General features: G+C 48.5%; 41 protein-coding genes, 1 tRNA gene and 1 pseudogene. 28 read left to right on the top strand and 15 right to left on the bottom strand.

Features of this window, described 5'->3' with window-relative positions; all coding sequences use genetic code 11:
* Positions 1 to 334 precede the first annotated feature (334 nt).
* Together H8S52_RS14570 and H8S52_RS14565 are read right to left on the bottom strand one after the other, a co-directional pair.
* Positions 335 to 1,339 (bottom strand): 2-oxoacid:ferredoxin oxidoreductase subunit beta, encoded by a 1,005-nt coding sequence (locus H8S52_RS14570; protein WP_005655503.1) that lies wholly within the window; start codon positions 1,337 to 1,339, stop codon positions 335 to 337.
* Positions 1,340 to 1,353: 14 nt separating this feature from the next.
* Positions 1,354 to 3,201: a 2-oxoacid:acceptor oxidoreductase subunit alpha gene (locus H8S52_RS14565; protein ID WP_016660870.1), complete on the bottom strand. Its 1,848-nt coding sequence runs from the start codon at positions 3,199 to 3,201 to the stop codon at positions 1,354 to 1,356.
* Positions 3,202 to 3,367: 166 nt separating this feature from the next.
* Between H8S52_RS14565 and H8S52_RS14560 the strand changes: the two genes are divergently transcribed.
* Positions 3,368 to 3,439: transfer RNA gene (locus H8S52_RS14560), tRNA-Arg, on the top strand.
* A gap of 162 nt (positions 3,440 to 3,601) precedes the next feature.
* On the opposite strand, the gene secDF is transcribed toward H8S52_RS14560, so the two are convergent.
* The 5 genes from secDF to H8S52_RS14535 form a co-directional block, all read right to left on the bottom strand.
* Positions 3,602 to 6,601 (bottom strand): protein translocase subunit SecDF, encoded by a 3,000-nt coding sequence (secDF, locus tag H8S52_RS14555; RefSeq protein WP_186910099.1) that lies wholly within the window; start codon positions 6,599 to 6,601, stop codon positions 3,602 to 3,604.
* 83 nt (positions 6,602 to 6,684) lie between these two features.
* On the bottom strand, positions 6,685 to 8,769 hold the full coding sequence (locus tag H8S52_RS14550; RefSeq protein ID WP_186910098.1) for a M3 family metallopeptidase: 2,085 nt from the start codon (positions 8,767 to 8,769) through the stop codon (positions 6,685 to 6,687).
* 58 nt (positions 8,770 to 8,827) lie between these two features.
* Positions 8,828 to 9,928 (bottom strand): endonuclease/exonuclease/phosphatase family protein, encoded by a 1,101-nt coding sequence (locus H8S52_RS14545; RefSeq protein WP_022104142.1) that lies wholly within the window; start codon positions 9,926 to 9,928, stop codon positions 8,828 to 8,830.
* A gap of 7 nt (positions 9,929 to 9,935) precedes the next feature.
* Positions 9,936 to 10,826: a rhomboid family intramembrane serine protease gene (locus tag H8S52_RS14540; protein WP_117665888.1), complete on the bottom strand. Its 891-nt coding sequence runs from the start codon at positions 10,824 to 10,826 to the stop codon at positions 9,936 to 9,938.
* Complete coding sequence (locus H8S52_RS14535; RefSeq protein WP_005655379.1) at positions 10,807 to 11,490, bottom strand: rhomboid family intramembrane serine protease; 684 nt, start codon at positions 11,488 to 11,490, stop codon at positions 10,807 to 10,809. The genes H8S52_RS14540 and H8S52_RS14535 overlap by 20 nt, the downstream gene beginning before the upstream one ends.
* A gap of 203 nt (positions 11,491 to 11,693) precedes the next feature.
* Between H8S52_RS14535 and H8S52_RS14530 the strand changes: the two genes are divergently transcribed.
* Positions 11,694 to 11,960 (top strand): HU family DNA-binding protein, encoded by a 267-nt coding sequence (locus H8S52_RS14530; RefSeq protein WP_005655377.1) that lies wholly within the window; start codon positions 11,694 to 11,696, stop codon positions 11,958 to 11,960.
* A gap of 106 nt (positions 11,961 to 12,066) precedes the next feature.
* Entirely contained in the window at positions 12,067 to 13,884 is a 1,818-nt protein-coding gene (argS, locus tag H8S52_RS14525) for an arginine--tRNA ligase (RefSeq protein ID WP_117985591.1), read from the top strand.
* Between the two features lie 72 nt (positions 13,885 to 13,956).
* Here argS and topA read toward each other — a convergent pair whose 3' ends face one another.
* The 5 genes from topA to H8S52_RS14500 form a co-directional block, all read right to left on the bottom strand.
* Positions 13,957 to 16,305 carry a type I DNA topoisomerase gene (gene topA / locus H8S52_RS14520; RefSeq protein WP_117741929.1) on the bottom strand — a complete coding sequence of 783 codons (2,349 nt, stop codon included), beginning with the start codon at positions 16,303 to 16,305 and terminating at the stop codon, positions 13,957 to 13,959.
* A 135-nt stretch (positions 16,306 to 16,440) separates the two neighbouring features.
* Complete coding sequence (locus H8S52_RS14515) at positions 16,441 to 18,105, bottom strand: TonB-dependent receptor (RefSeq protein WP_186910097.1); 1,665 nt, start codon at positions 18,103 to 18,105, stop codon at positions 16,441 to 16,443.
* A gap of 9 nt (positions 18,106 to 18,114) precedes the next feature.
* The gene (locus H8S52_RS14510) at positions 18,115 to 21,147 is read right to left on the bottom strand and encodes a tetratricopeptide repeat protein (RefSeq protein WP_186910096.1); all 3,033 of its coding nucleotides are present in this window, start codon (positions 21,145 to 21,147) and stop codon (positions 18,115 to 18,117) included.
* A 77-nt stretch (positions 21,148 to 21,224) separates the two neighbouring features.
* Positions 21,225 to 21,749, bottom strand: coding sequence for an NUDIX domain-containing protein (locus tag H8S52_RS14505; RefSeq protein ID WP_117907652.1), 525 nt, complete (start codon positions 21,747 to 21,749; stop codon positions 21,225 to 21,227).
* A gap of 139 nt (positions 21,750 to 21,888) precedes the next feature.
* Positions 21,889 to 22,359, bottom strand: a complete 471-nt coding sequence (locus H8S52_RS14500) for a DNA-binding protein (protein ID WP_186910095.1) — start codon at positions 22,357 to 22,359, stop codon at positions 21,889 to 21,891.
* 217 nt (positions 22,360 to 22,576) lie between these two features.
* Between H8S52_RS14500 and H8S52_RS14495 the strand changes: the two genes are divergently transcribed.
* Positions 22,577 to 23,068 carry a 3'-5' exonuclease gene (locus H8S52_RS14495; RefSeq protein ID WP_117984461.1) on the top strand — a complete coding sequence of 164 codons (492 nt, stop codon included), beginning with the start codon at positions 22,577 to 22,579 and terminating at the stop codon, positions 23,066 to 23,068.
* 9 nt (positions 23,069 to 23,077) lie between these two features.
* Here H8S52_RS14495 and hepB read toward each other — a convergent pair whose 3' ends face one another.
* Positions 23,078 to 25,399 carry a heparin/heparin-sulfate lyase HepB gene (hepB, locus tag H8S52_RS14490; RefSeq protein WP_186910094.1) on the bottom strand — a complete coding sequence of 774 codons (2,322 nt, stop codon included), beginning with the start codon at positions 25,397 to 25,399 and terminating at the stop codon, positions 23,078 to 23,080.
* 452 nt (positions 25,400 to 25,851) lie between these two features.
* On the opposite strand from hepB, the gene H8S52_RS14485 reads away from it, so the two are divergent.
* The 6 genes from H8S52_RS14485 to H8S52_RS14460 all read left to right on the top strand — a co-directional run bounded on the left by H8S52_RS14485 (position 25,852) and on the right by H8S52_RS14460 (position 30,328).
* Complete coding sequence (locus H8S52_RS14485) at positions 25,852 to 26,448, top strand: DsbA family protein (RefSeq protein WP_117984457.1); 597 nt, start codon at positions 25,852 to 25,854, stop codon at positions 26,446 to 26,448.
* 63 nt (positions 26,449 to 26,511) lie between these two features.
* Positions 26,512 to 27,216 (top strand): ComF family protein, encoded by a 705-nt coding sequence (locus tag H8S52_RS14480; protein WP_117984455.1) that lies wholly within the window; start codon positions 26,512 to 26,514, stop codon positions 27,214 to 27,216.
* Positions 27,217 to 27,358: 142 nt separating this feature from the next.
* Positions 27,359 to 27,982 (top strand): site-specific integrase, encoded by a 624-nt coding sequence (locus tag H8S52_RS14475; RefSeq protein WP_186910093.1) that lies wholly within the window; start codon positions 27,359 to 27,361, stop codon positions 27,980 to 27,982.
* Positions 27,983 to 28,162: 180 nt separating this feature from the next.
* On the top strand, positions 28,163 to 29,440 hold the full coding sequence (locus H8S52_RS14470; protein WP_004293508.1) for a phage integrase SAM-like domain-containing protein: 1,278 nt from the start codon (positions 28,163 to 28,165) through the stop codon (positions 29,438 to 29,440).
* 178 nt (positions 29,441 to 29,618) lie between these two features.
* On the top strand, positions 29,619 to 29,795 hold the full coding sequence (locus H8S52_RS14465) for a histone H1 (RefSeq protein ID WP_009316604.1): 177 nt from the start codon (positions 29,619 to 29,621) through the stop codon (positions 29,793 to 29,795).
* Between the two features lie 296 nt (positions 29,796 to 30,091).
* Positions 30,092 to 30,328: a hypothetical protein gene (locus H8S52_RS14460; protein ID WP_009316603.1), complete on the top strand. Its 237-nt coding sequence runs from the start codon at positions 30,092 to 30,094 to the stop codon at positions 30,326 to 30,328.
* A gap of 23 nt (positions 30,329 to 30,351) precedes the next feature.
* Here the strand turns inward: H8S52_RS14460 and H8S52_RS14455 are convergent, their stop codons facing one another.
* Positions 30,352 to 30,633: an HU family DNA-binding protein gene (locus tag H8S52_RS14455; protein ID WP_008142902.1), complete on the bottom strand. Its 282-nt coding sequence runs from the start codon at positions 30,631 to 30,633 to the stop codon at positions 30,352 to 30,354.
* Positions 30,634 to 30,769: 136 nt separating this feature from the next.
* Here H8S52_RS14455 and H8S52_RS14450 point away from each other — a divergent pair, with 136 nt between their 5' ends.
* From H8S52_RS14450 to H8S52_RS14370, 18 genes are all read left to right on the top strand, one after another.
* Positions 30,770 to 31,204, top strand: a complete 435-nt coding sequence (locus H8S52_RS14450) for a DUF5675 family protein (RefSeq protein WP_009316602.1) — start codon at positions 30,770 to 30,772, stop codon at positions 31,202 to 31,204.
* Positions 31,205 to 31,209: 5 nt separating this feature from the next.
* On the top strand, positions 31,210 to 32,799 hold the full coding sequence (locus H8S52_RS14445) for a phage terminase large subunit (protein ID WP_004303996.1): 1,590 nt from the start codon (positions 31,210 to 31,212) through the stop codon (positions 32,797 to 32,799).
* Between the two features lie 15 nt (positions 32,800 to 32,814).
* Entirely contained in the window at positions 32,815 to 33,834 is a 1,020-nt protein-coding gene (locus tag H8S52_RS14440) for a hypothetical protein (RefSeq protein WP_009316601.1), read from the top strand.
* Between the two features lie 1,036 nt (positions 33,835 to 34,870).
* Entirely contained in the window at positions 34,871 to 35,320 is a 450-nt protein-coding gene (locus H8S52_RS14435) for a hypothetical protein (protein ID WP_040293443.1), read from the top strand.
* Positions 35,317 to 36,876 carry an ankyrin repeat domain-containing protein gene (locus H8S52_RS14430; protein WP_087381352.1) on the top strand — a complete coding sequence of 520 codons (1,560 nt, stop codon included), beginning with the start codon at positions 35,317 to 35,319 and terminating at the stop codon, positions 36,874 to 36,876. Before H8S52_RS14435 ends, H8S52_RS14430 begins: the two co-directional genes overlap by 4 nt.
* A gap of 10 nt (positions 36,877 to 36,886) precedes the next feature.
* Positions 36,887 to 37,858: an ankyrin repeat domain-containing protein gene (locus tag H8S52_RS14425; RefSeq protein ID WP_087381353.1), complete on the top strand. Its 972-nt coding sequence runs from the start codon at positions 36,887 to 36,889 to the stop codon at positions 37,856 to 37,858.
* Positions 37,859 to 37,899: 41 nt separating this feature from the next.
* Complete coding sequence (locus H8S52_RS14420; protein ID WP_087381354.1) at positions 37,900 to 38,928, top strand: DUF1266 domain-containing protein; 1,029 nt, start codon at positions 37,900 to 37,902, stop codon at positions 38,926 to 38,928.
* A 46-nt stretch (positions 38,929 to 38,974) separates the two neighbouring features.
* Positions 38,975 to 39,682, top strand: a complete 708-nt coding sequence (locus H8S52_RS14415; protein ID WP_004328547.1) for a hypothetical protein — start codon at positions 38,975 to 38,977, stop codon at positions 39,680 to 39,682.
* Positions 39,683 to 39,696: 14 nt separating this feature from the next.
* Positions 39,697 to 40,257, top strand: coding sequence for a LemA family protein (locus H8S52_RS14410; RefSeq protein ID WP_004328546.1), 561 nt, complete (start codon positions 39,697 to 39,699; stop codon positions 40,255 to 40,257).
* 3 nt (positions 40,258 to 40,260) lie between these two features.
* On the top strand, positions 40,261 to 40,839 hold the full coding sequence (locus H8S52_RS20005; protein ID WP_243635779.1) for a hypothetical protein: 579 nt from the start codon (positions 40,261 to 40,263) through the stop codon (positions 40,837 to 40,839).
* Between the two features lie 8 nt (positions 40,840 to 40,847).
* Positions 40,848 to 41,288, top strand: coding sequence for a DUF3137 domain-containing protein (locus H8S52_RS20000; protein WP_243635778.1), 441 nt, complete (start codon positions 40,848 to 40,850; stop codon positions 41,286 to 41,288).
* A gap of 37 nt (positions 41,289 to 41,325) precedes the next feature.
* Entirely contained in the window at positions 41,326 to 41,979 is a 654-nt protein-coding gene (locus H8S52_RS14400) for a hypothetical protein (RefSeq protein WP_004328544.1), read from the top strand.
* Between the two features lie 35 nt (positions 41,980 to 42,014).
* Positions 42,015 to 42,473, top strand: a complete 459-nt coding sequence (locus H8S52_RS14395; protein WP_009316593.1) for a hypothetical protein — start codon at positions 42,015 to 42,017, stop codon at positions 42,471 to 42,473.
* An 11-nt stretch (positions 42,474 to 42,484) separates the two neighbouring features.
* Positions 42,485 to 42,751 (top strand): immunity 17 family protein, encoded by a 267-nt coding sequence (locus tag H8S52_RS14390; RefSeq protein WP_004328542.1) that lies wholly within the window; start codon positions 42,485 to 42,487, stop codon positions 42,749 to 42,751.
* A gap of 50 nt (positions 42,752 to 42,801) precedes the next feature.
* The gene (locus tag H8S52_RS14385) at positions 42,802 to 43,722 is read left to right on the top strand and encodes a hypothetical protein (protein ID WP_117722015.1); all 921 of its coding nucleotides are present in this window, start codon (positions 42,802 to 42,804) and stop codon (positions 43,720 to 43,722) included.
* 145 nt (positions 43,723 to 43,867) lie between these two features.
* A complete protein-coding gene (locus tag H8S52_RS14380) occupies positions 43,868 to 44,623 on the top strand; it encodes a DUF4261 domain-containing protein (RefSeq protein ID WP_004328540.1) in 756 nt (251 codons plus the stop codon).
* On the top strand, positions 44,620 to 45,444 hold the full coding sequence (locus H8S52_RS14375) for a toxin-antitoxin system YwqK family antitoxin (RefSeq protein WP_009316591.1): 825 nt from the start codon (positions 44,620 to 44,622) through the stop codon (positions 45,442 to 45,444). Before H8S52_RS14380 ends, H8S52_RS14375 begins: the two co-directional genes overlap by 4 nt.
* Positions 45,445 to 45,456: 12 nt before the next feature.
* Positions 45,457 to 46,575, top strand: coding sequence for a site-specific integrase (locus H8S52_RS14370; protein ID WP_117722014.1), 1,119 nt, complete (start codon positions 45,457 to 45,459; stop codon positions 46,573 to 46,575).
* A 109-nt stretch (positions 46,576 to 46,684) separates the two neighbouring features.
* Here the strand turns inward: H8S52_RS14370 and H8S52_RS14365 are convergent.
* Positions 46,685 to 46,780, bottom strand: a pseudogene (locus H8S52_RS14365) (rRNA adenine methyltransferase); the annotation flags it as partial.

The raw sequence follows: 46,780 nt of genomic DNA, 5'->3' as shown, positions 1-46,780 counted from the left end.
TTTTGGCCGTCAAACCTTGTTTTCGGGGGAATACCTAAAGATACAAAAAAGCCAACTAATTCGCAATAATTTGTGTATGAATTAGTTGGCTAATTTTGTAATATTTAATGAATGTCCCTTAGTAGATGCATAACGGGGTTTTATACAGTGTATTGTCACCTTTATGCTGAGGCATATCGGTATTTTGCCTCTGCCTTTGGAGAGCTGATGCCGCTTGTTTCTTTGCTGCCAACCGGGATATAAAAAGCCCCCTTCACCCGCTGTCCCTTATGGATAAAGGGATGTGGAGGGTGAAGGGGGAATGTGTGTAAACTGAATTCCTGTTCCGTGGAGGTTATTTCACTTCCCAGGTATCATTGGTCATCAGCAGTTCCTCAAAGTTGTGGTACTTTTTCTTGGCGGATACCTCTTCGATTTGTGCATGTACGGCATCATCGTAGGTGGGAGCTTCCACATCGCGGATTACGCCGAGGGCAATCGGGAAGTCAGGGCCTTCCATCAGGGCAAGTTTCAGTTGCAGGGTGTTGTCCTCGCAATGGGCGTCGTGGATAAGAATATCCTTTTCCGTAATGCCGTTCTCGCCGAGCTTCACCACTTTCAGCCCGAAGCCTTCCTGCATCAGTCCGTATTCGTTGTTCTCGCCGAAGAGCATGGGCTTGCCATGTTCCAGATAGATGGCGTGTTTGGCGCGGTCTTCTTTCTTGGCAACGGCATCGTGCGTGCCGTTATTGAAGATGACGCAGTTCTGGAGAATCTCACAGACGCTGGCTCCTTTGTGGTTGTAGGCGGCTTTCAGGATTTCCACCGTTCCGGCTGCATCCGTGGCAACGGCGCGTGCAAAGAAGTGGCCGCGTGCACCGAAGCAGAGTTCTGCCGGATGGAACGGGTCTTCTACCGTACCGTAAGGAGATGATTTGCTGACGAAACCGCGGGGAGACGTCGGGGAGTATTGTCCTTTCGTCAGGCCGTAGATACGGTTGTTCAACAGAATCATGTTCAGGTTGATGTTGCGGCGGTTGGCATGGATAAAGTGGTTGCCGCCGATGGCGAGTCCGTCGCCGTCGCCGCTCACCTGCCATACGGTGAGTTCCGGATTGGCAACCTTGCAACCGGTGGCAATGGCAGCGGCACGTCCGTGAATGGTGTTCATGCCGTAGGTATTCATATAGTGGGGCAGACGGCTGGAACAGCCGATACCTGAGATTACTGCTGTTTTGTAAGGCGGAACGCCGATTTCGGCCATAGCCTTATGCAGGGACGCGAGGAAAAAATGGTCACCGCAACCCGGACACCAGCGGGGTTGCCCTTTCTTGAAGTCTTTTGCTGTATATTCGCACATAGTTCTTTTCTTTTTTAGTTCTTGATAATCTCCTCAAATGCTTGTACTAACTCGTTCACCAGGAAGGGCTGGCCTTTCACCTGATTGAACTGGTAGGGAACGAAACCGTCTACTTTCATGCGCAGGTATCCGGCAAACTGTCCCATGTTCTGCTCGGCCACCACTACTTTCTTGTAGCGCTTCATCACCTCTGCCGTATTCTTGGGCAGCGGATTGATGAACTTGAAGTGGGCGAGGGCCACTTTCTTGCCTGTGGCGCGGAGCTCGTCCATAGCGGCGTGCAGATGGCCGTAAGTGCCGCCGAAGCCGACAATCAGCAGTTCGGCATCGTCCTTGTCGCCTTCCACTTCTACATCGGGCACTTCTATTTTGGCAATTTTCTCGGCACGCAGGCGGGTCATCAGGTCGTGGTTCTCAGGGTCGGTAGAGATGGCGCCTGTCTTGTTGTCTTTCTCCAATCCGCCGAGGATGTGGGTGAAGCCTTCTGTTCCGGGGATGGCCCAGTAGCGGCTGCCGGTCTTTTCATCGCGCTGGTAGGGTGTCCATGAACCCTGCATTTCGGGGCGTACATAAGGCGGAACGATAGCGGGATAATCGGCAAGCTTGGGCAGTTTCCACGCTGCCGAGCCGTTGGCAACGAAAGCATCGGTAAGCAGTACGACGGGGGTCATGTGCTCCAGTGCTATCTTGGATGCCATGTAGGCGCATTCAAAGCAGTCTGTCGGTGAGGTGGCGGCAAGTACGGGCATGGGGCTTTCGCCGTTACGGCCGAAGAGTACTTGCAGCAAGTCGGTCTGCTCGGACTTGGTGGGCAGACCTGTTGCAGGGCCGCCGCGCTGTACATCGAGCACCACCAGCGGCAGTTCCATAATAACAGCCAGGTTCATGGCTTCCGATTTCAGGCAGATACCCGGTCCGGAGGTGGAGGTAACCGCCAATGCTCCGGCAAAGGATGCTCCGACGGCGGAGGCGCAACCGGAAATCTCGTCTTCGCACTGTACGGTCATTACGCCCAGTGACTTGTGCTTGGAAAGTTCGTGCAGCACATCGGTTGCGGGGGTGATGGGGTAAGAACCCAGGTAAAGCTTCAGGCCTGCTTTCTCGGCAGCGGCTATGAAGCCGTAGGCCGTGGCCTTGTTGCCCGTAATGTCCATATAGCGTCCGGGAGTCTTTACTTTGCTTTCAATCTTGTAAGTGTGAGAGGCGGATGCGTGGGTGTTGTGTCCGTAGTCGTATCCGGCGCGGATAACCTTGATATTGGCTTCTGCAATTTCAGGTTTCTTGGCGAATTTCTCGCGGATAAACTCTTCGGCTATCGTCAGGTCGCGGCTGAACAGCCAGCATACCAGTCCCACTGCAAACATGTTGCGGCACTTCAGCATGGATTTGTTATCCATACCCGTGTCGGCAAGGCAGTCTTTCACCATTTGAGAGATAGGAGCGGCAATGACATCCTGTTTGATGCCCATTTCTTCAATGGGGTTGTCCGTCTTGAAAGCGGCCTTTTCCAAATCCGATTTCTGGAATGCGTCCGTATCGATGATAATACATGCGGTAGATTTGGCAAACTTATACTGTGTTTTTAACGCAGCGGCATTCATCGCTACCAGTACATCGCATTTATCACCGGGGGTATAGACTTTGTTTGCACCGATATGTACCTGAAAACCGGATACGCCCGTCAGTGAGCCTTGCGGGGCACGGATGTCTGCCGGATAATCGGGGAATGTACTGATGTCATTACCTACCGTAGCCGAAACTGTTGAAAAGATGTTGCCGGCGAGCTGCATACCGTCGCCGGAGTCTCCGGAGAAGCGGACTACCACTTGCTCCAGTTCTTTGACCATCATGTCGTTTGCCATAACTTACGAATTATTATATGTATTATATAAGGAAACTTATACTTATTTTGTTCAAAGACAAATTTCGTAAAGTTAATCGGATTAACAAAACTTTTTTCGGAAAATCAGCAGAATACATTATCTTTGTACCCGCATTCCATTGCTATATGCAGAATGTATGCAAAAAGGCTCTGTAGTTCAACGGATAGAATAGAAGTTTCCTAAACTTTAGATAGGGGTTCGATTCCCCTCGGAGCTACGAAAGGATGTCTGTTATGATACGGACGTCCTTTTTTTTGTGCGGAACTTCCTGCTGCTGTAGAGGAGTATCCGTAAAATTCTGTAGAAAAGAGAAAGAGGAAACCCCGTCACACCGGGATTTCCTCTTTCTCTTATTTTTATCCTATTTATATAATAGGAATTATTTTGCTTCTTCAACAGCTACTGCCTGTTCTGTATCTTTTTTGTTCTTCATCAGCATGTAAGCGATAGGAGATGCAACGAACAGAGAAGACAGTGTACCGAATACAACACCCAGAATCATGGCGAACGCGAAGCTGCGGATGGAATCACCACCGAGGATGAAGATACACAGCAATACAATCAACGTACTCAGTGAGGTATTGATGGTACGTGCCAGAGTCGTGTTCAGTGAATCGTTGAACAATACTTTCTTGTTGCGTTTCGGATAGAGACCGAAGAACTCGCGTACACGGTCGAAGATTACCACCTTATCGTTGATTGAGTAACCGATAGCCGTCAGGATAGCACCGATAAACGTCTGGTCGATTTCCAAAGAGAACGGCAGGATGCCCCAGAACATGGAGTAGGCGCCCAAAATGATAATCGTGTCGCAGGCCAGTGCACATACGGAACCGATAGAGTAGGCAATGTTGCGGAAACGGAGCAGGATGTACAGACCGATAGCAATCAGTGCCAGTACAACAGACCAGATAGCGGATACCTTGATGTCGTCTGCGATACTCGGACCTACTTTCTGTGAGCTGATGATACTGCCGCCCGTATGGTTCTCACGGTCGATGAAGGTTTCCAGCGTGATATTCTGGGTCAGCAACGGTTTCAGGGTCTCGTACAGGTATGCTTCGATTTCGGAGTCGATGTTGTTACCTTCTTCTTCGATACGGTAGTTGGTACTGATACGTACGGTCTTGCCGTCAGCACCGATAGCGATGACACTGACATTGGCATCGCCGAACTTGCTGGAAATCAATTCGCGTACCTGTTCGGGTTCTACCTTGTTCTCAAACTGTACCTTGAAGTTACGTCCACCGGTGAAGTCGATGCTCTGGCTCAAACCGCGGATGCTGAGGAAGCCGATGCAGACTACAACCGCTACACCTGCCAGCGTCATCCAGAGTTTGTTTCTGCCCATGAAGTCGAAGTGTACATTCGCCATCAGGTTCTTGGAGATTCCCGTAGAGAATGTCAGGTTCAGCAACTTGTCTTTGTTCATGAAGTGTTCGTAGAACAAACGTGTCATGAACACAGCGGTAAAGAATGAAATCAGGATACCGATAATCAGTGTCGTGGCGAAACCGCGGATAGGACCGGTACCGAAGTTGAACAGGATGATACCTGTGATGATAGATGTCAGGTTAGAGTCGAAGATTGCGGAGAAAGCATTGGAGTAACCGTCGGCAAGTGCTTTCTTGACACCTTTACCTGCACGCAACTCTTCTTTGGTACGTTCGTAAATCAATACGTTGGCATCCACAGCCATACCGAGCGACAGTACCATACCGGCAATACCGGACATCGTCAGAGCGGCCTGGAAGGATGAGAGGATACCCAGCGTGAAGAACAAGTTCAATATCAGAGCGCCGTTGGCAACCATACCCGGGATGAAACCGTACATGGAGCACATGTAAATCATCAACAGAATCAATGCCACAACGAATGACATGATACCGGCGTTGATGGATGCTTGTCCCAAAGACGGACCTACGATGTCTTCCTGTACGATGTGGGCAGGAGCCGGCATCTTACCTGATTTCAATACGTTTGCCAAGTCTTTTGCCTGTTCGGGAGTGAAGTGACCGGTGATTTGTGAGTTACCGCCGGTGATTTCCTGATTTACGTTCGGTGCGGAGTATACATAGCCGTCCAGTACAATGGCGATGGCTTTACCTACATTCTGTTTGGTGAGTTGTGCCCAACGGCGTGCACCGTCCGTATTCATAGACATGCTTACGGCAGGTTTGCCATAGTGGTCGAATTCGTCTTTGGCGTTTACAACGACGTCACCTTCCAGCGGAGCGCGTCCGTTACGTTCGGTAGACTTGATGGCGTACAATTCGAAAGTCTGTGCTTTCGGGTCGTATTCAAAAGGAGAAACACCCCACTTCAGGCGCAGGTCTTTCGGCATTTCAGCCTGAATTTCCGGCATGGAGAGGTATTTGTTGATATCAGCGGTATCCTTGTAGTTTGCATAACCTACAACAGGGCCTTGACCGCTGGGATTTACCTGAAGAACTGCCAGCAGCGGATGTTCTTTCTTGATTTGCTCAAGGTCGGCAGCCTGTGCTTTGCTTTCACCTTTCAGTGCTGCGGCAAGGCTGTCGGTAGTGCTGGTAGCTTGCGCTACGGCGGGAGCTTCGGCAGCTACGCTGTCTGTTGCTTCTTCTGTGGTAGCCAGGATTGCACGCAATTTGGCATCAGCCGATTGCAGGTACGAAGCAACGTCTTTTGCGTTGTATGTTTCCCAGAATTCCAGGTTGGCAGAACCTTGTAACAATTTTCTTACACGTTCAGGCTCTTTGATACCCGGAAGCTCCACCATGATACGTCCCATTTTGTCTTCCAGGCTCTGGATGTTGGGCTGAACCACACCAAAGCGGTCGATACGGGTACGGAGTACGTTGAATGAGTTGTCAACGGCTGCCTTTACTTCTTCGCGCAATACTTTTTCAACTTCTGCATCGGAAGATTTCTGGTTTACCTTGTCCTTTAGCTGTTGGGTAGCGAACAGTTGTGAGAGTGAAGCATCCGGAGCGATTCTGTGATACTCTCTGATGAACAACGTGATAACGTCGTCCTGGCTGGTAGTAGCCTGTTTTGCCGCAGTGGCCAGTGCCTGGTTGAATGCTTCGTCAGACTTGTTGTCCGCCAATGCCTTGATGACATCGGGTACCGACACTTCCAGGATGACGTTCATACCACCCTTCAAGTCCAAACCTAAACTGATCTCCATTTCACGACATTGTTTCAGCGTCCAATTGCCGAACCACACTTTCTCGTTTGACAGAGAATCGAGGTAGTCCTGTTCTACTTTCACATCGCCTTTTGCGAACTCTTTAGCCTTATGGGCGTAATGGCGGGTCACAAAAGAGAAGGAGAGATAGAACACACACACCAGTGTGAGCAATATCGCAAAAACCCTTACAAATCCTTTGTTTTGCATGTTACTTTTAGTTTATTATGATTACTTTTTAATTGATTTCTATTGTATATAAGGCTGCAAATATAGCTTTTTTTTCACAATTCTTACTTCATACCGCGATTTTTTAACATCGGCTCTAATTGCGGTTCTGACCCTCTGAAATTCTTGTAGAGTGTCATCGGGTCTTCGCTGTCTCCTTTTTCCAGCACATTGCGGCGGAAAAGGTCGGCGGTTGCCTTGTCGAAAATGCCGTGTTCCTTGAATGCTTCAAAAGCATCGTTGTCCAGCACGTTTGCCCACAGATAGCTGTAATAGCCTGCGGCATAACCGCCTATGATGTGGTTGAAGTAGGTGGTGCGGTAGCGGGGAGCTATTTCGGGGATTAAACCGAGTTGGTCCATAGCTTCTTTTTCATAGGCTACGACATCGATACCTTTCGTATCCGTCAGGTTGTGCAGGTTCATGTCGAGAATAGCGGCTGCCAGCAGCTCGGTGGTCATGAAACCCTGGTTGAAAGTCTTTTGTTTCAGTATCTTTTCGATGAGGCTGTCGGGGATGACTTCGCCGGTCTGGTAATGTCTGGCGTACATCTTCAATACCTTGGGTTCAGTGGCCCAATGTTCGTTGATTTGTGACGGAAGTTCTACGAAATCGCGTACTACATTCGTGCCGGAGACGCCCAGGTAGTTGCATTTGGTCAGCAGTCCGTGCAGTCCGTGACCGAATTCATGGAAAAGGGTTTCCACTTCATCCATTGTGAGCAGGGAGGGGGTATCGCCAACGGGTTTGGTGAAGCTGGCTACGTTGCACACCAACGGACGGATGTCGCCTTTCTGTTCGCGGTAGTTGCTCATCCATGCTCCGCCGCTCTTGCCGGGACGCGGGAAGTAGTCTACGTAGAAGATGCCCAGTTGCGAGCCGTCTGCATCTTTTACCTCGAAGACTTCTACATCGGGATGATAGACAGGGATATTGTTGAGTTTTGTCAGCGTAATGCCATAGAGTTTGTTGGCAACGGCAAAAGCGCCTTCGCGTACGTTCTCCAGTTTGAAGTAGGGTTTGATCTGGTCCTCTTCGAGGTCATATTTTTCTTTGCGGAGCTTCTCGGTATAATACCACCAGTCCCAGGCTTCCAGCTTCTCGCCTTTGCCTTCTTTGTCCATCAGCTTCTGGAGTTCGGCAGCTTCGGCCTTGGCTTTAGGCAGGGCATAATTCCACAGGTTGTTCAGGAACTCCATTACAGTGGCCGAATTCTTTGCCATCGTATTGTCCAGTACGAAGTTGGAATAGCAGTCGAAGCCTAATAGGCGGGCTTTTTCGAGACGCAGACTGACGATGTCGGTAATGATTTTCTTGTTATCGTTCTTGTCGTTGTTGTTGCCGCGGTTGATGTAAGCTTTGTATATTTTCTCGCGCAACGGACGGTTGGCTGAATATTGCAGGAACGGGAGACGGCTGGCGTTGTGCAGCGTAAACAGCCATTTGCCTTCCTGTCCGGCTGCTTTTGCTTCTTCGGCAGCGCTTTGGCGGAACCATTCGGGAAGTCCGGCAAGGTCTTCCTGCTTGTCTACAAAGAGCATGAACTCATTGTTTTCGTTCAGGATATTGTTGCTGAAAGTGATGCCCAGCGTGGAGAGCTGCTTGTTTATCTCGCGCAGGCGGGCTTGCTTTTCGGCAGAAAGATTGGCGCCGGAACGTACGAAATCTTTGTATGTTTTGTCCAGAAGTCTTTGTTGTTCGGTGGTCAGGTTTAACGAATCCTTTTTCTGGTAAACGGCCTGTACTTTATTGAATAGCGCCTGGTTAAGCGATATATTGTCTCCATGTTCGGACAGTACCGGAGCGAGCTTTATGGAAAGTTCGTTCAGGGCGTCACTGGTCTCGGCATCCGTCATGTTGAAGAAGATGGCGCTTACCCGGTTGAGTATGGGTGAACTGTTGTCAAAAGCAACGATTACATTTTCAAAATCCGGCGCTTCGGTATTGTCGACAATAGCCCGGATATTGGCATTTTGCTCTTCTATTCCCTGAAGGAATGCCGGTTCGTAGTGTTCCAGCCTGATTTTGTCGAAAGGCGGAACACCGTTCGGGGTTTGAAACTCGGTGAGGAACGGATTGCTTTCCGTTTGGTTGGCACAGGAGTACATCATACAACTTGCAGCTAAAATTAGAATACTTCTTTTAAACATAAAGTCAGAGTATTAGATAATGAGTAGTTTATTGATAATTTCATCTTGGCAGGGAACGTCATTGCCGTTTGGCTATGTAGCACCATATCGGATAGTGATCGGACTCTCTTATGGAACGGTCTACTGTACAGTTGTACGACCGCAGGTTCTTGCTGATTAATATGTTGTCTATCCTAAAATAGAATTTGTTCTGGTTGTAGGAGATTCCCAGTCCGCGTCCCGACTGGGTGAAAGCGTCATCCAGATTTTGCGCTATGACGCGGTGGGCGTATGAAATGGGAGTGTCGTTGAAATCTCCGCAGACGATGACGGACGGATGCCGGGAAGATGCTATCTCCCGTGCAATGGTGTCTGCCTGCGGGGCGCGGATGGCGGATGCTTCCGCCAGTTTATGCAGCAACAGCCGTGCGCCGCTTTTCACTTTTTCCGTTTCGGGAGCTTTCAATATTTCTTCGTAAATGTCTTTATCGGCCTTTGTCAGTTTGTTGGACTCCAAATGGTTGTTGATAAGGGTAATCGTATCTTCATTCAGTTTGAGTTCATACAGTACGGAACCGTTGTAGCTGCTTGCATAGTCCAGGACACGTGCGGATAGAATGGGAAATCTGGAATAACATGCTATCCTGTTGGTATAGCCGCTGCCGCTGCCTACGACGTTGATACGGCGGTAGGGATAATCTTTCAACTCCCGTTCGATGTCTTTCTGCGTGAGGTGGCGGGGAGATTCGTCGGATGCATATTCCTGCAGGCATAGGATGTCGGCATTGCTCTCTTTCAGATAGGTGAGTATCGGATTCTTCCCGTCTTTTTTGTAAGCACCGTCAAAACCCATAATGTTGTAAGACAGGAGCTTTATGCTGCCTTCGGGAAGCTCGGTGGTGTGAAAATTAAGGGGCAGATAGGTCCGTAGCTGCGAGTAGCATAACAGAAGGCCGGTTAACGGCAGCAAAGCTGTCTTGTATCGTTGTATAACCAGCCAGAAAATCAGAAAGCCGCCGTTGATAAGTGCAAAGACCGGAAAGGTCAGTCCGAGACAGGATTGTACCGGATGCGTTGCCGGTTGGATGTAAGGACTGTATGCCACCAACAGCAAAAGACCCGTGAATAAAGCATTGACCGCTACAATCAGCAGGGCGACAAAATTACCGAAATGCTTCATACATACATTATCGTTTACTTGCATCGAACAAGCTCTTCTTTTCTTCCGTTGTGAGACTTTCATATCCGGACTTCTTCAATTTGTCGAGGATACGGTCTATTTCATCGGATTGAGCTTTTTTTCGGGCGTTATAGTTATAATCTTTCTGTCTTTCGGTTCCATAATGGACCTTCATCTTGGGCTTGCGGGGCTTGAAACTGAACAAGGCAGTGACAGCGTCCAGAGACTTGTTAATCCATGCAGTGATATCCGCGCCTTTGCTAAGGCTGGCTGCAAACCACAGACCTGCCAACGCTCCGCCTAAATGGGCGATATGTCCGCCGGCATTGCTGGAGGTGATGAATAACAGGTCTGTTACGATAACAACCAATGCCAGATATTTCAGGCGTACGGTTCCAAAAAGGAAAAGACGTATCGGGTAGTCAGGTTCCCGATAGGCGGTAGCCGCCACGATAGCGAGTACGGATGCCGATGCTCCCAGCATGAAAGAGTATTCCGTCATCGGACGGAAATAAGGGAAGATGTTGTAGGCGGTCATATAAAGCAGTCCGCCGCAGATTCCGCCTAAGATGTATACTCCCCGTAAGTGTCTGGCAGAGAAAAAGTTCAGGAATAAGGCACCGAACCAATACAGCCAAAGCATATTGAAAAGAATATGCAGGACTCCTGCGTGCATAAACATATACGTCAGGACAGACCAGGGCTGGATGATGAAGCGGGGCAGTGAAGCGGGCAGTTCCAGCCATTCGAACACTCCGCCGAGGCTCCGGTTGAAGAGCTGCAATATGACTCCTGTCAGTGTAGTGAAGATAAATACTCCTACATTGATATAAATCAGTTGGATGTAGATGTTTCCTCTACGGAACGATTCCTTTAAATCAGTTATAATAGTAGCCATTTCCTCTGTCCTTTTTTCTCCAGTACATTATTAGAATGAATCCGAATATCATACCGCCCAAATGTGCAAAGTGCGCCACATTGTCGCCCGGATTGTTGGCAAGTCCCGAGAATAATTCTATCAAGGCATATCCGATAACGAAATATTTGGCTTTGATGGGAAACGGTAGCGGAAAGACGAACATCGGTTGGTTGGGAAACAGCATGCCGAATCCCAGCAAGATGGCATATACGGCCCCGGACGCTCCGACGGTAGTCATCATGTTGAGATATTCTTCCATGGGGATGATGGAATACCCGGTATTGACACTGTCGTATGCGGAAAGTACCGTTTCGTAATGGATGTATTGTACAAGCTCCTGGATAAGCCCTGCACCGATGCCGCATGCGAGGTAGTAGAACAGGAAGCGTTTCGGCCCCCAGACCTGCTCGAGTATACGGCCGAACATCCAAACGGCAAACATGTTGAAGAACAGATGGGTAAATCCGCCGTGCATGAACATATAAGTAATCAACTGTGCTGCATTGAAATCTCCGGCAAGGAAAAAGTGCAGTCCCAGGTAGTTGTTTAAATCAATGCCGTAACTCTGTGCCACAATCGTGCCGAGAAACATCAGTACATTGATGATTAAAAGGTTTTTAGTTACTGTCGGTATAGTATTCATACTCTGTTTTTTTCGCTTTATTTGGCAAAAATACGAATAAATTCTGTTCTATAACAGAAAAAGGAACTCCTATTCTTTCTTTTTCTCTGTTTTCCGCCCTTTTTTTAATGTTTTTATTTGATATTCAGAATTTTTGCTCTATTTTTGTAGGAAGTAGCATTGGAATTTTTCTTTTGTGTAACAATTAATTAATCATTCGTATTATGAATAAGTCAGAACTTATTAGCGCAATGGCAGCTGAAGGCGGTTTGTCAAAGGCCGATTCAAAAAGAGCATTGGATGCATTTATTGCATCGGTAACAAAAGCATTAAAGGCAGGTGATAAAGTCGCATTGGTTGGCTTTGGCACTTTTTCTGTAATGGAGAGAGCCGGACGCATTGGCATCAATCCGGCAACAAAGAAACCTATTCAGATTGAGGCGAAGAAAGTAGCTAAGTTCAAACCGGGTTCGGAATTGACTATCGAATAAAATCAATCATAAATAAAACTTGAGAAAAGGAGGCGCATACAACGTCTCCTTTTTTATGGAATTAAAAATAGTTCGTATCTTTGTACGCAGAAAATACATTTGAATCATGAATATAGAACAGAAGTTGGTAGCGTCCGTAATGAGCGGACTGAAAGCGCTGTACGGTCAGGATGTTCCGGCTGCACAGATACAGTTGCAGAAAACCAAGAAAGAATTTGAGGGACACCTTACCCTGGTCGTTTTCCCTTTTCTCCGTATGTCTAAAAAAGGACCGGAGCAGACCGCACAGGAGATTGGCGAATATCTGCAGGCAAACGAGCCGTCGGTATCGGCATTCAATGTTATCAAGGGCTTTTTGAACCTGACAATCGCTTCTTCGGCATGGATTGAGTTGCTGAATGGAATTCATGCGGATGCAAAGTACGGCATTGTTGCTGCAACCGATAACGCTCCGCTGGTGATGATTGAGTATTCTTCGCCCAATACGAATAAGCCGCTCCATTTGGGACATGTCCGTAATAATCTGTTGGGCAATGCGTTGGCAAATATCATCTCGGCCAATGGCAACAGGGTGGTTAAGACAAATATAGTGAACGACCGCGGTATTCATATCTGTAAGTCTATGTTGGCTTGGCAGAAGTACGGTAACGGTGAAACTCCCGAATCGTCCGGTAAGAAAGGCGACCATTTGATAGGTGACTATTATGTGGCTTTCGACAAGCATTATAAGGCTGAGGTAAAAGAGCTGATGGCGAAGTTCCAGAGTGAAGGCATGAGCGAAGAAGAGTCCAAGGCAAAAGCCGAAGCGGAATCTCCCTTGATGAAAGAAGCGCGTGAGATGCTGGTGAAGTGGGAAGCCGGCGACCCTGAGGTCCGTACTCTGTGGAAGAAGATGAATGATTGGGTATATGCAGGCTTCGATGAAACCTACCGTATGATGGGCGTTACGTTCGACAAGATTTACTACGAGTCGGAAACTTATCTGGAGGGCAAGGAGAAGGTTATGGAAGGTTTGGAGAAAGGCTTCTTCTACCGCAAAGAAGACGGTTCCGTATGGGCCGACCTGACCGGAGAAGGGCTCGACCACAAATTGCTGCTCCGTGCCGACGGCACTTCTGTTTATATGACCCAGGATATAGGTACGGCCAAATTGCGCTTTGCCGATTTCCCCATTGACAAGATGGTTTATGTGGTAGGCAACGAGCAGAACTACCATTTCCAGGTGCTTTCCATTCTGCTTGATAAGCTGGGCTTCGAATGGGGCAAAGGGTTGGTTCACTTCTCCTACGGTATGGTGGAACTGCCCGAAGGTAAGATGAAGAGCCGTGAGGGTACGGTTGTGGATGCCGATGACTTAATGGCTGAAATGATTAATACCGCTAAGGAAACTTCCGGAGAATTGGGCAAGCTGGATGGTCTGACCCAAGAGGAGGCTGATAATATTGCACGCATTGTCGGTTTAGGCGCATTGAAATATTTCATATTGAAGGTGGATGCCCGCAAGAATATGACGTTCAATCCGAAGGAATCCATCGATTTCAATGGTAATACAGGACCTTTCATCCAATATACGTATGCCCGTATCCAGTCGGTTCTCCGTAAAGCGAAAGAAGCAGGTATTTCCGTTCCTGCACAACTTCCGGCCGGTATTGAATTGAGTGAGAAAGAGGAAGGCCTGATACAGATGGTTGCAGACTTTGCCGCTATTGTGAAGCAGGCGGGTGAGGATTATAGCCCTTCTTTGATTGCTAACTATACTTACGACCTCGTGAAGGAATACAACCAGTTCTATCATGACTTCAGCATACTGCGTGAGGAGAATGAGGCTGTGAAGATATTCCGTCTTGCCTTGTCCGAGAATGTAGCCAAGGTGGTACGTTTGGGAATGGGATTGCTTGGCATTGAGGTTCCTGACAGAATGTAATCGAGATATTTTATCATATGAAAAAGCCCTCTTTGCAATTTGCGGAGAGGGCTTTCTTTTTTTATGGCTTCTTTACTTTTTCTTCTTGGCGTATTTGCCGCGTTTGGCTTTCGGTGCATCGGGGTCGCTCTGCAGTTTGATGATTTCCCTGCATGCATCCAGGTTTAAATCCTGCGGGATAATGTCCTTCGGGATTTTGTAGTTGCTGCCTTTATAAGAAATATACGGTCCGTAACGGCCGTTCAATATTTCCAGCTCCGGTTCTTCTTCAAATTTCTTGATATGTTTCTGGGCTTCGGCATCTTTCTTTTCCCGGATGAGCTGAATAGCTTCTGCCAGTGTTATTTCCAGCGGATCTATTGTCTTCGGAAGCGAGGTATACATTCCGTTGTTGTGTACATAAGGCCCGTAGCGGCCGGTTCCTATGGTTACTGTCTTGCCTTCATATTCGCCCAAGGTGCGGGGAAGCTTGAACAGTTCCAAAGCTTCTTCCAGTGTTATTGTCTCAATGGACATATCTTTCTTGAGCTGGGCGAAGCGTGGCTTTTCGTTGTCTCCGGCAGTACCGATTTGTACAACGGGACCGAAACGGCCGATTTTTACGGATACCTGTTTGCCGCTGCCCGGTTCTTCGCCTAAGATACGTTCGCCGGCCTTGTGGGCATTCTTGGTGGCAAGCGTGTTTTCCACGGACGGGTGGAAATCTTTATAGAAATCCTTCAGGATGGCGGTCCACTTCTTTTCTCCTTCGGCTATCTCATCGAACTGCTTTTCAACGCTGGCAGTAAAGTTATAGTCGAGGATGTTGGGGAAATATTCCATCAGGAAATCATTGACTACCGTACCTGTATCGGTAGGCATCAATTTGGCTTTTTCGGCTCCTGTAATTTCTGTTTGCGTAACGTCCGTAATCTTGCTGTCCTGCAACGAAAGTATGTTGTAAGAGCGCTCTTCCCCGCTCTTTTCGCCTTTCTCCACATAGCCGCGTTGCTGTATGGTTGAAATGGTAGGGGCGTATGTGGAAGGACGGCCGATACCCAGCTCTTCCAATTTGCGTACAAGGCTGGCTTCGGTGTAACGGGGCGGATGTTGCGTGAAGCGTTCCGTAGCAATAATGCTCTGGTGATGCAAGACTTGTCCTTTCTTCAAAGGGGGCAGCAGACGGGTTTCATCCTCCTGCTCCGTGTCTTCGTCGATGGACTCGCGATACACGTGGAGGAAACCGTCGAATTTTACAACCTCTCCGGTTGCATTGAACGTATCCGCTTCGTTGCTGATACCGATGCTTACGGTCGTTTTCTCAACTTCCGCATCTGCCATTTGAGAGGCTATCGTGCGCTTCCATATCAGGTCGTACAGTTTTCTTTCCTGCGGCGTACCTTCTATCTTGGCATTTTCCATATACGTAGGGCGAATGGCTTCGTGAGCCTCTTGAGCGCCTTTGGTTTTGGTGGCGAAATGACGCGGATATACATAGCGCTCTCCCATCATGTCGGCAATGACCGCTTTGCTGTTGTCGACCGCCAGTTCGGACAGGTTGACGGAGTCGGTACGCATATAGGTTATCTTTCCCGATTCGTACAACCGCTGGGCTACCATCATGGTCTGTGCTACTGTAAATCCTAATTTGCGGGCAGCTTCCTGCTGCAAGGTAGATGTAGTGAAAGGAGCGGCAGGGCTTTTTTTCAGCGGGCGGGTGGAAATGTCATGGATGGTGAAAGAGGCTGACCGGCAGCTTTCCAGAAATTTTTGAGCTTCGGCTTTGGTCTTGATACGGCGCGACAGCTCGGCTTTCATTTCCACCGGTTTGCCGTCGGCATCGGGCACGAGGAATACGGCGGTCACCCGATACGATGCTTCCGATTGGAAAGCCTGTATCTCGCGCTCGCGTTCTACGATAAGGCGGACAGCTACCGATTGTACACGCCCGGCAGAGAGTGCGGGTTTCACTTTTTTCCACAATACGGGTGAAAGTTCAAAACCTACGATACGGTCTAGGATACGGCGTGCCTGTTGGGCATCTACCAGATTGATGTCGATATTGCGCGGTTGCTCGATGGCTTTCAGAATGGCGCTTTGGGTAATTTCGTGGAAAACGATACGCTTGGTATGCTCCGGTTGCAGTTTCAGCACTTCGTATAAATGCCATGCAATCGCTTCTCCCTCGCGGTCCTCATCGGATGCCAGCCATACGGTTTCCGCTTCCTTGGCTTCAGCTTTCAACTCTTCTACAACCTTTTTCTTATCTCCAGGAATTTCATAATGCGGTTTGAAATCTTTATCAATATCAATACTGAACTCTTTTTTCTTCAAATCGCGTATATGACCGTAGCTGGAAAGGACTTTATAGTCTTTCCCGAGGAATTTCTCGATAGTCTTAGCTTTTGCCGGAGACTCGACAATGACAAGGTTTTTCTGCATAAATTTCTGTTTTATAGTGACTCCAGCCACTAATTTGCCCGCAAAAGTAGAAAAAAACAAACTTTCCACCTTATAATATAAGGAGAATTTAGCAAAAATGACCTATTTTGTTGGTTATATCTTTGATTTTGGCTATTAGAATTTAAAACTTACACCTCCGGTAAAGTTGATGCCTTCGGTGGGGTATCCCCAATAATATTGATAATCCTGGTTTAATAAATTGTTTATGCGGGCGTAAACGGATATGCCTTTAAAGAATTCGTAGCTGCCGCCGGCATAGAGGTTGTTGACCGCATCGACTTTGTTTCCCTCCACCTTCTCGCGCGAAATATGCCTGTAGCCGAGGTTAAGCAGTAAAGCGGATACGGGATGCACATCTATGTGCAAATCAGCTTCAAAGGCCGGTTTATAAACGAGGGAATAGGCGCCGGTATTGGACTGGCTGTCGTCCTTTGCATCCCAATTGCGGTAAACTCCGGTAGCGGAGAATGAAAATATGTTCTTATAGCCGTAGCGTATCTCGGCGCCGGCATAGATGTTGCTTGTGTTCCATTGGCCGATGGAAAGCATCGGACTGTACTCATTGGCAGCGGATTCGAAATCTGCCGGTTGGAAAAACAAATCATCCTTTAAGTTCTGATATCCGCCGTACAGATTCAGCCATAAGCCGATTGCCGGACTGGCTTTGAAGCCGATGGCGGCATTTATTTGTTCGTAAGTGGCATCCGGTTGTGAAGAAACCTGTCCGTATGGGCAGAATGCCTCTAAACGGCGGAAGTCATTTTGCAGTCTCCCGCCTTTGGTCTGTGCATAGAGGATATAACTGTCCGAGAAGTTGTATTCCACTGCTACATCGGGGGCTGCCCGGAATTTCTTTCCGAAACCGAAGCCCATGTCCACCAGGGCGCCGATACGTATTTTCCAATCATCGTTTTCCAGGCGGTAATGCGGGTTCAGACTAAGGGATGTGTAGTTCTCAAAATGATTGTTCTTGTACAGCACATTGTCCATTGCAAAGCCGATGCCTACGGTCTGTTCGTCTGATATGCCGCCTGTGACCAGTGCTTTGGTGCGGACGATGTATTCCCGGCTGTTCAAGAAACCGGAATCGTATTGACGTTCGTAAAGCATCAGGTTTGTTTCGGCACTGAACCGGAGGGGCAGTTCCGTATCCGTGGATTTCACTCCGAAATGAATGTCACCGGAAATGAACTTCTGTTTTCTGACGGCTGCATCGGGCAGGAAATTGAAGTTGCTCAATCCGAAGTTGCCCGCAACGTTCAGGTCTGCTTTCCTGAAGCGGTGCACATAATCCATATTGGCATGAGTGCGATAGTAGTAGGAATTCCATTTGCCGTCATTATCGGGTAAATCGAGTTTGCCGTCCATGCCGTTCATCCGGAAATTCAGGTTGAGGCGGTCGCGGCCGGACAATGTGAACAGATAGCCGGCGCGTGCGTCCAGATTGCCGTAGTTGCCATAACCCAAACGGATATATCCGGGATGTGTTTTGGCTTGCGTCTCCTTGCCGGTATATGCCTGCATGACAGTTGCGGGTATGGTGTTGGCAGGCACGAGAGTTACATCGTATTCCACAGCCTTTTTATTGGCAGTCGGCGCTTCCACTTGGGGGAGCACGTTTATTTTGGACGCATCCGGAATATCGGGGGTATATTCCTGTTCCACAACAACCGTACGGTTTACGGTGGAGTCTTTGGCCTGTTGCTGGGCATGGATGCCCAGAGGTAGGGTTATCAGCGTTATTCCGCTGAGGATATATTGTATTTTTCTCATATTCATTGCATTCTTTTATTTCAGCTTTTCCAGTCTTTCTTGAATCATACGCTCGATATCATCATCGGCATGATAGTTTTGTTGCAAGCTCAGCAGGTATTGGCGTGCATCCAGTTTCTTATCCATAGCGACATATACATCGGACAGAAGGATAAAGCTGCGTGCCAGCCAGTAGGCGTGCGGGGTGCTCTGGTCGATGAAGTTCAATATTTCCTTTTCGGCTGCGGCATACTCACCGGCATTGTACATCAACTGTGCCGACAGATACTTGGCTTCCGCACCGTATAATGTACGGGTGTCTTTTGCCAGAAGCTTCAGGTCGTCTGCCGCCTTTTTCACCGCTTTCTGGTTCAGATAGGCTTTGGCGCGGTAGTATAAGGCTTCATTTTGCAGTTCGGGAGCCAGTTTGGCTTCGGCCAGTAAAGCGGTTGCGGCCTGAATCACTTCTATGTCATCCTTCAAGAGCACGCCGCATCGCAATACGCCGGTGACACCCAGCTGCCGGCGTTCGGCGGTTGTGGCGCGGGCTTGCAGTTGCTTGTAGTCTGCCAGAGCCTGTTTGTACTCCTTGCGGTTGAACAGGATTTCTCCGTGCATCAGCAAGGCCTCTTCCGAATACGGGCTGTCCGGATACTCCAACAGTTTGCCGGTATGCTCCAATACGCCGGTTTCGTCTTTCTGCTCTTTTCCGATGAGGCTCAGATAGTAATGCGCGTTCAGGCTGAAAGCTCCGTTCGGATAGCTTTGCAGGTAACGGGTGAAGCTTTCCCTTGCAGGGATGATTTCCCCTTTCATATACACCTTTTCCGCGGCAATATAGGTCAGCGAATCCTGCTCGCTGGGTTCGAAGCGGATAGCACCCGGCATTTGGGCGGCAAGCGCAGCAAACTCATCCACGCGGTTGGCTTCCACATAAATGGATTTCAAATCGCGCATGGCAAGACGTGCTTCTTCGCTGCCCGGATATTGGGTGATAACGTATTTATAGGCTTCGATGGCGCGGTTGTAATCATCATTCTGATAGTACAGCAGTCCGATTTCGGCGGCAGCCTTACGACTGACGGGGCTTTCGGGATATTTGTTCAGCAGTTCCCGGAAGGTTGCGATGGCCTGACTGTTATTGCGGCCCTGCACATACGAACGGCCTTTTTCGTAAAGTGCACTGACGGCATAGGGCGAATTCGGATATTTGTCGGCCAGCCGGTTCAGCAGCGTAATCTTTCCATCGTAGTCCTTTTGCAGACCCGAAACCAGAGCCAGTTGATAGTAGGAGTAGTCACCGGCGGGCGTGCCCAGATTTTCTGCCCGGGTATAGTACTGTTTGGCTTCGTCGAAGCGGCGGACCTGCATGTAGCAGTCGCCAACACGGTTGTACGCATCGGCAAGAACGGTTGCGTCTCCGGCCTTTCTCAGTTGGATGAATTTCAGGAAACGGTCTTGCGCCGTTGCATAATCTTTCTTATGGAAAGCTATGTATGCCAGATTGTAGTAGGCAAGGGCATACATTTCCGTATTCTTCTGTGGGGTAAGGGACAGATAATCGTTAAAATTACGGGCGGCTTCCTGCATGCGGTTCAGCCGGTAATAGGATTCACCCCGCCAATAAAGGGCATCGGCCTTTGTTTGCAGGTTATACCCGCCTAAGGCAATACTTTGGTTGAAACAGCCGATTGCCTGCTCAAACTGCGTATTGGCAAAGGATTGGGTACCCAACTGGAACAGAATCTTCTGCTTGGCTTCCAAAATGGCCCTGCCGGGATGCGTAATGCGTTCAATGGACTTGAGTGCGGCGTCGTAGCTGCGCGTGTTCATATACACCTCTACCAGGTAGCTGCTTACTTTATCGGCGTATGCGGAGTTGGGAAATTCATTCAGGAAGTTCTCGAATACCGTAACCGACTCGCCGAAAGCAGAGTAGGATGTTTCGTGAATGCAGAGAGCGTTATTGTAGGATGCCTGTTCCTTGATTTTCAAATCGGCATCGGATGCAGCGGCCTGTTCAAATGCCATACGCGCCTTGTTCTTGTCGGCAAGCTGCAAGTAAGCCAATCCCATGTGCAGATATGCGTTTTGTGTAAGCGCATCTTTGTTTGCGGTCACCTCGCCCAGGGTAACCGGAACTTGCGAGTAGACACCCGTCCGGTAGTAGGACATTCCCAGCATATAAAGCGCATCTCTTCTTGGGGCAGGCTCCGCGTTGTCTTTCAGATAGCTGCCGAAAGCTTTTATTGCTTCATGGTACTTGCCGAAATGATAATCGGCTGTACCTTGTATGCGGTACATCTCTCCCGTATATTTCTGGTTGGGGTAAGCGGAGAGATAGTTTTGCGCAACAATTTCCGCTTTGTCATAATTCTTTTTAATCAGATATATTTCCGCGATGTAATAAGGTACGAGCGCCTCGTATTTTGCATTGTCCTGCAGGCTGAGGAAGCCGCTGAGGGCATCGTCGTACCGTTGCTGTGAGTAGCGGATATATGCAAGGTAATACGTACAGTCTGCTGTATATCTGGAACCGGTGCTTCGCAATGTCTCGAACCAGATGGCGGCTTCTTTCACATTTCCGGTTTTCAGGTAACAGGTTGCCAGGCGGTAGGTCATGTCATCCCGTTCTTCATTGCTCAGGAGGTCGAGCCGGGAGGAGTTGAACATGGCGAGTGCATCGTCATATTTTCCCTCGAAGAAATAGGCGGACGCTATGAGGGCGCAGATACGGTTGGCGTGGGGAGTGTCGGGATACGCATCGAGATACTCCCGCAACAACTCTATGCTATTGGGGTTTCTCAGTTCATATTCGGCGCATACCAGCATGTATTCGGCTTCTTCTTTGTTGCCGGCAGCGGATACCGGGGCGCCTTCCGCATCGGTTTGTTTTATAAAAGCCTGTAGGGGAGGCATGGCTGCGGCAAATGCCTTTTGCCGGAACAGACTTTCTCCTTCCTCATACAGCCGTTGCGGCGAAGTGATTTTCCCGCCCGTCTGTGCCGTGGCGAGCAAAGGTGCGCAGCAAAGCGCGGTGCATACTATGCGATAAATTTTATGTTTCATCTTCGGTGGTTATAGAATAGGGCTTTTTTACAAAAATACGGGTTTTGGTTTGAATATGTTCCACTTGTTTGGCTTTTTTAGGATATACCCGCCAGGAACATTTGCAGACCTTTGCGGATGGAGCCCAGCCCGAAATCTTCCGGGTGGATGTCCTTCAGCGGAAGGAAGAAGACTTCCGCCGCATCGTCCATTGCTTCGAAATGCAGGGTATCGGCTACCGTACAGCGGAAAAACAGGTCCAGCGTATGTACGGGAAATCCCGAATAGATATAGATGTTCGGTAATGAAAACAGGTATTCGGCTTGTGTCACTGTCATTCCCGTCTCTTCTTTCACTTCGCGCGCAACGCCTTCTTCACCGGTTTCCGCCATGTCTATGAAGCCGCCCGGTAAATCGAGTGTCCCTTTGGCCGGTTCTTTGGCGCGGCGGCACACCAGTAACTCGTTCCGTCCGTTCAATATCAGGGCGACGGTAGCGGCGGCAGAGTTGAAATAGTAGACAAAACCGCAATCCTTGCATTGTTTTGATTTTTCATTATGAATTTCGAAATGCTCCGAGCCGCATTTCGGACAATATCTGAATTGAGAAAGAGGATGTTCCATATTTTAAAGCTTTACGGGTTGCAGTAGGCAAAGATAGTAAAATCTATTCATATAAAAAGGCCGCACCGTATGATACTCTATTTCATACGATGCAGCCTCAGTTATAGACAGGTTGTTTTTTTAAGTCAGCCTGCAGGTTTTATCCCAGCGGATTTTCTTCCTCTCCGCCATTGCCACTGCCACTGCCGCCGTTACTGCCGCCACCTGTAGCAATCTCCTCGCCGTTGGTCGAGATACGCGTTATTCCGGCGCTCTTTACCATATCTTTCAGCTTTTTTCCCGGAGTGAGGATCAGTTTCTGCCGGTAGATGCTGTCGGCGGTTACATCTTTTGCCTCGCTCTGGCTTTTGCAGTTCAGTCCCGGGCGGATAGTGCCGAAATCTCCTAATTTCACGGTCGCTCCGAGACTGACGTAAGTGCTGAGCGCATCAATCAGTCCGTCCATAACCATTTTTACAACGCCGCGCGGAGCCATACCCTCCTTCGTAACCTGGTCGCACAGTCTGTCGTAGCTGATTTCTCCAATGGAGAACGAAGCGGCTACATACTTTTCCGACTTACTTTCATCGAAACCGAAAACTCTCTTTTTAACTACATAACGGAATGCCATAATCTTTTTTGTTTTAGATGGTTGTTACTTCGAAATCATATATCTTTGTGATCACAGTGCGAAGTTACAACATGCCGGAACGGACGGGTGCTTTAAAAGCGCTTTCGGTACTTTCCCTGTGCTCGGAAAACCCTATAAATGGTTGCTTAATATTTTGGTTTACAGCTGATTGAAACTTTTTTAAAATATTTTGGAAATATCGTAAAAGAATCGCTTCATGGAGAATTTTGCCGCTATAGATTTTGAAACGGCCAATGAACAGCGCACCAGTGTATGCAGTGTCGGTGTAGTCATTGTGCGGAATGGAGAAATTGCAGACAGCTATTACAGTCTGATTCGTCCCGAACCGGAGTATTATACTTATTGGAATACCCGTGTGCACGGTCTGACCCTGGCGGATACGTCCCGGTCGCCTGTCTTTCCGGCCGTATGGCAGGAAATTGCACCACGCATCGAGGGACTGACGTTAGTGGCGCATAATAAAGCGTTCGATGAGAGTTGCCTGAAAGCGGTATTCCGCATGTACGGCATGGATTATCCCGATTATGATTTCCGTTGTACTTTGCAGGCATCACGCCGTGCCATTAAGGGACTGCCCGATTATCGGCTGCATACGGTAGCGGCATGGTGCGGTTACCGGTTAGAGCAACATCACCATGCGCTGGCCGATGCAGAAGCCTGTGCCTGGATAGCCAGGCAGATTATTTAGAATATACGTTTAGCGCAGAAATTCGTAATGACCGGCAGTGCCTTCAAAAGAAAGGATGCCGTCGTCCGAACGTACTTCCATGGCAGGGATATATACCTTCCCGTCTTTCTTTATTTGCCATGTTCCCGGAATGAGGTCGGTGATGACAAATTTCATGGCAGCGTTTCCGTCTACTTTCATATCGACTTTGCCGGACAGAGGCCGGCTGTTTCTGCTGAAGGTAACGACCCGGTCGGCTATCTGTACGCCTACCACTTTCTCCGCATCAATACGTTTCACGTCGTGCATCCGTTTGCAGGTGTTGTCCGCAACCTGCATTACGTTCAGGAAGCAGTCTTCGGTGGCAGGTGCGGCAGGAGACACTTCCACGCGCCATGCTCCCCGTTCGTTGGCATCATCGGGGCGGTTGGGAAGTGCGTCGTTCGGGTAGTTGGTTCCGAATACCCAGAATTCTTTTCCTTTGCCACCCACCTTTTCTATCTGTGCATTTCCGGCTTCGGGCAATAATACATGGTTCTGCAACATTCCGGTATCGCCGTTTTTGGTGCGCCGGACAATGAAACGGTTGCCTTCTATCGTAGGTTCTTCAATGCTGTGCAGCAGCCAGAATTTCTTGAATGTGGGGTCGGAAGACACAACTTTGTCAAATACGATAAGTGCGGCGGGCACTTCGGCAGCGTGCAGGTTCAGGAAGACGAAGGAGCGTTTCGCTTCTTTTACTTTATCCGTGTAGGCTTGCGTGATGTCGCCTTTCAGATAGGAGTAGTCGGGTTTGCAGGCATCAGGCCCGAATCCGTGCGCCAGGGCTTTGCCGGTTGTGTAGTCTTTGCTTAGCAATTGCTCGAACGAGCGGCAGGTTTCCCAGCGGTCGCCGGGCATGCGTTGTCCGCCGTCATTGGTTGCAAATTCGGTCTTGCCGCCTCCGCCATAGTTCCAGCAGGCGAATTTTTCATCGGGATTATATACCAGCAGCGAATTATGTGCGATGGTACGTTTGAAGAAATTCTTGTTGTGCGGGCTGTTGTATCCGCCGGAACTTCCCTGATAGGCTCCCGCGTCGATGGCAAGGGGACCTTTGTAATAGAGCTGGAAAGAGCCGCCGTCCAAGTGCTGGTGGTTGCCGACAAACTGTTCGTTTATCTTCATTTCGGCAATCACGCTGTTTTCGTCCCATGCCGTGCGGGCTATCATCCAGCCGAAAGGACTTCCCGAATAGCGTGTCAGCGGCAGGTCATCGGGAGCTTTGGCCTTCAAATCCAAGTCTCTCCACAGAATGTCGAAGATGAGGCAGTGGCGTTCGATGTTGGGTTTGCGTTCGTACTCGTATGCCAGATAGCTGTCTTTGTAGAAGCTGGAAGCCAGCATGGCAGGCAGTGAGTAGGACGGCATGTTTTTTCTGATGGGATTCGTATCGCCGGCCGGCATCACCTGCCCGTCGGGACGGCGGCGGTAGAGGAAGTCGTACAGGACAAACTGCTGCGCCGGGTCGTATATGGCTCCTGCGCCCATGCGTTGCAGAATCCAGAGCGAGAAGAGGTCGTTGCTGAAACGTACATTTACGTAGCTCGTTCCCTGGTGGTAGTTATGCCCGGAGTAGATGTAGTTTCGCACAGGCAGATAATCCTTGAACATCATCTTTATTACATGGTTGTACATGTCCGGATACTCATCGTAGATGGATATGCCGGCAGAAAGCATGTCCCGCAGTATCATCCATTCGCTGGAGTGCCCGGCAATCGGTTCGTTGTTGCGTGGGGGATAGCCGCATTCCATTGTTTTGGCTATGCGGATGAAAGATTCTATGTAGGCTTTCTTTTCGGATTCTTTCATCTGGTCGTAGCACCAGTCATATACCATTGCTCCGCAGGTGAGCATCACACCGCTGGCACGCGACAAATCGCCTTTTGTTCCGTAATTGACGTTCTGAAGCGTGTCCAGCATGGCGGTAATGGCGCTTCTGGCCTGTTTCTTGTCGCCATACACCAGATAGTCAAGTGCCTGCACCTGTACGCGGCTGGTCACGCCACGCATTTCAAAGTAATAGCGGAACCCTCGGTCCTTGACTTTTGCCTCTTCTTCGGGGGTACGGTCTTTGCCCAATTTGTTCAGGGTAGCCAGAACTTCCTTTACATGCGGGTGCTCCATGCGTTTCTTTAAATCGGGCAAATCGGCGGAGCGTACATAAAGCCGGGGGTGTACTTGCGGCGGAATGGGTACTGTGACGCCTTCCATTTTCTCCCAGGTAACCTCTGGCCTGCCTGGTTGCGCATTGCTTTTCAGACAGAAAACGCAGAGGAAAAAGCTCGTGATAAATAGGATACTTTTTTTCATGTTTTTTTGTTTGGTATATTAATAAGTAGTTGTTTCCCGTTTTGTTTTGGAGAGGCGGACCGTGCTTAGTCCTCTGTAAATGTAAGGCAAAAATAGTTATCTTTATAGGCTTTGAATAGGCAAAAAGCCTCTGTGGCCCCATTTTTGAACATAAATGATATATGCTGGGACATTATTAATATTGTGTGCTTTCTGAATTATCCGTTATGTAGGATAAATCAGGCGGAATAATTGCAGGATTTATTCGTTTCTCTTATATTTATTAGTACCTTTGATTGCGAATGATAATTCGTTAGACCCCGGTTATCCTTTCGTTAGACCAGGGTTTAACGAAAGGGAGACCAAGGTCTGACGAAAGGATAACCGGGGTCTAACGAATTATCTACCGTAATCCGGCTATTTATCTATGGTACATACACCGGTTGGCATTAACTGATTAATAGTTTACCTATATGAGTGCTTATTATGATTTGTATCAAAGTCCGCCGGATGAAAACGGTGAAAGCGTTTGTCTGCATGCACGTATCCTGCCACGGGGAACAATCTCCGCCGGTAAATTCCGTGAGTTGGTGGCTAAGGCCACCGGTTTCAGTCCCGCCATTCTCGACGGAACTTTGCAGGCTGTTACAGACGAACTGTGCAGTTGGCTGTCCGAGGGGTGGACGGTGGAAGTGGGCGAGTTGGGCTATTTCTCCGTATCGCTGAAATGCGACCGTCAGGTTACCGACAAGAAAGAAATCCGCTCTCCGTCGGTACATTTTCAAAATGTGAACCTGCGCCTCGGGAGCAAATTCCGCAACCGTTTCAGTACGATGGAGCTGGAACGCAAAGCGTCGCCGTACGTATCCCGTTCCTTGATGGGCGAGGAGGAACGCAAGGAAAAATTATTGCAGCATTTGAATAAACACGGGTGCATCACACGGGCGGATTATGAATCGATAACGGGTTTGGTGAGGCATCGGGCGGTGTCCGACCTGAACCGATACCTTGCGGAGGGGATGATACGCAAATATGGCAGCGGCAAAACGGTGGTCTATTTGAAACCTTGATATCGGAAGAGAGACTTTTTTATAGGTGATTTGTCCCTACCTTTGGGTATGAAAAACAAACTTATGGAAAACACGCTTAAAGTCTGGCTTTTATCTTTTCTTCATTTATTCTTTCCCCGGCAGTGTGCTGTGTGCGGCACACTTCTGCAGGAAGGGGAGGAGACTATTTGTCTGAAATGCAATATGGATTTGTCCCGTACGGATTATCATCTTTGTGCGGATAATCCGGTGGAACGCACGTTCTGGGGAAAACTTCCTTTGGAACGCGCTACCTCTTACTTCTTTTATCATAAGGGCAGTGATTTCCGCCGGATACTGCATCAATTGAAATATGGCGGCCGTAAGGACTTGGGAGAGACCATGGGGCGTTTTATGGCAGCGGAGTTGGCTGTTTCGGAGTTCTTTCGCGATGTGGACGTCATCGTTCCCGTTCCTTTGCATCCCCGCAAGCAACGGATGCGCGGATATAACCAGAGCGAATGTGTAGCCAAAGGTGTTGCGGCGGTTACGGGTATTCCTTTGGATGCTGCTTCTGTGGTGCGCAAGAAGCATACGGAAGCGCAGGCAAGGAAATCTGCCTATGAACGGTGGAAGAATGTGGACGGCATCTTTCATCTTCGCCACCCCGAACGTTTTGCCGGAAAGCATATCCTGTTGGTGGACGACGTACTGACTACCGGAGCTACCATTACTGCGTGCGCCGATGTGTTTCGGGACGTGGAAGGGGTACGTATCAGCGTGCTGACACTTGCTGTTGCGAATTTTTGATAAATTCCGGTATTTCGGAAGAACGGGAAGTTTCCGGATATGTATTAAAATTTGTAATCTGTGTACTTTTTTAATAGAATAGTCATTTGAACTAATTTGTTTTTTAGACATTTATATGGTTCACTTTTAAAGTAGAAACGATATGGATAAAACAAATTTGTCAGCCTATATGGCTATGACTGTCTCTCAGTTGAAAGAAGAACAGCGCATGGGTACGGCGCATGTGTATCAAAGTACATTGAATCGTATCAAGGATTTTATGGAGCAGGACTCCATCAGTTTTGAAGAGGTCACCCCCGTGTGGTTGAAAGCATTTCAAGAGTATCTGCTGGAGCGCCAACTCCATTGGAATACAATTTCCACGTATATGAGGATGCTGCGTGCCACTTATTTCCGTGCCGTAGATGATGGGCTGGCTCCTTATCAGCCCAGGCTGTTCAAGGGGGTATATACGGGAACAAAGGTAACTGTGAAACGCGCTGTGGATGAAGATGTGTTCCGGCAGCTCAATGCACCTGTGGCGGATGAGAGCCTGGAGTTTACGCGCTTGCTTTTTTTATTGCTTTTTATGCTTCGCGGAATGCCGTTTGTAGATATTGCTTTTCTGCGGAACTGTGATTTGCGTGGCAATGTGATAGTATACCGTCGTAAAAAAACGGGTGCATGGCTCACTGTACGCGTAGAAGCTGAGGCAATGGAGATTATACGCAATCTCAGGAATACCAGAAAGGCACACCCTTTTTTCGGACACAACTTTTGTGATTAGGAAAAATAGTTGATTGATAACGAGTTAGTAAATGACACAAGTACGGATTTATCCGTATAAACATTATTTCGCTAAGGAAACTACTCTTTTCATGTAGGTTTCTATGTAGGTTAATTAATACCAATTGATTCCTACTAATGCGAATTAATAATAAGTCATTAACTAACTCGTTATCAGTCTATGTACACGATTAACATCAGGGGTAAGCAGAACCCGAAAGACACCAAGATGGTCAAGCTGGAGATAATTTTCTTCAAGACCGGTTACGCCCGTGTGCCGAAGGTTATAAACATCACAGGGCTATTAAAAGACTGGGATGTCAAGTCTCAGAGTTTCCGTGTAGGGAGTGCGGAGGCCACTACCAAGAACAAACTGCTTTTCGATTTGCGAACCAAATATCTGCATGTCGCCGATACCTGGGAGATGGAAGGCAGGAACTGGTCGCCCGTCCAGCTATCACATTGCTTCGATGAAATCAAGGCGGCCAAACCCGAGGTCAAAGTAAAGAGTGTCCAGCAGATGATCGATTATCTTGAAGAGACATTCAAAAACAAGAAACGCATCAAGAACGGTCAGATTGTCGACAGCACGACCAATGCTAAACGGTATGTCTATCTCAAGCGTGAACTGCAGGCGTTTACAAAGGAAAAATATGAAAAAGCCTTTTCCTCTTATTTCTTTACGGATATTACAGAAGAGTTTCTTCTTGACTTTGCGTTTTGGCTTAAAGAAAGAGGTATCAGAAATGGCAACAAGGCCGGACTTACACACAAACTAAGGTTGCTCCGTGCCGTATGCAGGCAGGCAGAAAAGAAAGAGATGTACGGGGTGAATATGGATAACTTCCTCTGTCTCGGTGATGATATTAATTGGCCGGAAACCACTTCAAGAGCAGTTCCGGAAACAGTCATAGCTAAAATCGCAAATGTTGACCGTACCTTGTTTACGAAAAAAGAGCAGTTGCATCTTGATTTGTTCCTGTTCAGCTACTATACCGGAGGTATGGCGAATGTCGATGTATGTAACCTGACATGGGATTTGGTCCAGGAAGACCGCATCGTCTATGAACGTATCAAGTTTCCCAAAACAGCCAAACCGGAATTACTCAGTAAAGCAAAAGCCATCATGAATAAATACCGTGGGCAAAGTTATGGAAATTATGTATTTCCTGTTTTTACTCATAAACACACGACCACTTCCAAGAAGACTACACGTGTCAAGCAAATTTCCACACGCCTTTCACAAACCTTGACGAAAGCATGCAAGATGCTGCGCATTAAAGAAAACATCACATGGTATTCCGCCCGTGGCTCTTTCATATCGAAGATGGTAGATGCCGGTAATAATCCGTATGTGGTTGCAGAGATGGCTGGTAACAGCCCATTGACCATCTATAAGCATTACTACAAGAATACAAAGCGGGAAGAAATCAAGCGGCAGATGGAAGAAATGTTCTGACCAGACATATCCATAAAGTTGTAAACACCTTGACAATTTCTCTGATGGATAAATCATACGGTGTAATGGCTGTTAAAAGTCATTGATTACCAATGTGATATTTGCAATATTGACAAAATCGCTCTTATTCTCGATTATTTTCATTACCTTTGTGGTCAATAACTTAAATAGAATTTATATGAAAGAATTGGTTTCAAAAATACAGGAAGTATATGCTACATTCTCCACGGATGCGGCACTTCAGATTGAAAAAGGCAACAAGGCCGCAGGGACCCGTGCCCGTAAGACCTCGTTGGAACTGGAAAAACTGATGAAAGAGTTTCGTAAGCTTTCCTTGGAAGAGTCTAAAAAATAACCTTTACACGTCCGGTCGTTATCACATAATGGCCGGTTCTTCTGCAGATGCGGCATAAAAACCATATTGGCAGAACGACATAATAAAATACGGAAAGCGTTAGCTTTTGTCATGCACCGAAATCTGGTAAATTTCACTTATCCGCAGGACAAACAGTTTTCGCCTATGCTTTTGCGTGGGCTTAACTTGTTTGCGGATAGGTTTACCAGAACCTCGGTGCTACGGGTTATGTCCCACGCTTTTTGGTCTTGGTACATTGAATGCTTGACGGGACTCAAGCCAAATACGGAGATATTATGAACGACATGAATCTGATGGATGAACTTTTGAAAATTCCTGCTGATGCAACTGCCGCCACCGTACAAGGCATAGAAATGCTGCTTATCGATGAAAACAAGGCGGGGGCTTTATTGGAGTCGGATCCTAATGACAACACCATCCACGAATGCCTTTTAAGCAACGGCCGTTTCCTGTTCCAATCGGACAATACCAACCTCGTTGCCCTGTATAAAGTAACAGGAGCATCTGAATAACGCTCCTGTTGCATATAATCACCTTATTTGTCTGATTTCATCCTTCCTGCAAAGGCTTTTGACGGTTTGAATGCCGGGATATTGTGGGCAGGCACTATTATCGTGGTATTCCTGCTTATGTTGCGTGCTGTCTTTTCCGCACGGTGTTTGATGATAAAAGAACCGAAGCCGCGAAGATAAACCTCCTCGCCGTTTATCATGGAAGACTTTACGCTATCCATGAATCCTTCGACAACTTGTAACACGACCTGCTTCTCCAGACCGGTCTGCGTTGCTATTTCCCTGACGATATCCGCTTTTGTCATATTAACTCTTGATTAAATACTGTCAATCCGTTCACAAAGATACATCATTTCCTGAAATATCCTCCTTTTACAAACACATATAATAAACATTAGCCGGCGTCCGTCTCTACTCTTTCGATACAAATAGTATCGAAGTATGAAGCTGACACTCAACCGCAAATTCAAAGGTCAGACCTATACCATAGGCGACCTGTCCATCGACGGCAAATTTTTCTGTAATACCATCGAAGATGCCGTGAGGGAACTTCCGGCAACCTGTCCGGATACTCCTCGCGGCCGTTCCTGTACCTGCAAGGAAAAGGTCTATTCCAAGACCGCCATTCCTGCCGGGACTTATAAAGTTACCCTTCAGTACAGCCCCAAGTACAAGAAAAAAATGCCATATCTGCACGATGTACCTCATTTCCTCGGCATCCTGATCCATTCAGGCAACACCGAGGGAGATTCCGCCGGTTGTATCATCGTGGGAAAGAATACGGTCAAGGGAAAAGTTTTGGAATCCCGTACTACATTCCAAAAACTGTATGCCATGCTCGAGTCCGAAAGGGACATAACCATTCAGATTATATAAATCGAATGGCGGTCAACAGGCTCAAACCACCCAGAAACCTGCGCATCGAGTTCAAACCGTCCCCACGGCAGTATGAACTCTGGAAACTGTTGCAACCGAACTATTGTCCCCATTGTGGCGGGGAGATCGAGCAAATCCTTATCGGTTATGACCAGCAAGGCAACCCTCAGTACAGGCCTCAATGCAGGCATTGCAAGTCGCAGAACCTGCCGCAGCTGATACTGGGAGGCGGAGCGGCCGGCGGCGGAAAATCGTATATCGGCAGCGTTTGGCTGGTGTCTTCATGTATTCGGTTCGAGAATATCCGTGCGGTGGTGGCCCGTAAGACACTCAAGTCGTTAAAGGAATCGACATGGAACACCATCAAGTCGATTCTGAAGGACTGGGGACTGAAAGAGGATACAAACTACAAGATAAACAACCTCGAAGGCACGCTCACATTCTGGAATGACTCGGTCATCATCATGAAGGAGATGGCGGATATCCCCAGCGACCCCAACTTCGAGCGTTTCGGCTCTTCGGAATATACCATCGCCATGGTGGATGAGGTGTCGGAAATCTCGGAACGGGCCGTCGAAGTACTGTTCTCCCGTCTCCGCTGGAGAACCCATGAGACATTCAAGACCCCGAGAATGCTGCTCACCACCAATCCGACGATTAACTGGGTGCGTTCCCGCTTCGTGCAGGACGAAAACGGAGACAAGGTCATCTGCCGCGAGGGTGAAGCGTATATACCTTTTTCCGTGTTTGACAACCCGAATATCGCTTTCCGTCAGGTGTACGAGGCGGCCCTGAACAAGATCCGGGACCAGGCGACAAAGGAACGCCTGCTCTATGGCAACTGGGATTTCGTGGAAGCCAACGATATGGCGATTTATAACAGTTTCGACGGCTCCCGGCATCTCGTTACCGGACTGAAAGAAAAAGCATACGATCCGACCAAGCCGCTCATCACGGTGTGGGACTTCAATGTTGCCCCCCAAATGTCGGTGCTCTCCGCACAAATAGACTATGAAAACAGGAAGGTCTATATACTGGAAGAGATACTCGGCAAGCCGGAGGAAAAGGAGAACAACACACCTGCGTTGGCACGGAAAGTACGCTTAAAACTTTACCGGGACAAGCATATTGGCGGAGTGGATGTGACCGGTGACCCTTCCGGGTTACAACGCTCCACCACCAACGAGGACGGCATCAACAACTATACCATCATCACGGACACTTTCGGCAGAGGAATCCTGCGACCGAAGGTAAAGCTGTTACGCAAGCAGCCTCCGCAGGCTACACGGTGCGAGTTCGTCAACGAGGTATTCGGGGGCTATGAAGGCTGGGAGATACAAATCGATATCAAATGTCGCAAACTTACCCAGGATCTGATTTACCAGCTTCGTAACGAGGACGGTACCAAGAGCAAACAGAAGACCACCGACCCGAAAACCGGTGTCAAATATGAACGGTATGGACACTTGTCCGACTGCCTTGACTACCTGCTCTGTTACTACCTGCGCGACAGCTGGTACAAGTTCAAGAGCGGAGGCGACGGGAACGGGTATGTGGTCTCCACATCGGTAATTCAGGAAGGATTTTCATACTAATAACGGAACAAGGATATGTACAGACGGTTTCTCAATAATGACGACTATCTTGGGATAATTACTCCGGAAGCACTAGCACAACTCACGCGGGGCAATGATGCACGATTCATCCAGGCGGAAGAATCGGCGGAGATGAGCATTGTGGAATATTTGTCAGAGAACTACGAGATTGAAAAGGAACTTGCAAAAGGAAAATATATCGCCGAATACGACCATCGAATTACCTATCCCGTGGGTGTGCATGTCTATTTCGAGGGACAAATCCATGAGGTGATACGCTCCGTCAGCGGCTATCGCAAGCCGGCAACGGCAATCTATTGGGAAGAGTGTTCCGATATCCACGTCGATGCGGGACAAGTTGTAAATTACTCCCAGTTCAACACCTATTATCCGGGTGATAAAGTAAACTACAACGGTGTTGTCTATATTTGCCTTGCCGAAAACGGGTACAAGTTCGATGATATCCGTATCCCGATGGTCGGCGGTTGGATCGAGACGGAAGTCACGTTATGGCAGCCTGTCGAGTATCCTCTGTGGTCAGTCGTTGAATATGAAGGGGCGTTCTATACTTTGATGACGCTTGACTGTTTCGATTGCAATCTTGACCCTATGGTGTCCGACTGTTGGGGAGCCATAGCCGATTACGATTCATCATACAATGCCTACGAATTGTCGGAACACGAATATGTAGTTTATGACGGACGGGTATTTTACCCGGAAACGGATGTGAACGCGGACACGCCGCAAGTCGGTCTAAACCTATCATTACACGATCCACGAAACTACAACCTCAAGAAGCATATGGTTCGATTGGCTATCTACGAGCTCACGAAACTCATTGCCCCGAATAATGTCAGTGTTGTCCGTATGCGCGATTACGAGGACAGCATGAAATGGCTTAATGATGCCGCCAAATTGCGACTTAATCCACAAATCCCCCGTAAAGTCGATGACACGAAAAAGCCGGTTACCGATTGGCAACTGGCTACTTTCCAAACAGATTATGACCCGTATCGAAACCCGTGGCTGACCTAAATAACAGTAAATACCGCTACCGGATTTGTTGTCGTAGTCTTTACCATGAACAAGAAACGAAATTACTGCTTGTTTGTTAGTTCCGTTTCCACAAGAGCCCCCCTGAACGGGTGGCAAGTTCCTTGTAATATGCCGCCAAAAGAAGATATAAATTTGGCCTTTTAGAATAATCCAATCTGCTATATTCCTTACTGCCTTTGCGGTATTTAATAATCTCAAGACATTGAATAATTATTTACTTGTTTTTGTGCCCGTTGGATTTAGGTTTGAATAAGGCATGAAGTCTTATCACGCACACCAACAATGTTTCATAATCAACATGAAAGTAGAGGCGTTCATCTTTCAGACTACATTGAAAGTGAATCCGATAGCGGCATGAAACGGTTCTCCCTACAGGACGGGCAGATGAGCAACTGCATGCTCTCTGCCCGTTTTCTATGGTACAAGGCAATTATAATAAAGCCATTTTTATTTTTCCCTGAAAAAAGTGTCGGTTATTTCATTGCAGAACAAAACATTTTTCTAATTTTGTATTTGAAGAAGTATTCACTCTAATAAACTGATATGTATGACAATGGATACATTGTAAAATGTCGCTCGATTTTAACAAATGATATTTGTTTGAGCGAAGCTTCGCATAAAGCGGACGTTTTTCTTGTGTGCATTAGTTACCTTACATATTCCCTTAAAAAGTGTATTGATAATTTGGCAGTGTGGAAAATTCGTGTAAACACACACACACACACACACACACACACAATTATCGCGCGTCAATATATAATAAAACATTTAATTTACAATGGATTACCGGAATCAATTATCCGGGGTTATCCTTGTCTTACGACAAAAGTTCCTATAAATACTCATCCTCTGCCATATTGTCTCAAAAAAGGCAGGATATTTTTATGGTCCGACGGTACTGGGGAGCGTTCTCTGCGCCCGAATATCGTCGGTTTTTTGTTTCCACCCATAACAGTCTGAAATCTCTTTTAGTGTTTAAGTATCTATGATTGGAATATATGGAAATAAACAAACCATGCCTGAATCCCAGAAAAAAGAACTTTTCTCCGCAGGTATTACCTATATGGTAAGTGGCGAATATGCCTTTGCCTTCTCCTGTTTCACGCAGGCAGGAAAGTCTGACCTGCCGACACTTTACAACAAGGCGTTATGCTGCTACTACCTTTCTCTGTATAATGACTGCCGTTCCCTGCTGTTGGAAGCGGAGAGGCTGCTGCCACCGTTAACGGAACGTCTGCCGGAAAACCTGCCGGAAGCCGTCCTCCGCTGGGAATACGAAAAAAGCCCTGCCGGTTGTCCCATGCCGGAGGATGCTCCCGATAACCTCGCCGCCGTACAACTGTTGAGGCTGAAAGCGAAAGTGTCGGCCAGACTGCACCTGCACACGGAGGTGCGGACTATCCACGCCCGTTTGGGCAATAAATATCAACACATTGAAGAACTGATAAAAAACATACAACCATGAAATACAGTGACATATACAGGCTTTACTCGACAAGTCAGCCGAAGGATGCAATTCATCAGGCGCTCCGGGAAGTGTCCGTCGATGACAGCGACGAACAGTACGAAGACCGTTCTCCGTTGCATCTTGCCTGCCAGTATGGAGACACGGAGGGGGTCAAGATACTTCTTGAACGTGATGCCGAACCCAACACGAAGGATGCAAACGGTTCCACCCCGATTCATATCCTCGGCAGAACCAGTGCCGGCTGTGCAGATGAAGACAAACTGAAAGAAATAGCCGTCGTGCTCATGGAACATGGAGCGAATATACCGCGTTCGGCTAAGAATACGACGGCCCTTATCGAGTGCGTAAGGAACCGTCATTTCAAGATGGCGGAAGCGATCATAAATTCCGGAACACGCGTCAACTCAACCGACCTTAACGGCGAGAACGTGCTTTTCGGTTTTTGTGCCGCTTCAGGCGACATCAGAAGGGATATCCGGTTCGCGAAAAAGGAACTGGACGAATCCGTACAATACAGTTACCCCGAAAACAAGATAGAGGAAATCAGGAGCAGGATTGCAAGGCTGGAGGATGATGGCGAAGCCGCCTACCGACTTGCCAGAAGGCTTGTTGAAGAAGACAAGGTCGATCCGGAAGACAAGTCAAACAGTGGAAAGACAGCCTGGGATGCCGCCATAGAGAACAAGGCGATGAAGATCGCGGCCTTCCTTTCCGGAAGCGACCCCGATGTTGACGAACTTTCGGCCTTGCACGGCAACATGGACATATTCCAGGCTATGTACATGAAGGATATGGAGGCGCTGGATGCCATTCTGCGTTCGGGTGCAGACCTGCAGACGGTGTGCGAGCACAAGGATATGTATGACTTTGAAGGCAAGTCGCCCCTCGCTTGTGCGTTCAGCTGGTTTGACAGCATACAGGATGCTCCGGCCATGATTCTGAACGGCGGAGCGAATCCGAATTACCGTTTCCCGAATGAAGAAACGGCTTTTTCGGTATGGGTGAGCAAGGACTATTTCTGCAAGGATACCGAGGTTTACAAGGGGCTGCTTGACCTGATGAAGAAAAAAGGCTGGAATCCCGAGCTTCCTGTTGATGCAGAAGGCAACACGGCACTTGCCCTTTCCTGCCGCCATACCGGCTACAGGTTGGGTAAAACGGCATTCGGTTGGCTGCTCAAGGGAAAGGCCGACCCCAACGCCGCCAATCTTTCCGGCCAAACTCCCATGATGATGCTCTTCGGTGGTCATAAGGCGAACGAAAAATATGTGCCTTACGGCTGGTCAGCCGGTTCTGACGACCCCACGGAAATCCTCGAAAAGCTTCTCGAAGCCGGAGCTGACGTGAACAAGACGGACAACCGGGGAAACACCCTCCTGCATTATGTGGCGGCATGTTGTCGTGACAGCATGGCACAGAAAGCGATTGAACTCCTGCTGGACTTCAAGCTGCCTGACGTAAATGCCGTAAACAATGAAGGCAAAACGGCCATGGACGTGGCGGCAGACTACAACAATGACAATCTCGTAAGACTATTATTGAAATATTCTTAAACAAAGATATATGGACAACAACCAGACATTTCTCAATGCTTGCCGAAACGGGCAGAAAAGCATTGTCCAGATATTCCTGAAAAAGGGAGGAATTGACATCAACAAAAGGGATCAGGAAGGAAACACTGCTCTTTATTATGCCTGTCAGAAAGGTTACAGGGACATAGTGGCTCTGCTTCTTGACAACGATGCCGACGCGTCATGTATCAACAACCGTTCCGAAAGCCCGCTCCACGCGGCGGCACGGAGCGGCAACAAGGAAATCCTCGGGAAGCTGCTCCAGAAGGGGGCCGACATCAACGTGACGGACAATGAAGGACAAACCCCGCTAATATGCCTGCTTGACAACAAGCGTACAGATGCCGCCCTTTTCCTGATGGATCAGGGAGCCGATACGGAGGTCGCCGATGCCTCCGGCCACAAGGCCATCGACTATGCCACAGCCCACGGGCTGCGGGAAGTGGTCGCCCGACTCTCGTGCGGGAATGACCGGGATGCACGTGGCAACACCCCGCTTCATCAGGCCGTGTATAACGGACAGGGTGAAATTGTCCGCACGCTGCTCCTGTCAGACAAGTCCATGCTTGACTCGACGAATGACGGCGGAGAGACTCCGCTGATACTCGCCTGTATGCAGGGGAATCTTGTCATGGTCAACCTTCTTCTCGGGGCCGGAGCCGATCCCGGCAAAGCTATGCTGAGCGGCAATGCCCCGATACATTACGCGGCCATTTCAGGTAACCGCTTTATAGGCGAGGCTCTGCTGAAGGCCAAAGCTGCGGTTGACGCACAGAATGACAACGGGGAAACCCCGCTTATTCTTGCAGCCAAGGAGGGCCACAACGATTTTGTGTCCGTCCTGCTTGAATTTCACGCGAATGTTAGCATCTCAGACAACCTCCAGCACACCGCCCTGTACTATGCAGGAGAGCGCGGCTTCAACGAAATCGTGGAAAAACTTCTTGAAAACGGAGCGGAATAAACAGGTAAGATATTCATTAACAAATTTAATATTAGAAAGATATGGCAGAAGAAACCAAGAAGACACCTCAGACACCCGAGGAAATCGCAAGAGAAGCACAGGCTCAGGCCATGAAAGCAGCACTGGAACAGGCGCAAGCCTTGTATGGCAACATACCCGGATTTGAAGGCACCGACCTGATGAAGATGCATGAAAAGCTGATGCAGGACTCGGCCGAGATGTTCCCGGGAGTTGCGGAGGCACAGGCATACCAGGCAAAGATGATGGCAGAATCCGCCCAGGATCCCGAGGCGATAATGGAGACCTACAGCAAAAACATCGAGTTCGCAGGGAACATGATGCAGCAGGCAATGAATGCCGGATTCATGCCGGAAGGTTTACCGGATTTCTCGGACGGTTTTGACGTATATGCAGGTTGGGAAATCACCCGCAAGGGCGACAACAGCCTGACACCTGAACAGAACAAACTTCTGGCTTATGGGGCACCTCTGTTCCTATACAACGATGACAACGTGGACTCCCTTGAAAGTACAGCAGGCACGGACACCCTTAAGGAAATGCTTGAGGAATGGTGGGAAGTTACTGACAGGAAGAGTGCCCTGGAGACCATCTCATGGCTGCTGAACGAAGGCCAACATGCCGGTGCGGATCCGGCCTTGGCTGAAATCCGCCAGCGTGGAATCGAGGCCATCACCGAGGAAGAAAAGGCGGACGAGGACAGCAAGATCGGCGATGCGTTCACGATAGCTGAATTTGTAATGGGAGTAAATGAAACGACGGAAGCGGACCTGCCCGAAACCGTGCTGGCATGGGACCTTGTACGTGCCGTGAACATGGCCCGTTGGGCTTTCATCTGCGGCTACATCAATGAAGACGAAATGTGGGAAGCCATCAGAACCACTGCCGGCATAGCCAAGGAATCCTTCAGTTCATGGGAAGAATACGGCAACAGCTTTGCCGTGGGACGCGGAATATGGAGAGGCGAAACAGATGACTACGAGACTGCGGATGAAGTCGTGGGAGCGCTTCTCAATAAAGAAGATTCCCCTTGGAAGGCAATCGAATGGTAGAATCCAAAAAAAATAGAATCAACAATATCTTAAAAGTTTTACGATTATGGCACTTTTCAAAAATGCAGCAACAGAATGGGAGAAAACCATGACAGAGAATGATCTTGACCAAATGGAAGCACAAGGTCTTGACGTAAGTAAATACAGGGAGAAACTGGCCGCACGGCGTGCAAAGGAGGCCGAAGAAGCCAAGCGAGACAGGGAACTGTACAAGAACCCGACACAGCTTGACAAGATGAAACCGTACATGCAGACGCCACGCAGTTCTGAGACCGAGTTCTTCAAGAAACTTGCAGGAAAGGCACCATGGCTGGGCAAAAGCAAGTGGTTGAGAAAATTCACGGAAGGATATATCGTTTACGCGGGGATTGTCAGTGCCCCGGCAGAGGCGTGGAAAGGCGTGAAGCACAAGGACGACTCTTTCCATGGTATTGGCATATACGCACTGGACAAGGGACACATGAACGATATGGAATGGCTGAAGAGAGTGATGGAAAAGCTGCGCAACATGTGTGAAGGCAGGCAGCCGGTAGCTCCCGGATGTGAGGGCGTAGTCAGTCTTGCCAAGGAGGAGGACTGCTGGTCAACCGTGAAACTGAGTGGTGAAATCGTGGAAGGCGCCGATGTGGAAGTAAGGAAACTTGTCCTTTATTACAAGGAACTTCCCCAAGGCTATCTTCCTTCAGACGGCATCGTCCCCCACTTCTACTGGGAAGGGACAATCAGAGTCATACCGGCTGAATTGTATGTCTAAATCCATCTGAAAATATGATTATAGCCGTTATATGTATTATCGTGGTACTGCTCATAATTATTTTATGGGCAGTATTCACTAACAACAGCCTTATTGCAAAGAAGAACCGGGTCAAGCAATGCAGAAGTGGTATCTGCGTGGTCCTCAAACAGAGGAATGACCTGATCCCCAATCTTGTCGCATCCGTAAAGGCATACATGGGGCACGAGAATGAGATTCTCATCCGCATTGCCGATTTGCGGTCAAGGGCTTCGAACGCTACAGAGTCCGAGCAGATAAAAAGCGGTACGGAAATGTCCTCGCTTCTGTCAAGACTGAATGTGGCGGTGGAAGACTACCCGGAGCTGAAGGCGAACCAGCAGTTCCTTCATCTTCAGGTCCAGATCGAGGACATGGAGAATGAGCTGCAGGCAATCCGGCGCACCTACAATGCCGCTGCTACCGATTATAACAATTACATTGAAATGTTTCCGTCGTCGATAATCGCATCCTGGCGCAAGCATGAGCAGCAGGAGTTGATAGAGTTCCCGGAAAGTGAGATCAAGGAAGTGAAAGTGGGAGAATTATTCAAGTAAAGCATGGAAGAAAGTCAGAATATAGATTTCAAGGGCATTTCCCTTCACATGAAGAAAGAGATGTCCCGTATCAGGATGCTCCGGATTGTGTTCCGCATCCTGACCTCCATTGTCTATCTGTGTACCGTCGTGTGGTTCGGTTTCTGTATCTTCGGCGGATTCCTCGTGGACCGTACTGACTATGAGACTTCCGTCACCACGGGAAAATACCTCATGATAGGCTTTGCCGTATTTTTTGTACTTCATTTCGCATTCATGAAATGTTTTGCCGCGCTGAACAAGAGGGAAACCTACACGATGGCCCACATCATCTACCTGCTGTTCCCGGGAGCAAGGTACAATCCTTCCGGTTCCATACAGCCGAAAGTCTTTGCGGACAGCCGCCTGTTCGGAACGGCATTGTCATCGGGCAATTCGGTAAGTTCGACCTGTTACGGCCGTCTTGACATTCCCGTCGGAAATGACATGATGACTGTCGTGGATGCCGGTGTGACTTCAGCCAATTCGAAAGATTTCTCGGCCTTCAACTTCCTTGAAGTGCCGTACCAGTATTTTTCCGTCCGATATTCGGAGTCAGGATAGAGAGCACGATGCACAGTTTCAGGGGCATGTTCGGGTGCTGCAAGCTGAACCGCACCTTCAGGGGCTACGTGATGCTGCTGCCCGACCATCTGGAAAACAAAATCGGCTACCTGGCGCAAACAATCCAGGGAATGAAGGAAAAGTACGGGGCAAAATTCGTACATTTGGAAGACCCGGAGTTCGAGAGGCATTTTGCCGTGTACGCGGATGACGAGGTGGAAGCCCGCATGGTGCTCACCCCGGCGATGATGCGGAAGCTGACCGCCCTGCGGAAATCCTTCAGCCGTGACTTGATGCTCTCCTTCAACGGGAACATGTTCTACTACGCATCCGACACTCCGGACGGTTTCTTACGTCCCGGCAGGAAGTCGCTGGATGACGAACATCTGCTGGAACAACTGTACAGGGAGGTGAACTTCTGTCTCACTGTAGAAAATGGAATCAAATAATCAACAATAATCGAAAACGAATAAAAAGAATTACAACATGAGCGAACTTAAAAATCTGTCAGCCATTCTTGAAGGAGGTGCTGTTCCAGCCGGTTATAACGGGAAAGCAATCGGCAAATTGTCTAAGACATACCTCAAACTGGAAAACCGCAAAGTAGTAAACCTCTATCCCATCAGAACCGTGATGCACGAAGACAGCCGCTATTGCCTGTATGCCTGCCCGTTGAAAGGGACTGAAATTGACGAGGCCACCCTTCAGAGCATCAAGGCTGAAGTGGATACGCTGGAAATCGGTGAAATCCGTTATGATTCCGTACAGTCCTGTGGCTATGACTATTACATAGTAGATCCTGATACAGGCCGTCATATACTGACAGGACAACGGGATATGGATTCGGTAATGGAAATAAGCGATCATTATGACGGCGTCATCCTGTTCAGCAAATCGGTATTCTCGCCAAGAAAGGCCAATCAGCTTGATTGTGCCTATGCCTTGATCGGCATTGAAAAACAGCCCAACGAGTTCAAGATAGAGGCTATTCCTAATAGCGCGATAGGCCAAGCACCTACGATACTGGAATTTGAAGCTCCGCAGGAATCGCCTGCTGTCGAAAAATACAGGTCGGCCATGACGGTCCTGTCCATAATCATCACCGCGGCTCTGCTTATCTGGTACTTTTTCATAAAATAATATCACCGAACGAATAACTTCACTAATATCCGAATATGGCTACATTCAATTATTCTTCCAAATCGTCCATCAAGGACAATCTGACTGAAATCCTTGTCGGTGCCGGACTGATAATAGTACCGGTAGTTTATCCTTTCGGTATAAAAGTCGGTACACTTCGCATCCTCGGACCGTTACCAACAGCCATCATCCTTGCCCTTGTCGGACTGTACATGCTGTTCAGAGCCTGGCGGAAGATACATAAGGCCCGCAAGTTGGCTGCCAAAAGCTGTATCATCACGGTTGACGGCGATAAGGTGACATACCCGGTCATCGTGAAAGGAAATGTTGAGATGCGTTCTTTTACATTGTCGGAAATATCCAGTTCAAACTACAATTACGACAATGGTATTCTGACAATCACCCTCGCCAACGGCTCAACGGCCAAATTTGACGTTGATTTCTTTGACGGACTGCCACAGCTTAAAGAATTTGCGGCGCTCTTGAAAAAATAAACCGGTGAGATATGGAATGGTTGGATAAAATAAAGGATTTTCCGAATCTGATACAGCAGGAACCCCGCTACGGCTATCTGGTCGTGGCGGGCCTGCTTCTGATATGGCTTGTCGGTGTCATCTGTGGCTGGAAGTGGACGTATTCCCGTCCGGGTAGTACAGGAGGTAACTTCTGGATGAATCTGCTCGGTCCGAAAACTTTCCGGTTCTGGCTGGGAGTGATTCTTGCCGTCGGGATAGGACTGTCTCTGTACCTGTTCTCTATTTCCGGCAAATAGCTGAGTGCTCTTTCCCGGATGCCACCTGTAAACTTAAAAAGTGATTGAGTATGAAAACAATTCCAATTATAACCTTCTTCCTGTGCACGGTGATGTATGCCCATGCACAGCTTAACATCGTTCCCAAGAACGATGGACTGAAAGAGTACACGGTGACAAATGCCCACCCCTATGACAGCCTGACGAACGTGGAGAAGCGGAGTTTCACTTCCCTTCCGGGACAGACCCTGTACATGCATGGGGTAAAAAATGACAGGAACGGCTACTGGGATGCTTTCTACACGGTCAATTTCCTTACCGGGGATGACCGAACGGTGTACAAGGCGGTCAACATCAGTACCACCCCTTCTAAAGAGATAGTGGGGAAATATTACGAGGTAGTGAAGGTCTGGACAAAGACAGACTACCTGTCGGCTGGATGCTGCCTGCTGCTCCGTGAAAAAGAAAGCGGTGATGAGATGTATTACAACCCATTCAGGTATCCGCTGAGCATGACCTGTATAGGGTATTATGAGAAACTGAAACGCTTTGTCGGACAGACATTCCTGTCACTTGCCAAGGCCGTCGAGACCGAGGACGGTCAGGTAATCACCCCGGCTGAAGGTGCGGAGTACCGTTGTGTGGACATCGGCCTGAAGATGAACAGTGACGGGGCGTTTCTGCTGATGGAAGGTGCTGACGGTGTCCGTGTGGAAGCATTTCCTATAGGCGGTGACGAGGTGTACGAGTTTGTAAGCACGGCACGTATCGGCCAGCTGGAAAAACGGTACGGCGAGAAATACGGGAAGCTGATTGCCTTCCGCAAGGTCGATACCGGCATGACGAGGGAAATGGTCATCGCCGCGTGGGGCGAACCATACCACAAATCGGAAGTCAAGAAGGAAGGCAGGACTCTGGAGACATTGCGCTTTTCCGACAACCGCTATGTTGAACTGCTTGACGGGGAAGTACAGTATGTGCGCATCTATTGAACGGAGCGCAACCTTTATCTGTAAAGTCACAGGCAGGGCCTGCATTTATCGTATATTAACAGATGAAAGTACCAAGGAATCAGGGTAAAATACCTATCTTGCGCAAGAATCTTCAATAATTGACGACTCAAAAAGAAAGAACTATATGGAAAAGGATAATATCAAAGGATGCTTTGTCTCGTCCGTGTTGCTTTCACAAAATCAATGGGACAAGAAACAGTTCATCCATGACTTCGAGGAAGACTGGGGAATCGTCCTTACCGATGACGACGACAACGGGGACGTACTTGTCGGAATGTTCAGCGGCATGACATTGGCAATAGCCATCATGCCCGGTCCCGTACCCAACGGAGAAGCGGAACACTATGCACAGGGCAACTACCTGTGGAAAGATGCAACAGAAGTGGCACGACAACACGAGGCACATATCCTCGTATCCGTGACCGGAGACCAATCCAACCTGCTGGAGAGAGCCAAACTGTTCACCAGAGCCACGTCTTCCTGCCTGAAACAGTCCTACGCTACAGCGGTATATACCGACGGTATGGTGTTCCAACCCGAATTTTACAGGGATATGGCCGCACTCCTGCAAGAAGATGAACTGCCCGTCATGGACTGGGTATGGTTCGGCATCTACCGCACACAGAAAGGAATCCCCGGCATCTATACCTACGGACTGAGAAAATTCGGGAAAGAGGAAATCGAAGTGTATGCCCCTGCCGATCTGAGTGACATCCGTGATTTCCTAATGGACATCGTGCATTATATCCTGTCGGATGATGTCACCTTGCAGGACGGGGAAACCATAGGATTCTCCGAAGAACAGAAACTTGCCATCACGCTTAGCGAAGGCATCGCTTTGGACGGCATGACATTGAAACTTGAATATCCGGACGAATGAGAAAGGTAAAGGGAAACATAAGAAAAATGCTTGCGGCCATCGTTCTCACGCTGCTGTGTTGTTCTGCCTTCGCACAGCGGATCGTGGAATCCGGTGACTTGCGAACCACCACGGACGAACAGCATGGAACAGTCGTCCATTATCTGAAGGGCGGAAAACGTCCGCTATCGGGCAAATTCCGTATCTTGCGGGGGCAGGATGAGGAAATAGTGCATTTTTCCAAAGGGGTTATGCAGGGCGAGTACAGGCGTTTCCGCAACGGCAGCCTGCGGGAAAAGGGCAAGTATACCGACGGCAGACGGCATGGTCTGTTCGTTTCCTATCATCAGGACGGAAAGACACCGCAACGGGAAGCACCCATGCAGTACGGGAAGATAGACGGTACGGTAAGGACATGGTTCAGCGACGGGAAGCCGGACATGGTTCAGGAATATAGGCAGGGCAAGCGGAACGGCAAGGAACAACGCTTTGACCCGAAAAGCGGCAAGCAGATCTACGAGGCAAACTATACCGACGACCGGAAAGAGGGAAAACAATGGAAAATCAGCGAGGATACCACCGAGAGATGGGTCAGCAAAACCGTCAGCCACTATAAGAACGGCGAACTGGACGGCCCCTACGAATACACGGCCCACCTACATGGCAAGCTGTACGCCTACAAATCCGGCTCGTACAAGAACGGCTACAAGCACGGTTCGTGGAAAGAAATCGACCGGGACGATATCGCAGTCCAAGGCGAATACACCGAGGGACGCGAGACGGGACACTGGATACGATATGATATCATAAGCGGAGAAATCCTGAACGAGTGGGACCGGTAAAATTTAAAAAACATGGAAATATATACTCCAAAACCCAAAATCAAACTTTCTCCTGTGGTAAGAAACGGGAGAGAATTTGTCGAAGTGACTTTCGGTAATGACAATGACATCCGCTTGTCGCTGTCGAAGGAAGAAAACGTACTGCTTGTCGGTGGCAGAGCTTATCTGCCGGCAGAGAATTTCGTGCTTGCCGAGTTCTTCGACCGCTATGTGAAAATGGCGTTTATAGACTATTCCGCCATCAAGGAAACCGCACCCCGTAAAGAGGAAGACAAACGGCCGCCACTGCCGGAAGGTTATCTGGAAAAACTCCAGCAAGTGCGTTACAGTGACCATACCGTAAGGGTATATACCTCCTATTTCCGCGATTTCCAACAATATTTCGAGGGGCGTAAGATTGAAACGGTTACTCCCGGCGAGATAAACGACTACCTGCTGTATCTCATCCATGAGAAAAACATATCCTCCTGCCAGCAAAACCAGCGTATCAACGCCATCAAGTTCTATTACGAGAAAGTTCTCGGTCAGGAACGGCGGTGTTACAAGGTGAACCGTGCCAAACGGGAGAAGACGCTGCCCGACGTGTTGAGCAAGGAGGAAATAAAGAAAATACTCGACGTGACAGTGACAGACCTGCGTTTCTTCTGTATGTTCTCCATACTCTACTCCGCAGGGTTGCGCATCAGCGAACTGCTGGAACTGAAACCCGGCGACATCAACGACCCCCGCTCCCTGATACGGGTGCGTCAGGGAAAGGGCAAGAAGGACCGCTACACCCTGCTGTCAAAACCGTTGATGAAAAAGCTGACGGAATATAACAGACTATACAAACCGAAAGTGTGGCTCTTTGAACACAGACCGGGCGAACCTTTCACCGAGAGTATCGTGTCGAAACGGTTGAAGGCTGCGGCTCGGGAAGCGGGAATCACGAAACGGATTTATCCGCACCTGCTGCGCCATTCGTTCGCCACCCACTTGCTGGAGCAAGGAACCGACATCAAAATTGTGAAAGAGCTTATGGGACATAACAACATCAAGACAACGGAAAGGTATGTCCACATAGCCGACACTTTCAAAAGCAATATCAAAAGCCCGTTGGACGATCTGTTGATGGAGGAAGACGAGGTCTGATACTTAAAGAAAATAACAGCCAAATCGGCTGATAGTATAACGTTATGCGGCAGCTTAAAAGACGACACCAAACCAAAAAAAATCACCTTGACAACCACCCGACTTTGAACTACGAAGGATGAAATTTTTCAGGGACAACTTCCAGCATTTCCAAAAAACAGTTTACCCATTGACTTGGAGACAAACAAACAATTTGAGCATTAAG

It is taken from the genome of Bacteroides sp. NSJ-48 (assembly GCF_014287405.1).
Lineage (GTDB): Bacteria > Bacteroidota > Bacteroidia > Bacteroidales > Bacteroidaceae > Bacteroides > Bacteroides stercoris.
This window is presented reverse-complemented; position numbering and strand designations above follow the sequence as displayed.

Bases quoted from the DNA above. Each gene is read 5' to 3' on its own strand.
- H8S52_RS14370 (WP_117722014.1), top strand. From the start codon at position 45,457: ATGGAAATATATACTCCAAAACCCAAAATCAAACTTTCTCCTGTGGTA.
- H8S52_RS14510 (WP_186910096.1), bottom strand. From the start codon at position 21,147: ATGAAACATAAAATTTATCGCATAGTATGCACCGCGCTTTGCTGCGCA.
- H8S52_RS14460 (WP_009316603.1), top strand. From the start codon at position 30,092: ATGAACGACATGAATCTGATGGATGAACTTTTGAAAATTCCTGCTGAT.
- H8S52_RS14535 (WP_005655379.1), bottom strand. From the start codon at position 11,490: ATGAATACTATACCGACAGTAACTAAAAACCTTTTAATCATCAATGTA.
- H8S52_RS14515 (WP_186910097.1), bottom strand. From the start codon at position 18,105: ATGAATATGAGAAAAATACAATATATCCTCAGCGGAATAACGCTGATA.
- H8S52_RS14415 (WP_004328547.1), top strand. From the start codon at position 38,975: ATGGCACTTTTCAAAAATGCAGCAACAGAATGGGAGAAAACCATGACA.
- H8S52_RS14395 (WP_009316593.1), top strand. From the start codon at position 42,015: ATGGCTACATTCAATTATTCTTCCAAATCGTCCATCAAGGACAATCTG.
- secDF (WP_186910099.1), bottom strand. From the start codon at position 6,601: ATGCAAAACAAAGGATTTGTAAGGGTTTTTGCGATATTGCTCACACTG.
- H8S52_RS14435 (WP_040293443.1), top strand. From the start codon at position 34,871: ATGCCTGAATCCCAGAAAAAAGAACTTTTCTCCGCAGGTATTACCTAT.
- argS (WP_117985591.1), top strand. From the start codon at position 12,067: ATGAATATAGAACAGAAGTTGGTAGCGTCCGTAATGAGCGGACTGAAA.
- H8S52_RS14505 (WP_117907652.1), bottom strand. From the start codon at position 21,749: ATGGAACATCCTCTTTCTCAATTCAGATATTGTCCGAAATGCGGCTCG.
- H8S52_RS14445 (WP_004303996.1), top strand. From the start codon at position 31,210: ATGGCGGTCAACAGGCTCAAACCACCCAGAAACCTGCGCATCGAGTTC.
- H8S52_RS14455 (WP_008142902.1), bottom strand. From the start codon at position 30,633: ATGACAAAAGCGGATATCGTCAGGGAAATAGCAACGCAGACCGGTCTG.
- topA (WP_117741929.1), bottom strand. From the start codon at position 16,305: ATGCAGAAAAACCTTGTCATTGTCGAGTCTCCGGCAAAAGCTAAGACT.
- hepB (WP_186910094.1), bottom strand. From the start codon at position 25,399: ATGAAAAAAAGTATCCTATTTATCACGAGCTTTTTCCTCTGCGTTTTC.
- H8S52_RS14480 (WP_117984455.1), top strand. From the start codon at position 26,512: ATGGAAAACACGCTTAAAGTCTGGCTTTTATCTTTTCTTCATTTATTC.
- H8S52_RS14390 (WP_004328542.1), top strand. From the start codon at position 42,485: ATGGAATGGTTGGATAAAATAAAGGATTTTCCGAATCTGATACAGCAG.
- H8S52_RS20005 (WP_243635779.1), top strand. From the start codon at position 40,261: ATGGAAGAAAGTCAGAATATAGATTTCAAGGGCATTTCCCTTCACATG.
- H8S52_RS14375 (WP_009316591.1), top strand. From the start codon at position 44,620: ATGAGAAAGGTAAAGGGAAACATAAGAAAAATGCTTGCGGCCATCGTT.
- H8S52_RS14385 (WP_117722015.1), top strand. From the start codon at position 42,802: ATGAAAACAATTCCAATTATAACCTTCTTCCTGTGCACGGTGATGTAT.
- H8S52_RS14420 (WP_087381354.1), top strand. From the start codon at position 37,900: ATGGCAGAAGAAACCAAGAAGACACCTCAGACACCCGAGGAAATCGCA.
- H8S52_RS14485 (WP_117984457.1), top strand. From the start codon at position 25,852: ATGAGTGCTTATTATGATTTGTATCAAAGTCCGCCGGATGAAAACGGT.
- H8S52_RS14530 (WP_005655377.1), top strand. From the start codon at position 11,694: ATGAATAAGTCAGAACTTATTAGCGCAATGGCAGCTGAAGGCGGTTTG.
- H8S52_RS14495 (WP_117984461.1), top strand. From the start codon at position 22,577: ATGGAGAATTTTGCCGCTATAGATTTTGAAACGGCCAATGAACAGCGC.
- H8S52_RS14565 (WP_016660870.1), bottom strand. From the start codon at position 3,201: ATGGCAAACGACATGATGGTCAAAGAACTGGAGCAAGTGGTAGTCCGC.
- H8S52_RS14430 (WP_087381352.1), top strand. From the start codon at position 35,317: ATGAAATACAGTGACATATACAGGCTTTACTCGACAAGTCAGCCGAAG.
- H8S52_RS14440 (WP_009316601.1), top strand. From the start codon at position 32,815: ATGTACAGACGGTTTCTCAATAATGACGACTATCTTGGGATAATTACT.
- H8S52_RS14540 (WP_117665888.1), bottom strand. From the start codon at position 10,826: ATGGCTACTATTATAACTGATTTAAAGGAATCGTTCCGTAGAGGAAAC.
- H8S52_RS14475 (WP_186910093.1), top strand. From the start codon at position 27,359: ATGGATAAAACAAATTTGTCAGCCTATATGGCTATGACTGTCTCTCAG.
- H8S52_RS14550 (WP_186910098.1), bottom strand. From the start codon at position 8,769: ATGTTTAAAAGAAGTATTCTAATTTTAGCTGCAAGTTGTATGATGTAC.
- H8S52_RS14425 (WP_087381353.1), top strand. From the start codon at position 36,887: ATGGACAACAACCAGACATTTCTCAATGCTTGCCGAAACGGGCAGAAA.
- H8S52_RS14500 (WP_186910095.1), bottom strand. From the start codon at position 22,359: ATGGCATTCCGTTATGTAGTTAAAAAGAGAGTTTTCGGTTTCGATGAA.
- H8S52_RS14570 (WP_005655503.1), bottom strand. From the start codon at position 1,339: ATGTGCGAATATACAGCAAAAGACTTCAAGAAAGGGCAACCCCGCTGG.
- H8S52_RS14450 (WP_009316602.1), top strand. From the start codon at position 30,770: ATGAAGCTGACACTCAACCGCAAATTCAAAGGTCAGACCTATACCATA.
- H8S52_RS14410 (WP_004328546.1), top strand. From the start codon at position 39,697: ATGATTATAGCCGTTATATGTATTATCGTGGTACTGCTCATAATTATT.
- H8S52_RS14400 (WP_004328544.1), top strand. From the start codon at position 41,326: ATGAGCGAACTTAAAAATCTGTCAGCCATTCTTGAAGGAGGTGCTGTT.
- H8S52_RS20000 (WP_243635778.1), top strand. From the start codon at position 40,848: ATGCACAGTTTCAGGGGCATGTTCGGGTGCTGCAAGCTGAACCGCACC.
- H8S52_RS14380 (WP_004328540.1), top strand. From the start codon at position 43,868: ATGGAAAAGGATAATATCAAAGGATGCTTTGTCTCGTCCGTGTTGCTT.
- H8S52_RS14465 (WP_009316604.1), top strand. From the start codon at position 29,619: ATGAAAGAATTGGTTTCAAAAATACAGGAAGTATATGCTACATTCTCC.
- H8S52_RS14470 (WP_004293508.1), top strand. From the start codon at position 28,163: ATGTACACGATTAACATCAGGGGTAAGCAGAACCCGAAAGACACCAAG.
- H8S52_RS14545 (WP_022104142.1), bottom strand. From the start codon at position 9,928: ATGAAGCATTTCGGTAATTTTGTCGCCCTGCTGATTGTAGCGGTCAAT.